At 47.2% G+C, this 56,530-nt stretch carries 65 protein-coding genes (2 of these 65 cut by a window edge); 9 read left to right on the top strand and 56 right to left on the bottom strand.

All coding sequences use genetic code 11. The annotated features are described in order from the left end of the window. The 29 genes from EL268_RS04980 to EL268_RS33900 form a co-directional block, all read right to left on the bottom strand. Positions 1-49 carry the beginning of a DUF6148 family protein gene (locus EL268_RS04980; RefSeq protein WP_106657787.1) on the bottom strand. The gene continues 227 nt to the left of window position 1, outside the view, so 49 of the gene's 276 nt are visible here — the first part of the coding sequence; its start codon is at positions 47-49; its stop codon lies beyond the left edge, outside the window. Between the two features lie 13 nt (positions 50-62). Next, the gene (locus EL268_RS04975) at positions 63-1,901 is read right to left on the bottom strand and encodes a phage terminase large subunit family protein (protein ID WP_164724433.1); all 1,839 of its coding nucleotides are present in this window, start codon (positions 1,899-1,901) and stop codon (positions 63-65) included. Further along, complete coding sequence (locus tag EL268_RS04970) at positions 1,882-2,391, bottom strand: hypothetical protein (RefSeq protein WP_106657748.1); 510 nt, start codon at positions 2,389-2,391, stop codon at positions 1,882-1,884. The genes EL268_RS04975 and EL268_RS04970 overlap by 20 nt, the downstream gene beginning before the upstream one ends. A gap of 212 nt (positions 2,392-2,603) precedes the next feature. Further along, positions 2,604-3,590, bottom strand: a complete 987-nt coding sequence (locus tag EL268_RS04965; RefSeq protein ID WP_106657749.1) for a terminase gpA endonuclease subunit — start codon at positions 3,588-3,590, stop codon at positions 2,604-2,606. 121 nt (positions 3,591-3,711) lie between these two features. After that, positions 3,712-4,260, bottom strand: a complete 549-nt coding sequence (locus tag EL268_RS04960) for a hypothetical protein (protein WP_232030507.1) — start codon at positions 4,258-4,260, stop codon at positions 3,712-3,714. A gap of 13 nt (positions 4,261-4,273) precedes the next feature. After that, entirely contained in the window at positions 4,274-5,023 is a 750-nt protein-coding gene (locus EL268_RS04955) for a zinc ribbon domain-containing protein (RefSeq protein WP_106657751.1), read from the bottom strand. Between the two features lie 37 nt (positions 5,024-5,060). Further along, positions 5,061-5,384 carry a hypothetical protein gene (locus tag EL268_RS04950; protein ID WP_106657752.1) on the bottom strand — a complete coding sequence of 108 codons (324 nt, stop codon included), beginning with the start codon at positions 5,382-5,384 and terminating at the stop codon, positions 5,061-5,063. After that, positions 5,368-5,826 (bottom strand): ASCH domain-containing protein, encoded by a 459-nt coding sequence (locus tag EL268_RS04945; protein ID WP_106657753.1) that lies wholly within the window; start codon positions 5,824-5,826, stop codon positions 5,368-5,370. The genes EL268_RS04950 and EL268_RS04945 overlap by 17 nt, the downstream gene beginning before the upstream one ends. 37 nt (positions 5,827-5,863) lie before the next feature. Then, positions 5,864-6,679 carry an adenine nucleotide alpha hydrolase family protein gene (locus EL268_RS04940; RefSeq protein WP_106657754.1) on the bottom strand — a complete coding sequence of 272 codons (816 nt, stop codon included), beginning with the start codon at positions 6,677-6,679 and terminating at the stop codon, positions 5,864-5,866. 320 nt (positions 6,680-6,999) lie between these two features. Then, positions 7,000-7,227 (bottom strand): hypothetical protein, encoded by a 228-nt coding sequence (locus EL268_RS04935; RefSeq protein ID WP_106657756.1) that lies wholly within the window; start codon positions 7,225-7,227, stop codon positions 7,000-7,002. 3 nt (positions 7,228-7,230) lie between these two features. Further along, positions 7,231-7,632 carry a RusA family crossover junction endodeoxyribonuclease gene (locus tag EL268_RS04930; RefSeq protein ID WP_106657757.1) on the bottom strand — a complete coding sequence of 134 codons (402 nt, stop codon included), beginning with the start codon at positions 7,630-7,632 and terminating at the stop codon, positions 7,231-7,233. A 316-nt stretch (positions 7,633-7,948) separates the two neighbouring features. Continuing rightward, positions 7,949-10,162, bottom strand: a complete 2,214-nt coding sequence (locus EL268_RS04925; protein ID WP_106657758.1) for an AAA family ATPase — start codon at positions 10,160-10,162, stop codon at positions 7,949-7,951. A 25-nt stretch (positions 10,163-10,187) separates the two neighbouring features. Beyond that, positions 10,188-12,104, bottom strand: coding sequence for a DNA cytosine methyltransferase (locus EL268_RS04920; RefSeq protein ID WP_126435345.1), 1,917 nt, complete (start codon positions 12,102-12,104; stop codon positions 10,188-10,190). 116 nt (positions 12,105-12,220) lie between these two features. Continuing rightward, positions 12,221-12,610: a DUF3797 domain-containing protein gene (locus tag EL268_RS33820; RefSeq protein ID WP_106657715.1), complete on the bottom strand. Its 390-nt coding sequence runs from the start codon at positions 12,608-12,610 to the stop codon at positions 12,221-12,223. 16 nt (positions 12,611-12,626) lie between these two features. Continuing rightward, positions 12,627-14,207 carry a DEAD/DEAH box helicase gene (locus EL268_RS04910; RefSeq protein WP_106657716.1) on the bottom strand — a complete coding sequence of 527 codons (1,581 nt, stop codon included), beginning with the start codon at positions 14,205-14,207 and terminating at the stop codon, positions 12,627-12,629. Between the two features lie 230 nt (positions 14,208-14,437). After that, positions 14,438-15,022, bottom strand: a complete 585-nt coding sequence (locus EL268_RS04905; protein WP_115984558.1) for a hypothetical protein — start codon at positions 15,020-15,022, stop codon at positions 14,438-14,440. A gap of 18 nt (positions 15,023-15,040) precedes the next feature. Further along, positions 15,041-16,183 (bottom strand): ATP-binding protein, encoded by a 1,143-nt coding sequence (locus EL268_RS04900; RefSeq protein WP_106656600.1) that lies wholly within the window; start codon positions 16,181-16,183, stop codon positions 15,041-15,043. Further along, positions 16,183-17,493: an AAA family ATPase gene (locus EL268_RS04895; RefSeq protein ID WP_106656599.1), complete on the bottom strand. Its 1,311-nt coding sequence runs from the start codon at positions 17,491-17,493 to the stop codon at positions 16,183-16,185. The genes EL268_RS04900 and EL268_RS04895 overlap by 1 nt, the downstream gene beginning before the upstream one ends. Further along, complete coding sequence (locus tag EL268_RS04890; RefSeq protein WP_106656598.1) at positions 17,490-17,678, bottom strand: hypothetical protein; 189 nt, start codon at positions 17,676-17,678, stop codon at positions 17,490-17,492. The genes EL268_RS04895 and EL268_RS04890 overlap by 4 nt, the downstream gene beginning before the upstream one ends. Before the next feature lie 95 nt (positions 17,679-17,773). Next, positions 17,774-18,484: a hypothetical protein gene (locus EL268_RS04885; RefSeq protein ID WP_106656597.1), complete on the bottom strand. Its 711-nt coding sequence runs from the start codon at positions 18,482-18,484 to the stop codon at positions 17,774-17,776. Positions 18,485-18,499: 15 nt separating this feature from the next. Further along, the gene (locus EL268_RS04880; RefSeq protein WP_106656596.1) at positions 18,500-18,856 is read right to left on the bottom strand and encodes a replication terminator protein; all 357 of its coding nucleotides are present in this window, start codon (positions 18,854-18,856) and stop codon (positions 18,500-18,502) included. Positions 18,857-19,035: 179 nt separating this feature from the next. Further along, a complete protein-coding gene (gene yyaC, locus EL268_RS04875) occupies positions 19,036-19,557 on the bottom strand; it encodes a spore protease YyaC (RefSeq protein WP_126435342.1) in 522 nt (173 codons plus the stop codon). After that, positions 19,548-19,775, bottom strand: coding sequence for an AbrB/MazE/SpoVT family DNA-binding domain-containing protein (locus tag EL268_RS04870; protein WP_106657798.1), 228 nt, complete (start codon positions 19,773-19,775; stop codon positions 19,548-19,550). Before EL268_RS04870 ends, yyaC begins: the two co-directional genes overlap by 10 nt. Before the next feature lie 22 nt (positions 19,776-19,797). Continuing rightward, the gene (locus tag EL268_RS04865) at positions 19,798-20,088 is read right to left on the bottom strand and encodes a DNA-entry nuclease (RefSeq protein ID WP_106657799.1); all 291 of its coding nucleotides are present in this window, start codon (positions 20,086-20,088) and stop codon (positions 19,798-19,800) included. Further along, a complete protein-coding gene (locus EL268_RS04860; protein WP_106656295.1) occupies positions 20,085-20,315 on the bottom strand; it encodes a hypothetical protein in 231 nt (76 codons plus the stop codon). The genes EL268_RS04865 and EL268_RS04860 overlap by 4 nt, the downstream gene beginning before the upstream one ends. Then, positions 20,312-20,608 carry a hypothetical protein gene (locus EL268_RS04855; protein WP_106656294.1) on the bottom strand — a complete coding sequence of 99 codons (297 nt, stop codon included), beginning with the start codon at positions 20,606-20,608 and terminating at the stop codon, positions 20,312-20,314. Before EL268_RS04855 ends, EL268_RS04860 begins: the two co-directional genes overlap by 4 nt. Positions 20,609-20,643: 35 nt before the next feature. Further along, entirely contained in the window at positions 20,644-20,922 is a 279-nt protein-coding gene (locus tag EL268_RS04850; RefSeq protein WP_106656293.1) for a group-specific protein, read from the bottom strand. Between the two features lie 5 nt (positions 20,923-20,927). Further along, a complete protein-coding gene (locus EL268_RS04845) occupies positions 20,928-21,221 on the bottom strand; it encodes a DNA-entry nuclease (protein WP_126435340.1) in 294 nt (97 codons plus the stop codon). Next, positions 21,178-21,420, bottom strand: a complete 243-nt coding sequence (locus tag EL268_RS33900) for a helix-turn-helix domain-containing protein (protein WP_106656291.1) — start codon at positions 21,418-21,420, stop codon at positions 21,178-21,180. Before EL268_RS33900 ends, EL268_RS04845 begins: the two co-directional genes overlap by 44 nt. Before the next feature lie 192 nt (positions 21,421-21,612). Here EL268_RS33900 and EL268_RS04835 point away from each other — a divergent pair, with 192 nt between their 5' ends. Continuing rightward, the gene (locus EL268_RS04835) at positions 21,613-21,966 is read left to right on the top strand and encodes a helix-turn-helix domain-containing protein (RefSeq protein ID WP_106656290.1); all 354 of its coding nucleotides are present in this window, start codon (positions 21,613-21,615) and stop codon (positions 21,964-21,966) included. 348 nt (positions 21,967-22,314) lie between these two features. On the opposite strand, the gene EL268_RS04830 is transcribed toward EL268_RS04835, so the two are convergent. The 3 genes from EL268_RS04830 to EL268_RS04820 form a co-directional block, all read right to left on the bottom strand. Beyond that, positions 22,315-22,506: a hypothetical protein gene (locus EL268_RS04830; protein WP_106656289.1), complete on the bottom strand. Its 192-nt coding sequence runs from the start codon at positions 22,504-22,506 to the stop codon at positions 22,315-22,317. Between the two features lie 15 nt (positions 22,507-22,521). After that, entirely contained in the window at positions 22,522-23,772 is a 1,251-nt protein-coding gene (locus EL268_RS04825) for a helix-turn-helix domain-containing protein (protein ID WP_106656288.1), read from the bottom strand. A gap of 325 nt (positions 23,773-24,097) precedes the next feature. Continuing rightward, positions 24,098-24,907: a helix-turn-helix domain-containing protein gene (locus EL268_RS04820; protein ID WP_106656287.1), complete on the bottom strand. Its 810-nt coding sequence runs from the start codon at positions 24,905-24,907 to the stop codon at positions 24,098-24,100. A gap of 203 nt (positions 24,908-25,110) precedes the next feature. Between EL268_RS04820 and EL268_RS04815 the strand changes: the two genes are divergently transcribed. Next, positions 25,111-25,320, top strand: a complete 210-nt coding sequence (locus EL268_RS04815; RefSeq protein WP_106656286.1) for a helix-turn-helix domain-containing protein — start codon at positions 25,111-25,113, stop codon at positions 25,318-25,320. Positions 25,321-25,376: 56 nt separating this feature from the next. Beyond that, complete coding sequence (locus tag EL268_RS04810) at positions 25,377-26,531, top strand: tyrosine-type recombinase/integrase (protein WP_106656285.1); 1,155 nt, start codon at positions 25,377-25,379, stop codon at positions 26,529-26,531. Positions 26,532-26,592: 61 nt separating this feature from the next. Here EL268_RS04810 and sufB read toward each other — a convergent pair whose 3' ends face one another. From sufB to sufC, 5 genes are read right to left on the bottom strand one after another with little or no spacing between them, the layout of a single operon-like run. Continuing rightward, positions 26,593-27,990, bottom strand: coding sequence for a Fe-S cluster assembly protein SufB (sufB, locus tag EL268_RS04805; protein WP_048034589.1), 1,398 nt, complete (start codon positions 27,988-27,990; stop codon positions 26,593-26,595). Positions 27,991-28,029: 39 nt separating this feature from the next. Further along, on the bottom strand, positions 28,030-28,467 hold the full coding sequence (gene sufU, locus EL268_RS04800; RefSeq protein WP_007726380.1) for a Fe-S cluster assembly sulfur transfer protein SufU: 438 nt from the start codon (positions 28,465-28,467) through the stop codon (positions 28,030-28,032). Further along, positions 28,454-29,680, bottom strand: a complete 1,227-nt coding sequence (locus EL268_RS04795; protein WP_047073086.1) for a cysteine desulfurase — start codon at positions 29,678-29,680, stop codon at positions 28,454-28,456. Before EL268_RS04795 ends, sufU begins: the two co-directional genes overlap by 14 nt. Next, positions 29,680-30,978, bottom strand: coding sequence for a Fe-S cluster assembly protein SufD (sufD, locus tag EL268_RS04790; RefSeq protein ID WP_047073087.1), 1,299 nt, complete (start codon positions 30,976-30,978; stop codon positions 29,680-29,682). Before sufD ends, EL268_RS04795 begins: the two co-directional genes overlap by 1 nt. Positions 30,979-30,999: 21 nt before the next feature. Continuing rightward, on the bottom strand, positions 31,000-31,788 hold the full coding sequence (gene sufC / locus EL268_RS04785) for a Fe-S cluster assembly ATPase SufC (RefSeq protein WP_047073088.1): 789 nt from the start codon (positions 31,786-31,788) through the stop codon (positions 31,000-31,002). 419 nt (positions 31,789-32,207) lie between these two features. Between sufC and EL268_RS04780 the strand changes: the two genes are divergently transcribed. Next, positions 32,208-32,783 (top strand): stalk domain-containing protein, encoded by a 576-nt coding sequence (locus EL268_RS04780; protein ID WP_164724432.1) that lies wholly within the window; start codon positions 32,208-32,210, stop codon positions 32,781-32,783. Between the two features lie 99 nt (positions 32,784-32,882). Here EL268_RS04780 and pckA read toward each other — a convergent pair whose 3' ends face one another. From pckA to EL268_RS04750, 5 genes are all read right to left on the bottom strand, one after another. Further along, entirely contained in the window at positions 32,883-34,466 is a 1,584-nt protein-coding gene (pckA, locus tag EL268_RS04775) for a phosphoenolpyruvate carboxykinase (ATP) (RefSeq protein ID WP_106656283.1), read from the bottom strand. Positions 34,467-34,759: 293 nt separating this feature from the next. Further along, positions 34,760-35,902, bottom strand: coding sequence for a M20 peptidase aminoacylase family protein (locus EL268_RS04770; RefSeq protein ID WP_106656282.1), 1,143 nt, complete (start codon positions 35,900-35,902; stop codon positions 34,760-34,762). Positions 35,903-35,961: 59 nt separating this feature from the next. Further along, positions 35,962-36,303 (bottom strand): SCP2 sterol-binding domain-containing protein, encoded by a 342-nt coding sequence (locus EL268_RS04765; protein ID WP_106656281.1) that lies wholly within the window; start codon positions 36,301-36,303, stop codon positions 35,962-35,964. Positions 36,304-36,807: 504 nt separating this feature from the next. After that, positions 36,808-37,200, bottom strand: a complete 393-nt coding sequence (locus tag EL268_RS04755; protein WP_007726371.1) for a VOC family protein — start codon at positions 37,198-37,200, stop codon at positions 36,808-36,810. Between the two features lie 22 nt (positions 37,201-37,222). Continuing rightward, a complete protein-coding gene (locus EL268_RS04750) occupies positions 37,223-37,663 on the bottom strand; it encodes a hypothetical protein (protein ID WP_007726368.1) in 441 nt (146 codons plus the stop codon). Between the two features lie 309 nt (positions 37,664-37,972). On the opposite strand from EL268_RS04750, the gene EL268_RS04745 reads away from it, so the two are divergent. Next, on the top strand, positions 37,973-40,027 hold the full coding sequence (locus tag EL268_RS04745) for a methyl-accepting chemotaxis protein (protein ID WP_106656279.1): 2,055 nt from the start codon (positions 37,973-37,975) through the stop codon (positions 40,025-40,027). 54 nt (positions 40,028-40,081) lie between these two features. Here the strand turns inward: EL268_RS04745 and gcvH are convergent, their stop codons facing one another. From gcvH to EL268_RS04710, 7 genes are all read right to left on the bottom strand, one after another. Beyond that, the gene (gcvH, locus tag EL268_RS04740) at positions 40,082-40,462 is read right to left on the bottom strand and encodes a glycine cleavage system protein GcvH (protein WP_106656278.1); all 381 of its coding nucleotides are present in this window, start codon (positions 40,460-40,462) and stop codon (positions 40,082-40,084) included. A gap of 59 nt (positions 40,463-40,521) precedes the next feature. Further along, a complete protein-coding gene (locus EL268_RS04735; RefSeq protein ID WP_106656277.1) occupies positions 40,522-40,974 on the bottom strand; it encodes a redoxin domain-containing protein in 453 nt (150 codons plus the stop codon). Positions 40,975-41,007: 33 nt separating this feature from the next. Continuing rightward, positions 41,008-42,198, bottom strand: a complete 1,191-nt coding sequence (locus tag EL268_RS04730; protein ID WP_106656276.1) for an aminotransferase class I/II-fold pyridoxal phosphate-dependent enzyme — start codon at positions 42,196-42,198, stop codon at positions 41,008-41,010. Next, on the bottom strand, positions 42,195-42,560 hold the full coding sequence (locus EL268_RS04725) for an arsenate reductase family protein (RefSeq protein ID WP_106656275.1): 366 nt from the start codon (positions 42,558-42,560) through the stop codon (positions 42,195-42,197). Before EL268_RS04725 ends, EL268_RS04730 begins: the two co-directional genes overlap by 4 nt. Positions 42,561-42,618: 58 nt before the next feature. Continuing rightward, positions 42,619-43,467, bottom strand: a complete 849-nt coding sequence (locus EL268_RS04720) for a hypothetical protein (protein WP_106656274.1) — start codon at positions 43,465-43,467, stop codon at positions 42,619-42,621. 83 nt (positions 43,468-43,550) lie between these two features. Next, positions 43,551-43,742 carry a hypothetical protein gene (locus EL268_RS04715; protein ID WP_106656273.1) on the bottom strand — a complete coding sequence of 64 codons (192 nt, stop codon included), beginning with the start codon at positions 43,740-43,742 and terminating at the stop codon, positions 43,551-43,553. 47 nt (positions 43,743-43,789) lie between these two features. After that, positions 43,790-44,602, bottom strand: a complete 813-nt coding sequence (locus EL268_RS04710) for a DUF2797 domain-containing protein (protein ID WP_106656272.1) — start codon at positions 44,600-44,602, stop codon at positions 43,790-43,792. Between the two features lie 141 nt (positions 44,603-44,743). Here EL268_RS04710 and EL268_RS04705 point away from each other — a divergent pair, with 141 nt between their 5' ends. Beyond that, positions 44,744-45,445, top strand: coding sequence for a polysaccharide deacetylase family protein (locus EL268_RS04705; RefSeq protein ID WP_106656271.1), 702 nt, complete (start codon positions 44,744-44,746; stop codon positions 45,443-45,445). Positions 45,446-45,501: 56 nt separating this feature from the next. On the opposite strand, the gene EL268_RS04700 is transcribed toward EL268_RS04705, so the two are convergent. Beyond that, positions 45,502-46,230 (bottom strand): amino acid ABC transporter ATP-binding protein, encoded by a 729-nt coding sequence (locus tag EL268_RS04700; RefSeq protein WP_106656270.1) that lies wholly within the window; start codon positions 46,228-46,230, stop codon positions 45,502-45,504. A 210-nt stretch (positions 46,231-46,440) separates the two neighbouring features. Between EL268_RS04700 and sppA the strand changes: the two genes are divergently transcribed. From sppA to EL268_RS04685, 3 genes are all read left to right on the top strand, one after another. Beyond that, positions 46,441-47,406, top strand: a complete 966-nt coding sequence (sppA, locus tag EL268_RS04695) for a signal peptide peptidase SppA (protein WP_106656269.1) — start codon at positions 46,441-46,443, stop codon at positions 47,404-47,406. A gap of 30 nt (positions 47,407-47,436) precedes the next feature. Continuing rightward, a complete protein-coding gene (locus tag EL268_RS04690; RefSeq protein ID WP_106656268.1) occupies positions 47,437-47,928 on the top strand; it encodes an RDD family protein in 492 nt (163 codons plus the stop codon). A 117-nt stretch (positions 47,929-48,045) separates the two neighbouring features. Beyond that, positions 48,046-49,056, top strand: coding sequence for a CAP domain-containing protein (locus EL268_RS04685; RefSeq protein ID WP_232030257.1), 1,011 nt, complete (start codon positions 48,046-48,048; stop codon positions 49,054-49,056). Positions 49,057-49,410: 354 nt separating this feature from the next. On the opposite strand, the gene EL268_RS04680 is transcribed toward EL268_RS04685, so the two are convergent. The 6 genes from EL268_RS04680 to mtnK all read right to left on the bottom strand — a co-directional run. Then, the gene (locus tag EL268_RS04680; protein ID WP_106656266.1) at positions 49,411-50,595 is read right to left on the bottom strand and encodes an MFS transporter; all 1,185 of its coding nucleotides are present in this window, start codon (positions 50,593-50,595) and stop codon (positions 49,411-49,413) included. A gap of 28 nt (positions 50,596-50,623) precedes the next feature. Beyond that, entirely contained in the window at positions 50,624-52,708 is a 2,085-nt protein-coding gene (locus tag EL268_RS04675; protein ID WP_106656265.1) for an ABC transporter ATP-binding protein, read from the bottom strand. 19 nt (positions 52,709-52,727) lie between these two features. Next, positions 52,728-54,470: an ABC transporter ATP-binding protein gene (locus EL268_RS04670; RefSeq protein ID WP_106656264.1), complete on the bottom strand. Its 1,743-nt coding sequence runs from the start codon at positions 54,468-54,470 to the stop codon at positions 52,728-52,730. 136 nt (positions 54,471-54,606) lie between these two features. Continuing rightward, positions 54,607-55,182 carry a GNAT family N-acetyltransferase gene (locus tag EL268_RS04665; protein WP_106656263.1) on the bottom strand — a complete coding sequence of 192 codons (576 nt, stop codon included), beginning with the start codon at positions 55,180-55,182 and terminating at the stop codon, positions 54,607-54,609. Between the two features lie 99 nt (positions 55,183-55,281). After that, a complete protein-coding gene (gene mtnA, locus EL268_RS04660; RefSeq protein ID WP_106656262.1) occupies positions 55,282-56,322 on the bottom strand; it encodes an S-methyl-5-thioribose-1-phosphate isomerase in 1,041 nt (346 codons plus the stop codon). Continuing rightward, a protein-coding gene (gene mtnK / locus EL268_RS04655) for an S-methyl-5-thioribose kinase (protein ID WP_106656261.1) crosses the window boundary here: on the bottom strand, positions 56,319-56,530 show its 3' end. Its footprint extends 1,018 nt past the window's final position; 212 of the gene's 1,230 nt are visible here — the last part of the coding sequence; its start codon lies off the right edge, out of view — the gene reads right to left on this strand; the stop codon is at positions 56,319-56,321. Before mtnK ends, mtnA begins: the two co-directional genes overlap by 4 nt.

Here is a 56,530-nt window from a genome sequence, read left to right as displayed (position 1 = left end):
TTTCTAATTCATCTTGTATCCTTTTCTGCTGCTGTGGATCATAAGTCAAATCCTACACCCCCTCACCAAAGTTTTGAGCGCTTGACGAGCTGCTTTGCTTGCTGACCTGATATTTGTTTTGCTGCAGCTGTATGTTTTACGGGAGGATCAGTTTCTCGCAAGCGTTTTTCGAGTGCTTCATAGTCTGGTTTCAGCAAACGCAACGCGGCGAGACCATAGACCCGTAAATCCAGCGGCTCATTCCTCTTGTCTTTGGCGACATTTTCCCAAACCATGACGGTTTGGCCGTTCTTTTTCCGAAACACTTGCCGCTCAGAAACAAGACCTTTGAAATAAATCTGATCATATCCGCGTGCCTCCTCAATCGGGAAATGAAAATAGTGTGGACCAGGTTCCGCGATATGCAACCGCTGCATGATCGTCGTTTTTCCTGAATCCACACCAAGGAGGATAAGCGGAATCTTGTATTTGTTGTTTTTGGAGACCTTCCGGATTAACTCAAGACCTGATCCACCTTCACCTTTGATGGGGAATACACGGCTTTGGAGTCTCTGCCCACAGTATTTATAGACTTCATCGGTGTAATGACCGCCTGAATCAACAAAGGTACACGCTACAATCAGTCCCGCACCATTGGCGAATTTCCAGACTCGTTCCCGCTTATCATCGAGCTCTCTCCATGTTTGCGGATTGTCTGGCTTTCCCCAGATAACTCCTTTTTCGATTCCCCAAGACTCTTCTTCTTTGCCCCAGCCGACAACTTCGTACTCTAATCGATCATTCTGGGTATCGACTGCCATTGTAAGGATGAGAACGCCGTTCGGTAGTTCTGCATCGTAGCTTTCTCGCCGTTCCAGGAGAATGTTTTCGTCCTGAATATCACCGCGATCCTCCCATGTTTCGCTTAATAACGTATTGACGAAAACCTGCATCTGCTCGGGATTTCCTTTTTTCAACTCTTCCTGTGCGATCAAAAAGGCATCGATCATTTCTTGCCAGCGTGTCCATGGAGACGCTAACGCGTTCATGTGGAATCCCTTTACTTTTCGTTCCGGGAATTCATGTATCCATTCACCTTTTCCGGCAATCTGCTGTTTCTTCCAATCGATTTCAGGGGAATCAAAGCCACAATGCAAGCAGCGCATCGATACGCTATCGAAAATGATCCGATTCCACTCCAAGGGTTGAAGTGCCTCACACTTCGGACATGGAAGATGCCATTCACCTTTCGAAGAGTTATTGTATAACTGCTCGATCCGCGAATGGCCCTTAATTGTCGGCGTAGAAGCAACTACAATTTTTCTATTGTGGAAAGTGGCCGTCCGTCTTCTTGCCAAGTCCAACGCGTCACCCTCAGAAGTCGCCTCGAAACGGTCTAATTCATCGACCAGCAATATCCTGATCGGACGGCTCGCCAGGGAAGCCGGGGAATTACTACCCACAATGGTGATATGACCGCCTGGGAATGATTTGTGCAAGATGGTATTTCCTGAATCTTTGGCTTTCGAATCAGCTACCTTTTTAGTCAGAACTGGCGTATCGCGTATCATTGTGCTTAGTCGATCTTTTGAAAAGCTTTTTCCCATATCTAGTGTGGGGACAACCAACATCATGGGGGACGGGTCTTGATCAATGTAGTAACCGATGATGTTTTCTTGGGATAGCGTTTTACCAACCTGTGATCCCATCATGAAAACGACTTCTTCCACTTCTGGATGACTAACTGCATCCATCATGCACTTTTGATATGGGGCCCGATCGCTTCTGTACTTCCCGGCCTCGGCTGCCGATTCAGGAGACAGATATCGGTAGGCATCTGCCCACTCAGTAATTGTCAAATCGGTTGGAGGAGAAACGATTTGGGCGATAGCCTGGTAAAGCTTACGATGTTTCTGGTTCATGCTCTTCACCAGTTGGCTCGACCGTGCCCTTTTCAGCAAAGTTGGTATAGTGATCGGCCAGTTCTTGCAATGCTTCATTAATCTCTTTTTTCAATATCCCCACGATTACCGGCATTTCTGTTTCAAATTGGAGCAACGGAGATACTTTCGATGGAATCGTGAGGCAACGCGCTTTAAATAGACCGACCATCCGCTCCATAATCTTAACTACTTCATCCACCTGAATGAGCGACAATTCTTTTTCTGCCAGATCAAGCTCAGCAATTTTCCGCTTGGCTCGTTCGTGCAGCGCTTTTTCTTCGTTGTAATCGATGTCTGTATTATCGCTAAGATGCTGCACGTATTTGATGTACCGCTGAACGTTGTCGGCTAGATCGTATTTTCCTCTGCTGATCTGTTCAAGGACACCATCCCGGGTGAGCGTATTTACCCATTTGGGGGTTTTTCCGATCACATCAGCAAGCTGCTGTGTGCCCACAATCATATCCATGAGTTCTCTCCTTTCTTTCGGAAGTAAAAAAACAAATCGCTTCCTCTTCTTGACCCAATGCAGTTCGGGACAGTAGATGAAGCGATTTTTTCAGTAGTAGCAACGATCAGTGAATAGGAAGTGACTTTAAAATTTTGAGTCTAGCTGCATTTCGGGGCTCGATCGACCCGCATGGTATCAGGCAGGCTGGAAGTACCTATTGACACGCAATTTTACTGATCTGACCAGGCTTCTCCAAGGCTTGCATTGACCCACCATTTCAATGGCTCCATGTTGCCAACCTCAGCTTGCTCCTTTGCCTTATGGAATTCCTCTATGATCGTCGTCCAACGTTTCCATGGTGAAGCTAACTCGTTGAGATGGAAACCGCGAACCTTGAGAGTAACAGATCGAGCAATCCATTTCCCTGCCGTCTGCCGGGTCTTCCATGTTGATTCATCGAACCGCGAACCGCAGTATTTGCATGCCATGGTTGCATCTTCAACATAAATTCTTCCCCACTCTAATGGCTGGTGCTTGTCACAGTCTGGACATGGTAGACACCATTGTTCTTTCGTAGAGTTTTCGTAAGCTCTCTCGATTCGACTAGTGCTTTTGCCCGTTGGAGTAGAGACATAAACCTTTTTCCGATCTCGGAAGGTTGTCGTTCTTTTTTCAGCCATACATAAAGGGTCACCCTCAGCCGAAATTGGGTAACGATCAATCTCATCTGCCAATAGAACTCGAATCGGCCGACTTGCTAAACTTGATGCTGAGTTTGCTCCAGTGATTGTGATATGTCCACCATGAAATGTTTTATGAAGAACTGTGTTTCTGCTGCCCTTATCGTCCAGTTTGTCACTGAGCACCTGCGTATCACGCAACATGGGAGCAAGCCGGTTCTCTGAAAATGCTTGGGCCATTTCCAATGTCGGCTGAACCACCATGATGGGGGCAGGATCATTGTCCATGTAATAACCGATTGCATTTAGCAGCATCTCTGTCATGCCCATCATGGCAGATGACATCACGACTACTGACTCCACACTCTGATCGGTAATAGCATCTAGGATTTCACGTTGATAGGGGACGCGATCAGTTCGCCATTGACCTGTTTCCACTGATGATTCGGGGGACAATTTCCTGTAACGATCTGCCCATTCTGATAATTTTAGTCCGTTTATAACCACGATCATCACCTTCGTTTTTGAGTTATGCATGCAAAAAGCCACCCGATAGACCGGATGGCTCCCACGTTTCGCTGTTTATAATTTTTCGATGCTACCATAATATCACGGAACGACTGACGCCGAAATGACACGAAATTGACGTGCAATTGACTTAGGCGAATTCGATAGCATCCACTCCAAAAACCAGTACGGACAAGGTTTTAGAGGCTTCGTTTATGTCTCTGTACACGGTTCTCGTTTCGATAAAGTGACATTTTGCAACCTGTTCAGCCGTCATTTTTTCATCAGAGATATACATGGCATGGATGATTTGATACCTTCGCCAATCTTCCGGATGTTCAGACGTCAAGCACATCGATTCGTATACAGTAAGCATCCTCTGGACGAACTTGACCATAACCATCGTCCGTTGCGTGCTTCGCTTGATGGATTCTAGCGCTAACTCCTGAGTGTGCAGACTCTCCATGGCTTCCGCATAATCATGGGCAGTAACTTTGACTTTCTCCTTAGCTCCTTCCACATGGCTCACAAATGATCGATAATGCTTTAGGAGGAGCTTGGTATTGCGTAGCCGCCAATCCCGTTTCTCTTTCTGCTGCTTTTGTTTTTCTTTCTCAAGAAATTCTATCGCTGCCTTAACCGCAGTTTCAGCCGACAGCTTGGTTACTTCTTCCGCAAGTCTTTGATTCAAGCCGACCACCTCCACAATGATGCTATTTCAACGGGCTTTTGATTCTTTCGTGATGTGGCTTGTGGTTCTCCACCCAAAGACGATCCGCTTTGAAGTAGTTTCCGAAATCGTCCTGTTCAGGGAATCCTCCTTGCGTAGCGTCCCGTCTGGCATGCTTGGTATTGCATGCTGGGCAATACACGGACAACTGCGATTCCTTCACGAACACTTTTTTTCGTTGACCGCATTTTGCATTTTTGCAATAAACATACGTCTGATAGTGCGGTTCCCCATTGATGTTACGAATGCTCGGATATTCCTTGGTTGGATCAATAAGTGACTTTTCAATCGGGATGGCCATATGAGGTTGGCTCTCCTTAGCGATAAGAGGATTATCCGATCCATCTACCCAGGTCGCGCCTTCTTTCACTTCCAGTCCAAGAAGTGGACCTAACTTTTCTCCAAGAGACTGAGATAGAGTATGTTCGCCATTTATAAATGGCAGTTGCCGTTGTCCCTTCACCTGCTTGTCCACTTCCTCAGAGTCTTTCGGCATCGCAATAACCTTCGGGATATCTTTCAGCTCAACGGCGGCTTGACCTTTCGTCACTGGCTCAGAAACAATCGGTCCAAAGCTCACGCTTTTCTGTATTGGCTTTGCTGCTTCTTTCAGCTCGTATCCCAAGTACCCAAACATCCCCTGAATGATGTTTAACACCTGCAGGTTATTGGCTTTAGACAACTCAAGCTCCACGCGTTTTTGTCCTTCGGAAACATACAATTTTACACTCATCGTACAATCCTCCTAATTTCGATTTATGCCTCTTATGTTAAATAGCGATCCTCATAGCCTTTAGGAAAACTATGCACATAGCGTATGGTGCAGAATCAGATGCTATTGGTCCATAATTTCTCCATTCCCGTTCGTCCCAAGCACCAGCTTCATACCATCCATGAGGATCAGCTTCAAATTTCAAGTAAACATCTTGCTTCTTTATCGCTTCCTCCACCAGCACGCCCATGCCTTCCCATTTGGTGGAGAAGTGAGGTATTTCACGCCACGCACCCTCCTTGAGGTAAATGTCGATGTGTTCATCGACTTCCCATCCCAGCCCCACTGCCACCTGCTTGTCTAACTCACGTCCTGCTTGCATCCTGTTTCCCTCCCCAATTCCAGAGTCCTTGCTGACCCTTGGCCGGTACCGGATCGGCTAATAGCTGGACTTCGGTCATCTCCCAGGCATAACGGCCACGAGAATAATCACCAAATGCAAATTCATTTCCATCGATTGATTTGGTTGCTTCATCGCTTACCAGCTGCACATAATCGGATAGCCCGAATGGGTTTGTTTTGTAGCATGCAGCTAGAATGGATGTCGCTACTACCGCGCCTACCGGCAGGTTTTCAGCCGTATATCCGTGTTTAGCCAACACACTACGGAAAGGCTCCTCCAAGCAAATCTCCTTGTCCACTTTCTTTGCGGCATGGATCGCTATTGGACCTCGATACCTTGTTGACCAGCTGCGTGTTTCGAATCGTTTTTCACCGAGAGCAATCAATGTCGCAAACGGCTGGTGTATGGTGATGGATTTCAACGGTTTTCCCTCCCTGAGTACAAACGTAATGTTGGTGTTAAACACCGCACATGCCCTCGCACTCGTTAATGAAATCATTGATTAGATCCATTTGCTTACCTTCCAATCGAGCCTTGAAATCAATTTGATCTAGCGGAATCAATGATCGATGCAAGAAAGGTACATTGTTCAGTTGCCTCAACCCGTTTTTTTGGATTTCTCGTTCAAATTCAACTGCTTGTCGAAAGGACTCTGGATCACTTTCCTGCATATCCAGCCACATCTTATCGTTATGAAATGGGCAACCAATGCAACTTGACTTCGGGGGCCTTGGATATCCATTCTCGTTCATCCATAATAGGCAATCACCGCGACTCATATTTTTTTCAATTAACGGGTAGTACATCGTCTCCCATTTATGGCGACCTGGCTTCATTCGCTGAAATTCGTCCGTGCTGATCCCCATCCATTTTGTGATTTGATGCTTCATCCGTTCTCCCTTTTGGTATCCAAGCAATTCTCGAATCTTGTTGTTAACAACATTGATCTTATATTCTTCGGTGCATTGCCTCCTAATGATGGATGCTCTGCCGTCACTCCCCTTAACAAAGAATGGCATGTTTACAGACCGTGACTGCTCCTTTGAAGCGCGGAGCAAATCCTCACGAATATCTCCCCTAGTTGCAATATGGACAGGGATTCCCATCTTTTTCACTTTTGCCTTGAGCCAAAAGAAGTGGTACATCACCCCTGCCGGCTCCCATCCTGTATCCGCAAAAACCGCGAAATCAGGTTTGGAATCAAACTCACTATGTGCTGCCATCAGAAGCATTGTCGTGCTCTGTACCCCTGCCCCCAAGCTTAAAACTTGCATGGTTTCCCCTCCTGTTTTACATAATTGATCTTGTGTGCCCTGTTTTTTTGTCCTATCCTCCCGCGTTACGCTCCTAGAAAAAGGAGGTTGTTGTCGTATGGAGAGGTCGTTTTACTATGTCGTTACTTGGAGTGAAACAAATGCAATAGTTAGGGTTTTATCCGATCGCTTTATTCCGTTTGCGTTGGTGCAATCGAAGCAGCTAAATATTCCGCCGAATCATATTGCTATTGTTTTTCCAGACCTTGCTGTTCGAGTTTACGTCGTGGTCCGTAAGTTGTTTGGTAGGGACGGCCGAGCCTATCCAGCAAAATAACCGTTTATCCTTTTGCTTTGAGACTGTTTTCATACACTTCTTCAAGCCAGTTAATTAGCATGAGCATTTGTTTGATGGCCAGTCGATTATCTTGATACTTCTTGCTTATGGCTGCGCTTGAATCGGTTACCCATGCCCAGAACTGTTCATCATGCATACCGTATTTGGCAGCTGCTTGGTTTGCCTGATTGATCCAGTTAACAACATCGTCGTAAAAGGCTTTGTAATCCATAGGCTATAACTCTTCGATTCGGACATAGATTCCTGGTAGCTTGGCCCAAAACTTTTCGATGATCTCACTAGCCACAATGGCGTCATCAGTCCAATATCCCAAATCAGTCATGATGTCGAACGGAAGTTTGTTCAAATTGTGAGTATCTGGCTTGGTTGTCTTCCACTCTCCGTCGTAATGCTTGCTTCCTTCTGGAATCGGAAATAGCCACTTGACGATCACTCGTAGAGCTCCAGTATATTTTTGCTTTGGTACATGCTGCCCGAGATAAGCTGTCAGCTTTGCCCGCGCCGCTTTCAGATCGTCAGGCTCATAAAAGACCGGCTTACCGTTCAAAACGGTCACCTTCTTCTCTTGGTGTGTAGCGGTCGGGGGAATCATCGACATAAAAAATTCAGTCGCCATTTTACCACTTCCATTTTTTAACTTTTTGAATTCTCAGGGAAAATTTTTATTAGTCAAGGAACAGGGGAGGGAGGTGTGGTGGGCAGAGCTTAAGCCCACCTCACTTCCCCCTTGACCTTTAGGGAAAGGGAAATTTACCTATTACGTAGTAATAGGGTTTTTCCTTCCCTCGGAAATTCTCGAAAATCATCGAGTTTTTCCCTCTCAGGGAAAGGAAGGAAAACTTCGAGTTTTTCCCTATGAAGGAAAGGGAAATTTATCGAGAATTTCCCTTATAGGGAAGGAGAGTAGGGAAGGAAATTTTTCGAGAATTTCCCTACCCTTTCTTTCCTACTACTCCGTCATCCACCCAAAAACCACCGTGCTCTTTGATACGATTTCGTGCCGTTTTTTCGGTGACACCCATATATTCGGCAATGGCTTTAATCGTTATTTTTTCGTCTATGGAGCAAGCTTCGTATGCCGTTTCGAGCGCTTCCTTCTGTTCTTTCTTTTTGGCATCTGGACTCTTCTTCATTGTGAAATTCTTCTTCCAAGCCGGTGCATCGCCTTCCGGTTGAATGTCCTTCAAGCTACCAACGTCATCGACCCGATGAATGGGGTATTGGAACCACATATTGACTGGATCGAACTTCGGATATTCCCTGAGCGTACCCTCAACGCGCCAGGCAGAGCGTTTACTGACGCTTCTAACCACCTGCTTTATCGTTTCCTTGGCTGCTTCCATCTGCCCCGGAATCGCACGTTTGGCGTGATCCTCCATAGCCTTTGCGCTCAGTAGATCGTCTTGAGAGATATGCTCATCCAAGTAGTCAAAATTGAATTTTTCAAAGAGCTGTTGATAGACGGCACAAACGGCTTTGTTCTCTTCTTGCTTTAATAGAGCTTCGGTTACTTCCAGCTCCACCAGGTCAATCAGCGCGTCCGGGTCGCGGGCAAAAACTCCGCTGCCGCTTGCCCTGTCCATCGACTTTTTGCCGCCTTGTGACCCCTTCGAATGATGGTGACAATAGATGACGCTTGCCCCGAGCTCCGTAGCGATCTTATCGAACTGGTTCGTGAAATGGGCCATTTGGTCTGCGCTGTTCTCGTCGCCTGTCAGGACCTTGTAAATCGGGTCGATAATAACCGCGATATAATTTTTCTTGGCCGCGCGCCGGATCAATTTGGGAGCCAGCTTATCCATTGGTACGGATTTACCGCGCAAATTCCATATATCGATCTTATCGATGTTTCGCGGCTGCAGACCTAACTCTTGGTACACGTTTTTGAATCGATCTAAGGCGCTGGCGCTGTCTAGCTCCAGATTGACGTATAGCACCTTACCCTGCGTGCATTGCCATCCTAGCCACTTGATGCCCTCTGCGATAGCGATACTAAGCTGAATCTGCAAAAACGATTTACCAGCCTTTGACGGCCCAGCCATCAGCATTTTATGGCCTTGCCTGAGCACACCCTCTATTAGCGGTGGAGCCAGTGGAGGCATGTTGTCCCAATAACTCGCCAGGCTCTCCGGGTCAGGAAGATCGTCGTTAATTCCCTCAATCCATTCATTCCATTCAGCCCAACTGCTTTTTCCAATGTGTGTGTCTACAATGAACTGCTTTTTCCCGTTCCTCTCGATGCCAGGCATGCGGGAGAGTCTGGAAGGGTTGCGGTTTTGATTGTCGATGCTAAGACCATTCTTTTTGCACACGTTGTACAAGTAATCTACGCGCTTCCGGTATTCGTCATAGCTAACAGCATCGATGCGAACGATCGCGTGAAGACTCTTCCCGCCGCTATACACGAGAACAGCGATTGGCAGCTCCAGCTCACGCATAATTGCATGCTGCTTTTCAATGTCCATCGTGTCTGACTCGACCAAGGCGTACCGGAATTCGGACACATTCTCGTTCTTCACGCCCTTGCCGTCAAGCGGATTGAATCGTATCCAGGCTCCTGCTTCTGGATTGTAGTCACCCAGCACGGACCCGATATCACCATTGCATTGATTCAGTAATTGAATCAGCTCGCCAGCTGTCCGGTCCCAAGCCCCTTTTGTGGGCTTATATTCCCCCTGATCGTCTTGCCATGTTTCAGTAACATAACCAACGTTTTCAGATGCCTCGAACAGTGTCGAGAGATACGTGGTGAGCTGCTGTACTGGATTCCAGACGGCTGGCTCGTGGATTTCTTTGCCTTCGATCCAGTTTTTATCGACCACTACATAATCGCCGGCAATTTCATCGTCCCAACCAAGCTCCCGGTCTTCTGTTCCAGAACGCGGCAACCAGCCGTTGTCCTTCGCCATTTGTGTGATCGTCGCGCCAGTGATTGGCTTCCCACCAGTTCCCTCAAATGTTGTCCACTTCTTGAAGCATTCGCCGGGATGGTAACGGGCCATGTCCCGCTTGCTCCATTCATCCCAATCGCTGGCCGTATAGCCCTCATATTTGAGAGCCATGCCAACGTTGAGCCATTCCTGATAGGTAAGATAGGCCGGGTCAATATAAGCCAGCAGCGCAACGATATCAAATTTATGTTCCATAGGCTTCGCAACCCTTTCTGTCATCTCACATAGACATTTGCAACTGACCCTCTTGCTGCTTGTATCTCTCAAACGCCAATGAATTTCCCGATCCGGTGCATAATTCGGGCAAGTTGGCTCTAACTAGCGCTTCCGCAAAAGGTGGTGGAACAGAGTTTCCGCACCGTGCCACTTGTGCTGATTTAGGATACAACTTGCCGTCTGCGTCACGATCAATAATGTATGTGTTAGGGAAGCCTTGGGCGGCGAACAATTCGTGTGGCTCCAGCATACGCATACCGATGTCGACTATCTGATAATCTTGTCCGTGAATGGTCACCAATCCGAATCGGTCCCGGGTCGTTACTGTACCTAATGGTTCGTCTGCCTTCTGCCCAACGCTGCTGCCATAGTAGGCCATCAAAAAAGCTCTGACCTCCCCAAAGTGGTTCCCGCCTGCTGTAATTGTCTGCAACGGTTCGGTGGCTGGATGTCCGATGTTTGTCCCACGCATCTTCACAAGATGACTCGTTACAAGTGCAGACTTTCCGCCGCCGCTGGCTGTTATCGTCCCAGCCGGCACATCGGCAGCATGTCCTACCGATTGTCCAAACTGTCGGGATAGAAAAGCAGTGACCATTCCCATCGCGTGAGCTGCTCCTGCTGGTCGTTTGCTACCTGCACCAGAGGTAACTGTGTGTAATGGTTCATCTACTCCATGGCCTGTTGCCCCAGTGCGAAACTTAGTAATGTGGGGAACTGCGATTAATTCTGCCGTCGCCAGACCAAATTTATTTCCACCTGCTGTTATCGTTCCGATTGGTTTTGCAATATCAAGCACGCGAGGCTGTTGACCTTCCCGCTCTCCGTATCCCATCTGGATGAGTGCTGGACTAATTAGCATATGGTGACCGCCTGTGGTGACTGTTCTAAGAGGCTCATCTACCGAGCTTCCTGGATGCCCTGATGTATTGACCCCCAATACTGGCGTCACGAGTAAATGTTCAGCTTTTGTTGTAATTGTCGTAAGTGGTTCTTCCACTTCATACTGCATACGATCACCGCCAAACCCGGTCTGTCCAATACGAGCGATAAAAGGAGTAACAACACCCCACCCGTTTTTTGCTGTAATGGTCTGCATCGGCTCGCTGATCTGTTGCCCACGGAATTGCTCTCCCTGATGATTGACCTTTACGATAAAGGGACTCGGGTTATTAATCACAAAACGCTGGATTCCACGTGCGATCCGACGCAATGTATTCTCTGCCAGAGGCTTTCTCCGTTCAAAAATGGACGGGCATGGCAACGACCAATCAATGATCTCCGCTGCGGTCCGCCAGGGCAGTAGCTTTCCAGATTTGACTTCTGCACTCTCTGGATCTCCGTGAGTCGGTTCCGGCCATACAATCGGGCGTCCATCGCACCGAGCAATCAGAAAGAAGCGTTTCCTAATCGTTGGCGCGCCGTAGTCGCATGCCCGCAACTCTCTGTGGTCAACCTGGTATCCTTGACGTTTTAGCGCATTGATGAAAGCATTGAACTCGCGGCCTTTGTTTTTCGGGTCTGGCATACCGTCTTTTAACAACGGCCCCCACGTCTTAAACTCTTCAACGTTCTCCAGCATGATTACCCGGGGTCTTACCGTTGCCGCCCAACGTAGGGCCACCCATGCCAAACCTCGGATTCCTTTCTCTTTCGGCTTACCGCCCTTTGCTTTACTGAAATGCTTACAGTCTGGACTCAACCAACAAAGCCCCACAGGGCGCCCCCGTGTAACTTCACGTGGGTCAACGTCCCAAACTGACTCGCAGTAATGTTCTGTCTCAGGGTGGTTTGCCAGATGCATGGCAATGGCTGCTGGATCATGATTGATTGCTATATCTACAGAGCGTCCGAACGCAAGTTCCATGCCCACACTTGCCCCGCCGCCACCCGCGAAATTATCAACTGCAATTTCCTGCATCCTATTACTCCCCCATCACTGAATCGAACGCCTTTTTATTCCGGGTATTGCTTCGGTGTACCCGGCTAGCTCTAGCCGTATGCCTTTGTAGAACTGAACCCTATAATTCATAGCGTTTATTGCACATTGAAAAATCTATTTTTCTTAACCCAGTCCAATCCATCAGGAGTATTGAAAAACTCCTCCGCCTTTTTGCAATGATCGATACGCTTTACGTAGCCCATTTTCTGCAATTCATTAACACTGACATAACCGAAGAATCTATCATCTTTATCATGAATCTCGTAAATCTTTCTTGGCCCAATAGTCGCCCAGGCTGCTATGGTCAGATTTAGCAAAGGCTTATCATTTTCATCCACTTCAATACTCCATCCGCATTTGCAACTGCGTTTGAAAATATCGTCTTCAATGAGCAAAGTCCCTTCACCATTACCAACTTTGTCGTTACCGCATTCCTTACAATTTGCATACTTGCGCATCAATTGAACAGATTTAAGAGCGTTCATATTATCCTCCTCTTGTCTACTCCCCACGGTACTCTTTGGGATTTATGCCGTCCGGCAAACGCCATCCATTAGCTGCGATACGATCGATCAGACGCTTTGCATTGTCGAATGACCAAGTGCCAACATGCTCGAATCCTCGTTGCTCCAGGAACCGGATTTGCTTCGGCGTGGTCAACCCTTCCTCACGCCGTTTGTCCAAGCGCTCCAGCAGCTTCGTAGCTTTACCGGCGTTATGGATGTCATCTGGCAAAATGCCCAACTTCTCCAGCGTCTTGATTTGCTGATCACTCGGCGGTGCCATTTCCCAGCCAAACGATGGAACATAACTAGCTAGATCCTCCGCTTGGATACTCATTTCAAATTGCAATGGATCGACCAGTTTGCGCTTCCGTTTCTTCATTTCTTCAAGTTGCTTGGCGAGAGCTTCCTCACGCTGCGCAATCACATCTTCCACAGCTTGCTTTTCGACATCTTCCAGATCGAGCGCAATTCCGGCTTCCTCAATCTGTTTGGTCATGGCCTTGGCGATTTCCTCATTCTCAGCAATTAAATGCGCTGGATGGCAGAGCTCGTGCCGCTCGGTATGCCACAGGAAATCCAACAACAATAAATCAGTTTTTCCAGGATGTAGTCGGGTACCGCGCCCGACCATCTGGCTGTATAAGCTGCGAACTTTTGTTGGCCGCAAGACAACGACACAATCAACGCTTGGGCAGTCCCAGCCCTCTGTTAGCAGCATGGAGTTGCATAGGACGTTATATTTGTCCCGATCAAAGTCTTCCAAAATTTGCGCTCGATCTTGTGAATCGCCGTTTACCTCTGCAGCCTTGAATCCAAACGAATTCAAAATATTGGCAAATTTTTGACTTGTTTTCACCAACGGAAGGAATACCACAATTTTTCTGTCCTGCGCCACTCGCCACATTTCCGCCGCTATCGATTCCAGATACGGGTCCAGGGCTGTTCCCAAGTCGCTTGATTTGAAGTCACCAGCCTGCTGACCAACTGCTGTTAAGTCCAGTTGTAAAGGGATAGTCATAGCCTTGATCGGGCTGAGATACCCACCCTTGATAGCCTTCGGCAGCGTGTATTCATAGGCCAAGCTCTGGAAATAGCTTCCGAGATTGCGCATGTCTCCACGGTCCGGTGTAGCAGTCACGCCTAAGACATTTGCTGAATCGAAATATTTCAGAACACGTTGATAGCTCTCTGATAAGCAATGATGTGCTTCGTCAATGATGATCGAGTCGAAGAATTGACGATCAAACTTTTCCAGGCGCTTTTCACGCATCATTGTTTGCACGCTGCCAACCACAACACGGAACCAACTTCCGACTGACGTTTCCTCGGCTTGTTCCCTAGCACATTTCAGACCAGTAGATTTTTCAAGCTTGTCAGCTGCCTGATCTAGCAGCTCGCCTCGGTGGGCCAGGACGAGCACGCGCTCGCCCAGCCTTACCCGATCTTCGATGACCTTCGAAAACACGATTGTCTTGCCGCAACCAGTCGGAAGGACCAAAAGCGTTCTTTTCACGCCGTTTTCCCATTCAGATTGAATGGAATCCCGCGCCTCCTGTTGGTAAGGTCGTAAATTCATCGTTTCATTACCTCCACGTTCCCGCCAGAAATACGGTGCTGCGGCCCAACCATCGACGTCGGAATTAAGTTCCCACGGCATACCGGGCATTTCCCATCTGGCGTGTCATGTTCCCACTTTAGTCCGCACCCTGGTAAATCCCGCCACTTTTTGAAAAGCCCATATGCAGGCTTACCAATGCAAGTAAAGCGTTCGTCTTGAATCAATACTGTTTCAGACATACGCCCCTCCTAAAACTGGCCAGGAGTAAATCCGCCACCTTGCTGCTGTCCGCCTGTCGGAAACGGTGCTTGATACTGCTGTTGTTGTTGCTGATATTGTTGTTGCTGTTGATACTGATTTTGTTGCTGGTATTGCGGTTGCGTTGGCTGTTGTTGCTGCTGTCCGAATACCTCCTCATATGGATAAAAGGACTTTACCTGGTTATTAGTCCGCTCCTCGCCTTTGCTATTTTTGAATCGATTGATCTCCAATTTCAGTCGGCCTTTAGAGCCTACAACCGCGTTCCAGTTCATACGTAGCTTTTCGCCCTTCTTCTTTTGGCCGATACCGGCAAAGAAATTGGACAACAACCCTTCGGTTTTCGTATGCAAGAACAAATTATGGAATACAACAACGTCACCATGTTCGGGAGAATGGATCTTTAGTTCCAGTTTCGCCTGATTGCATGGCGGCATTTTCTCGCTGCCCCCGAACCGACCGCGCTCAAATTTCGTAACTGTAAAGTTGTAATCACCGTCAGGCAGGACAATAAATTCCCCGCCGTCCTTCTGAATCTCGTCATCCCATCCAAGTTCTCTATCCATTTGGGTCATGTGTAATTCCTCCCGCTGTTAATTAAATGGCAAATCATTTCTGGTATCTTGAATCATTTGGAGTACTTGCTGCCACGCACCCACAAGAACGCCTTCAACAAAACCAAGATCATAATTCGCAATCGGTGTATCCATCGGATAGTATCCTCTTTTGCTCACCACGATCTGAATCTCGTTTTCTGACACCTGATGTTGAACCATCAGGTCGCGCAATGAAGGTGGAATATTACTAGGGATGTGCGGTTTCAATGCATCCTCGGCAGAAGGTTGTTGCTCCTGTGCCATCTGCTGCTCCCCGGTCATCTGGCCCCAAGCTTGCTGCTGTTTCTGTTCATCTAAAATAGCGTTCCGTAAACCATTTACAAGGTCATACTCTATTTCCTTGGCACTACGCTGTACTGGTTGAGGTGGTGTACTTGTTGTAACTTTTGTGGAACCATTGAAGATGTGGGCAATATAGGAGTAGTCCAGTGGGAATTCGTCCGGTAGCCCGTGACGGTTTTTCGCATCCCACGCTGGATGATGCGTGGCATAGACCGTGCGTGCTCCGCCTTGCCCCTTGTTCTTCTTGCCCTCCTTGTCCGTAGCAACAGAGAACGTTTTGTAATTAATGAACAGGACCATATCAGCCCATTCCTTGACGAGTGCTGCCGTTCTCGAACCAGTTTTTGGTCCAAGCTTGAGCTGGTAACGGTCATAAGCTCCCATCTCGTCCGGCTGCTCAAACTTGATGATCTGTGAGTGAGCAGTCAGCACGACATGAATACCGGCTTCGATTACGTCGCTGAGAAGGTTCAAAAAGCGACCTAATTCCTCCGCTACGTAGATGTAACCTTTGCCATAGCCGAAGTCCTCAACGCCATTCTTCTGATGCTTGGCACAAATGCATTCCACGCACAGCATTTCGGCCCAATCGACCGTATCGATTATGAGCGTTTCATATCTCCCAATTTGTGTCATAACCCATCTAACTTGTTGGTTGATCATCTCCCAGCTTGACGGCTTGGGCAGACGGTTAACATCAAGTTCCGTCGTCGATCCTTCTGTATCAATGAAGATGGGCTTTGGGAACATGGCCGCCAGTGAGGATTTCCCGATACCCTCCGGCCCATAAATTACCACCTTCTTGGCCTTTTCTACCTTTCCACTGATGACTTGCATTAAAATTCACCTGCTTTCCATGTTGGGGCCGGATCGATCGCTCCTGGCTGCTGTTGCAACTGAACGCCTTCCTGCCCTGCAACGTACCCGTCTTCGATGATGATCGAGCACTCATCGCCAGTGCTGACGCGTGTTGCAATTGCCTGCAGCCCTTCCTGCTCCAGCCAACGACCGAATTCGTTCAAAGTCTCCAGATCCATTTGCTCAAGCTTGTCCAACAAGATAAATCCGCAATTTGGCTTGAGCCTGCGTACAATCGCGGTGGCTACCCTCAATTGCTCAGCGCCGCTCATGTTGTCCCACTTCTGCCCGTTATAGGTCAGCTCTCCATCCTCAACGGACAGCCCAGGCAGCGGCAAATTCGCATTCGTCAACAAGTCTGTCTTTTGCTGACGGATCGCTGTGATATTGCCTGTCAATGCCTCGTATTGTACGCGGTAGTCGTTTGCATCCGTTTCGGCCTTGTCCTTGTCCAGGTTAGCTCTGACCTTGCGGTTGATCTCGTCGATTTGCTGAATATTGGCTTCCAATTCCGCGGTCGATTCGTCGCGTAGGTCAAGCGCGTCTTTTCGGGCAATCGCCAAATCTTCGCCTATTTTCATATACTCTTCCTTGAGCTTTAGCAATTCTGTTTCCAATCGCGCAATTTCTTTTCCCTTTGCCTCGCGCTCTGTTTCTAAGTAATTCAATTGTTGCCGCTTGCGCTGATTCTCGCCGTTTCGGGCAAGAATTTCTTGTTGCTGGCGGATCAGCTCGGACGCAGAAATCGGTTCTTTCGGTGCGTCTGGAAAATACGGTTGTTCCTTGGCAAATTTGGCTTTCTGATCAGCAATCTGACCGATGGTATGGCGCTGGTTGTAAATTTCCTTTTCCTTGGTTTCCAGCTCATGAAGCTTGTCACCAACACCGATAATGCGGAGCAGGATATTTGCCTTTTCCTTGCTCGTGGAATTCATGAATTTCGGTAAATCGATTGCCAGCTCTTCGACAAAACTATCAAGCAGCTGCTGACCGCCTTTCTGGCCGTTCGGATCGATGACTTTTAAGTCGGAGTTTTTACCTTTACGCTCAACGATCAGACCATTGGACAGGACGAGATGGAGATATGGAGGAACAACCGACCCTTCACGGTCGGGCTGGGAAGGGCGATACTTATTACCGCCCAATGCCCAAGCAATGGAATCCAACACGCTCGTCTTACCTTGACCGTTCTTCCCACCAACCACCGTCAATTCCGAGCTTGTCGGCTCGATTTTGACTGCCTTGACACGCTTGACGTTTTCGATTTCGAGCTTGCTAATTTTTATCATGGCTTCCTCCTCGATTTCTCTCGGTTATGTTTGAGGATTGATTCAATATTTTCTGTCATGGTAATAATGATTTGCCCGTCATTTGCCTTCACTTTGCACCAATCCCGGGCAATCCCCCATGTATCGGTTACGATGCCTATTTCGCCGGACTTCATCTTGACTTCATCGCCCTTCATACAAAGCAATGTTCTTCCCTCCTGGCGTCATCTGTGGTAGCATGAAGCCAACCATAGTTGTACTTAGGACTCCGTTGCAGCGGAGTCCTTTTCTGTTTGGATAACTAAGCGATAATAGTAACTTTCCCACTGTTGATTTCTTCCTCAAGCGCACCTTGCAGATACTCCTTGATTCTGGCAATCGCAGTCAGTTCCCATGCTCCCCCATCTGCTTCAAACAGAGCAGCGGATGGCCCAGACTTCATGCGGAAAACGAATTCGCTTTCGGGCTGCTCGATTTCTACAAATGTCCGGAACGGCTTCAAAGAAACTGGATTAGGAACAACGATATTTTCGACCGTTGCTACGCCCGTCTTTGCTGTCACCTGTTGTGAAACTCCGTCATCCCCGACATTGGATACCGTCTCTTCCTTTAAGTTGCCAATTACTTTTAGCACGATGGCCCGAGCATCATTAGGAACAAAGCAACTTTGCAAAAGAATATTGAAAGATTCCGCATCCATAAATTGTCCGAAAGTTATCCTAGGAAGGAGTGCTTTTGCCTGAATCAAATGATTTCTGTTGAAATCCTGGTTGTAAGAACTGAAAACATCGACCATTGTTGGACTAGCTACATGGACAAGGACTGGAGGCTGGTCATCAAAGTTGTGAATCAAATAATCAACAAGTCCTGACAGATTCCGAACAACTAATGCTTCTGGTGTTGGATTCTTTATCAAGTGAATTGGTTGAGAAGCGAACTCTTGACCTGTTCGAGTAGTAAAAACTTCTGTATTACCAAGACCAATCAAATATTGCAAGGCTTCTTTTAACACAAATATCCCTCCCGATTATTTGAATTGCACAACTTTGTTACCCTTGTCGTCTGCAACATCGCCTTCTTCCGTGATGTACGTTTGACCAACTGCCCCTGATTTCAATTCGGCAGCCTCAACCTTCCCCTGTCTGTCACGTCCCATGATGATTTTGGTTTGTACGCCTTTTGATGGAGCAAGTGAAGCTTTCGTGTTGATATCAACCATAGCCAGTTCACGGTTATCATCTGCTTTGAGCGTGATTGTCATGGTGATGGTTCGCGCTTTCTTTGGGTCTGTATTCGGATCAGCAATGTTTTCCAAAACCCTTTGCGCCTCCATGTTGAATTTTTCTGTGAGAGCACCATTCGCAAAATCGTCCAATTTGAACATTCTTTCTCCTCCTTTCTCTTTTTTGCGAGGCCGCCAGCAGCCCAACCTCTCTGCCAGCCGTACAGCTCCTCTGACTGATCCCGATGGCCCCGCTATGTATTACTTGGAGGTTCGAACCTCCGTGCAACCGACAAATTCCTATCAGCTGCACGCAGGGCCGAAGCCCGCGTTGGCTCAATTTATGTTCCTTTCCTCACACGTCCACGTCCCTTTCCTCTTATTGCCTTATGGCAAGCATCTGCTATTTGAGAGGCCATTTTCATTACGAATGAAAGCCGCGTGTTTTGAAGGACAAAATATTCCATGAATCCTCCGACATTAACGATTCCGTATATGTGTGCGTCACCGACAGTTGGTAGCTCCTTCCCTACACCTTCACCTGGTTTCAGGGCACCGCAGGCTACTTCAATATCGCCCACATTTTTGAAATCCCCAAGGCTTGCATCTACTGCAATAACAAAATGGTTCGGATAGTTCTTCTCGATTTGAGTAAGTGTTTCGGCAATATTCATTGCATGCACAGGCTCGTCCAGTGTTCCCAACACGTCAAATTTGAGTTTTTTCAATGCAGTACCAACCAGCGGACCAAGAGAATCACCTGTTGATCTGTCTGTACCAACGCAAACGAACAGTACTTTTTTCCCTTTCGGGATAAGTCGCTTAATTTTTGTTGCGAGCTTTAACTTTCGTTTTATAGGCATCCTTTGCACACCAACTTTCCGCTCTTATGCGGTTGAACGTTCTCAACACTCCCACACAAAGCGCAACCAGGCACATACTTCTTGAGAATGATTTGGTTATTGTTCACGAAGACTTCCATTGGAGTCCCTTCCGGAAGATCATGAGTATTACGAAGCTCCTTTGGCAAAACAACTCGTCCTAAATGATCGATCTTTCGTACAATGCCTGTTGATTTCATGTCCTTATTTCCTCCTGTGTTTTCAGTTAGATTCAAGTTCATAGCGTGCATTCCAACGATCTTTATACACCTGGTACATTCCGTTTTTTCTCAGTTGATTAACCGTGGTTCTAATCGTGTGTTCCGTTCTTCCTAATGCAAAGGAAAGCGATCTTGTTGCATCTGTTTCATAGAACTTGCAGAGGTATTCCAGCTCATCCTCTTCAAATGGTGTTTTATGATTAAAGTGAAATTCCGGGTGGTATTGCATCCTGCCGTACCGATCATATTCAATGCCGTCTTCGATGACGATGGTTGCAGCAGCTCGTGTCATAGTGCTTGTCCACCCCCAAGAAACTGTGGTAGGATAGGACTATTCAAATTTGTTTGAGTGTTGAATTGGTCACTGTTACGAGCAGTGGCCATTTCCTTTTCCAGCTCGTTTACTTCATTTACAATCCACCAGTCCCATGAGCCGTCAGCAGGCTGATTACGCAGTGAACGATAGATTCTCCAAAGTTCTGCTATTCGGTTAATTGCAGAATCGAAGTCGTACCTCATGGCCTATCTCCATCTAAATAGTGCATATATTTCCTGACTTCTGGTTCACTGACACAATTCTGACTGAAACCGAAATTTTCTATTATGCCGATTGGTGTTTGGTAGCAGAACTGATGCACCGTGTGCAGTCCCATCGAATCAGCGATCAACACGGTACGAGCGTAAACTTCTTCCGCCACCGTTCTGACCCTATCACTCAGGATCGTTGCGCGAACACCAGTTGCAGTTCGATCATTGAGTATTTTGGTTACTGCCATTTCCAGATCTGTAAAAACAGGTATGAATTTTCCCATCCTAACTTGTCTCCTTTCGAGGTATCGTCCACGATTCAATGCTTTGGTTGTTCGGATAACCACTGAGTTAAAAACTCCCTAGTCTCCCTAGCCGGGAAGTACCATTTAGTTCCGATTTTATGTTTGGGGAATCTAGGATCATAAAAGAACTGATTAAGAATAGTGGGCCAGCACATCATGGTTCTACGTAATAGCTCTTTCTTATCCCAAAAGACCAACTCTGCATCAGCTTCCTTGATCAATTCCGAAATCTTTTCTCGGCACATATTCCTTATCTCTTGTTCATCTACATCTACTGCTACTAGCTTTTTCATAACATTCACTCCCTTCTGTAAGCATTGATTTGGCGCTCCCATTTAGCACGGTAGTAATCAAAAAGCGCCTTCTTTTTGAGGTATGCAATCCTGTCCTCCAGTGACTTTTCTAAGCGGCCAAGGGCAAGAGATAAAGATTTGAGAGTATCTGTTTCGTAGAATTTGCAAAGATAAGCTGTCTCCTCATCTGAGAATCGCTTGCCTTGGTTTGGATGGAATTCAGGGTGATAGAGCATCCTCCCCCGATCGTCATATTCAATGCCCTGCTCTGGAACCGACACGTTCTGCTCCTTGGTCATTTGCTTCACCATTCATCAAATATTCTGCTGTAGTTTCCAAAGCAACCGCGATTCTTGTCAGAAGAGGATAGCTTATCCTCTTTCCACGTACCCCAGTTTCGATTTGGGACATATAAGCCTTTGAAATTTCGACCTTCTTGGCGAGGGCTTCAAGTTTTATTTCTTTCAGCTCTCGAACCTCTCGAATCCTGTTTTGCATAGCATCACATCCAGTTATCAATTTGCTATCTTGTTTCACTTTACGTTAGCGTTTTGCTTTCGTGCTTTTATAATATGTTAGCAAATCGCTTACAGTCAACAATAAATCTATCAATTCGCCAATCTTTTTGTTTGCAGTTCGCTAACACATTGATTAAAATAGGGATATGATGATATAAGGGTGAGTAATCTAATGGATAATCTCTTCGGGGAAAGATTGCGTTCGTTACGAATGGAAAAGGATATGTCTCAAGAGGAACTTGGCGAGACTTTTGGAGTAGGGAAAGTAACTATTTCTGGATATGAGCGTGGAACCAGAACACCCACATTTGATATGCTTATCGGATTTGCTGAATTTTTTCGCGTAAGTACAGACTATTTGTTAGGCAGGACAGATAATAGAACACCAATCAAAGGCTTAGAGGCCATGATCGCTAGCAGCAAAGCCCTTAATGAGGTTTTAGCGAAGATGGACCCAAGCGAGCAGGATAAGTTTCTCGAATTTGCCATGTGGACGCTTCAAACAAAAGCACAAAACCGCCCTTAATCGGGCGGCTTTTTTATTTCGTTTTCTGGGAATATTCCAGAAATGCTTTATATAATTCATTTATCTGTTCCGGTGTACAGGCCGTTGCTATGTAGTTGAGTTTTTCGAGTTTAGTCTTGTCTGACTGTGTCGCTACATTCTCCATGCACTAATCCCCCTATGTTCGAACACTTGTTCTATTTTGATTGTATGAGTATCTTGTACAATTTGCAACTGTTTCCAGTCCTATAACAATAAAATAACGACAGGCTTATTTGCCTACCGTTATTTTATACCAATCAAATTCTTTTTTCTGTAAACTGCTATGGCGTATTTTATAAAATTTTCCAGTCAGTTTACATTTTTTAATTAATCATTCTCAGGCGGACCATATACTACAATTGGCGGTTTTTGCCGTGGGAATTTTTCCACCCCATCAGAATGATCAATTGCAATTGGTGCAACTTTATCATTCTCTGGAGGACCAGCAAATACCCCTGTACTTGGTGTTACTAGCCCAATCATTAAAGCAGCAAATGTAGCAAAAAGAATTCTTTTCAAACTAAATACCTCCTTTTATCCTAATGATTCTATTGTACTAGGAGAAAACAGTTTATCATGGATAAAATTTCGTGTTAGTTCGAATTCATCACGCATATAGCTCTTTTTTAACTGAGCCAGTAAAAGTGATATCTCAGGTGTGATGTACTTGTCTCTTTCTAACGCTGTAAGCATTTGTTTATTGCGTTCTAGTAGAAGCGATTCCGTATTATACCTCTTCCATTTTTGCTTTAATGCAATAGCTAGGAGGCGTTCGCACTCCCTTATTAATCGTTTCGCTTCATTGACGTCACCTAGTTTTATTTCCATCATAATCATGTCATTTAAGGAATGAACCCTAATCAGGTCATCCTTCCCGAGCTTTTGAAACAAATCCTTCCAATGTTTTTTAGCATCCTCAAACTTTTCCAACATGTAGTAACACCTAGCGATGCCAGCAAGCGCCAGTGAATAAACAGCTTGATCAGGTGTAGCCATGTTTTTTGCAATTGTGTAGTGCTCTATCGCCTCAAGGTGAAAATGGTGATTATCCAATTGCGAACAAATCAGTGCGTGTCTTTGAAATACATCTGCGCTATGAGGGTAAATTCTGTGATCCATTATCTCAAGAGCTTTAATCGATATTCTGTATGCTTTATTGTGATTCCCCTGAAAATAATATGCTGTTGCTTCTTGATATAGCAGCCGAGATTTTTTTCGATCATCCAGCTTCATGGTTCCTGCTATAGCACCTGATATATTTATAAAAGCATCAAAGCTATTTGCTCGTTTGGATATGTCATACAACTTTTGAAGAAGATCAGCGAATTCATCAGGGTCAGGCTCAACATTTTTGAAGGTGCTAATAACAAAGGCTATTTTACGTTTGTTTGTTTTCTGCTGAGACTCTATATCCCACAAAATTACTTGAAATACGTTTTCTGCTGCTGTTTTAAGGTCGCCTTTGGAAAGTGACTCACGAATGACATGCTTGATAATCCCTCTCGAAAGTCTACTATCGTGTCTGATCATCATGTTTGCCAAATAGATTAATTCCTTTTTGTCTTTTTGAACTAACATGTACTTCCACACAAGTTCCTCAGATTTGAACGCTAAATATGCTCTTTCGATTAACTCTGCTCGTGGAGTGCTAAGGCCCTTTTCCGTTTTTACTATCGCTTGACGAGAAACCATCAATTGTTCTGCCAAATAATCTTGGCTCCAATGATTGTCTTCTCTCATTCGTTTGATCAGCGAGCCTATATCTTTACGGTCTACTGTTTGCATTTTTTCACTTCTCCTTTTCGAGAAGCAAAAGCCTTACACCAAAAGGTCTGGATGGCAGGAAATAATTTAAATACCGAATTTGTGCCACTTGTTGTATCCTGTTCTAAGCTGTAAAATAATGTTTATGTCAACGGAAAGCGGCTTCGGCCCGCCACCAAGGGTAAGTCTTGGTGGTAAAGAGTGTAAACAGCTCCCAACTGTATACACCCCGTTGGCTTTTACTTTTACCAGTTTTTAGATTACTTGTTAACGAAAGTAAATTCCACCAAGATAGTATAGCATTTTCTTAACAAAATTTTATAGTATCGACAAAGTTTTTCAAATATTACGTCCAAATTGCTGTATACTCTTCAACTCTTTTCTCTTCGATCCTCTTCATCGTTCCGTAAAAACATTTTAGGAATCGATCAAGCTCCCACTCTTTTTTATCCCTCTTGTACTCGTTCTTGGTGTATTCCCATGCGTCTGCAGCAATCGGTAACACGTTCTCGTTACGAGTCCATCCAGTCGCCCGCTTAAACATCACCACCTTGCCCCAGAACTGTTTGATTACTCTTCCGCATGAAAATCCTTGCTGGATCAGCTTAGCGAATTCTTTCGGGATGTAAGAAGGAATTACAGAGCTATCTTTCACGAGGTGCGTTCCGTTTACGTTATTTTTCTTAGTTTCTTTTGGTCTTTTTGGAGTATTAAAAACCCCTGTATTAGTTTCCCTTCTGGGAGCCTCAACCTTTGATGTTTCAGGCGTTTCAGGCTTGTCCAACCCCGTCATCTCAACCCCGTCATTCAAGGGTAAAAAATAGAATATGTTCGCTCCTTGTAGTCCTGTTTTTCTGGATGTTGTCACTCGTTTAAGAATATCTAACTGTTCAAGTTTCCTGATTGCTCTTTCTACACTTGAGCGACTTACCTTCGTCATCTTGCAAATCGTTTCGATTAGAAGATATGCAACACCTAATGTTTCTTGGGATTCATTCATTGCTCGCTTCCTGATTACATCAAGTACACGTAGCGTAGATGGAGATAACTTCTCATGTATACTTTTTAGGTGGTTATCAATTGTTTCTCTTAACTGTCCCTTAGTATGAAAAAGACTATGCTGCTTCATAGTTTCAACCTGTTGACCAGTAAACAAAGACTTACCTCCTCTAAAACAAAGTTATAATGCATACAAAAAATTCGACTTAGCGTATCTAAAATATACGGTCAAAAGAATTAGTTGTCAATATATTAAGTACGACATCTTGTACTTTTATTATTCGATCATGTATAATCGTTTTAGATATCGCTTTATTTCTAAGAGATATCTAAGAGATTTTTTGCAAAGGAGGAATCGTTTTGGCTTTTACTTTTAAACCTCTCTGGAAATTATTGATTGATCTGGACATGAAACGCACTGAGCTTAGAGATGCTATACAGTTGTCCCCCTCGACTTTGGCTAAAATGGGCAAGGATGAAAACATTGCATTAGAAGTGTTAGATAAGATTTGCAATCACTTAAACTGCCGCATTGAAGACATAATTGAACACCTTCCGGACAAAAAATAAAACGCACCCATTCGGTTGCGCTTTTTTAAAATCTAAATTGAAAAGGAGTAAATTCGATGGCATCTTTCCGAAAACGTGGGACAGCATGGGAATACAGAATTAGATATGCCGACAGGCAAACTGGAACATATAAAGAGAAAACAAAGGGAGGATTTAAAACGAAGAAAGAGGCACAGATAGCTGCCGCTGAAGAAGAGTCAAAGATCAACCAATTTGGCTTTGCTGAGAACGGCAGTGAACGAGTAGATAACTTCTTTGACGATTGGCTAGAGGTTTATAAAAGGCCCAATTTGAAGCCGATCACTTTTACTCTCCAGGAAAGGAATGTTCGACTTAACATCCTGCCTCGATGGGGAAAATACCGCCTGAAAGACATCACACGAAATGAATACCAAAAATGGATCAACGAACTACGTGGTCATTACAGCGAAGGAACGGTCCGACGAATCCATAGCATATTCAGTTCAGCAATGACTGACGCTGTACATGAGTTTCGTATTTTACGGGAAAATCCTGTCCAAAAGATCAAGATACCAAAGCAAGCGGATAAGTCAAGCAAGGTGGCTTACTTTACACGAGAGCAACTGGAAGAGTTTTTTGACTGTGTAAAAACCCCAGTAAAAAAAGCAAAGTACCAACATTCCATCCAATACTACGCTTTTTTCACGCTTATGGCGCGTACCGGGCTCCGGATCGGAGAAGCGCTTGCACTGACCTGGGATGACCTTAACTTTGATGCGAAGACATTAACCGTTAATAAAACTTTGGTCTACCCCTTAAATTCGCAGCCCTATTTATCAACGCCGAAAACAAAAAACAGTGAAAGAACCATCAAGCTAGATGAAATCACACTTAAACTAATAAGGCGCCACAGGATCAACCAAAAAGAGGTTTGCTTGATGTATGAGAACTACAAACCAACCAAAGACAATATTATATTCCACCAGCATGACGGGCGCTGGCTCCGTACCAACGTAGTCCGGGATTACTTCAAAGAGATTTGTAAGCGAGCCGATCTCCCCGTTCTCTCGCCTCACGCCCTCAGACATACCCATGCCGTCCATTTACTTGAAGCCGGGGCAAATATAAAATACGTGTCCGAGCGACTTGGGCACGCAAGCGTGAAAGTCACAGCGGACACGTATCTACATGTTACGAAAAAGATTGAGGACGATGCTCTCGCTCTTTATGAGCGATACGTCCAGAACTAAATTGTGGGCAAATTGTGGGCAAACCCACATTTAAAGCTCGGAAACCCTTGTGGCGCAAGGGTTATCCAATAGAACCTTCCATCTCGAACTTGATGAGACGGTTCATCTCTACCGCGTACTCCATCGGCAATTCTTTTGTGAATGGCTCGATGAAGCCCATTACGATCATCTCAGTTGCTTCTGCTTCTGACAAACCGCGGCTCATCAGGTAGAAGAGTTGATCCTCGGATACCTTGGATACAGTCGCCTCGTGCTCAAGCGTGATGCTGTCGTTCATGATCTCGTTGTACGGGATCGTGTCCGACGTGGACAGTTTATCCAGAATCAGCGTATCGCACTTGATGTTGGACTTAGAGCCTTCCGATTTGCGTCCGAACTGGGACAGACCACGGTAGGTTACTTTTCCGCCATCGCGAGAGATCGACTTGGAAATGATCGTCGATGTGCAATCAGGCGCCAGGTGAATCATTTTCGCACCTGCGTCTTGGTGTTGTCCTTTTCCTGCTACTGCAATGGAAAGAACGGTACCTTTCGCGCGAGGTCCTTTCATGATAACAGCTGGGTATTTCATCGTCAGCTTGGAACCGATGTTACCATCGATCCATTCCATGTTCGCATCCGCGTAAGCAACCGCACGTTTAGTAACGAGGTTGTATACGTTGTTGGACCAGTTTTGGATCGTGGTGTAACGGCAGCGAGCGCGTTCTTTTACGATGATTTCTACAACAGCGGAGTGCAAGGAATCCGTGCTGTAGATTGGAGCTGTACAGCCCTCTACATAGTGAACGAAGGAATCTTCATCGGCGATGATCAGCGTACGCTCGAATTGACCCATGTTCTCGGAGTTGATGCGGAAGTATGCTTGCAGCGGAGTTTCTACTTTTACGCCTTTTGGAACGTAAATGAAGGAACCACCGGACCATACTGCCGAGTTCAACGCAGCAAACTTGTTGTCTGCTGGAGGGATAACTGTCGCGAAGTATTCTTTCACGATTTCTGGGTGCAGTTTTACTGCGGAATCCATGTCGCAGAAGAGAACGCCCAGTTTTTCCAGGTCTTCCTGCATGTTGTGGTAAACTACCTCAGATTCATACTGAGCAGATACACCTGCGAGGAACTTTTGCTCTGCTTCTGGAATACCCAGCTTGTCGAAGGTTGCCTTGATTTCTTCCGGCACCTCATCCCAGCTACGGCCTTGCTTTTCAGAAGGCTTTACGTAGTAGGTGATGCTGTCAAAATCGAGGTCATCCAGATCGCCGCCCCATTTTGGCATCGGCATGCTGTTGAAGATGTCCAATGCTTTTAGACGGAATTCCAGCATCCATGCTGGCTCATCCTTGATCTTCGAAATTTCTTCGACGATCTCGCGGGTCAAACCCTTTTTGGTACGGAATACAGAAACGTCCTTATCGTGAAAGCCGTACTGATACTCCTGTATTTCTGGGCCTTTAACAGCCATCGTTGCTCACTCCTTCGTGTTCATGTCCCTTACCCATCACTATTCCTGCTCCGCCTGTTTGACACCTTGCTCCAATGCTTTCCAAGCCAATGTCGCGCACTTGATTCGCGCTGGGAACTTGGCAACGCCAGACAAGGCTTCGATATCACCAAGATCAATCGAGTCATCGATTTCTTTGCCTTGCATCATATCGGAGAATTTTTGCGACAGCTCCAGTGCTTCCGCTACTGGCTTGCCTTTGACAGCATCTGTCATCATGGATGCAGACGACATGCTGATCGAACAGCCTTCGCCGAGGAACTTCGCGTCCACCACTTTGCCATCCTCCACTTTCAAGGAGAGCGAGATGCTGTCGCCACAGGTCGGGTTATTCAAATTCACAATGAGTCCGTCGGATTCTTCCAGCTTGCCGCGGTTGCGCGGTTTCTGGTAGTGATCCATAATGACGCGGCGGTATAAATCATCAAGAGAAGACATTGCCGAAATACTCCTTCGTCTTCTTCAAGCCCGCGATCAGCACATCTACTTCTTCTTCTGTGTTGTACAGATAGAAGCTTGCCCGAGCGGTAGCCGTCACATTCAGCCAACGCATCAGCGGTTGTGCGCAGTGATGACCGGCACGAACTGCGATTCCGTAACTGTCCAGCACCGTCGCCAGGTCATGCGGATGTACTGTATCCAGGTTGAATGTAATTAAACAGCTGCGGTCCTGCTGTGGGCCGTAAATCTTCAATCCTTCTATCTCGCGCATTTGTTCCATCGCGTACTTGACGAGATGTTTTTCATGACGCTCGATATTGTCCATTCCGATCTCTTCCAAAAAGTCGATCGCTGCTCCCAAGCCGATAGCTCCTGCGATGATCGGAGTTCCTCCTTCAAATTTCCAAGGAAGCTCCTTCCACGTGGAATCGTACATATCCACGTAGTCGATCATTTCTCCGCCGAACTCCATCGGCTCCACACGCTCCAGCACCTCACGCTTGCCGTACAGAACACCTACGCCTGTCGGACCAGCCATCTTATGCGCTGAAAACGTATAAAAATCGCAATCCAAATCCTGGACGTCGATTTTCTTGTGTGGAGCACCCTGCGCTCCGTCAACAAACAAAAGTGCGCCATGCTGATGAGCGATTTGGGCAATTTCCTTGATTGGGGTAGTATCCCCCAATACGTTGGAAACATGGTGAATGGCAACGATCTTGGTATTGTCCGTAATCGTTTCCTTGACCGCCTCCAGAGTAACGGTTCCGTCCTCTGCCAGCGGAATGAACTTAAAAGTCGCTCCGGTCGCCTTGGCTGCCTGCTGCCAAGGAATGAAATTGGCGTGATGTTCCACCAATGTGGTCACGATTTCATCTCCTGGCCCCAGGTACTTGCGAGCATAGCCGTACGCTACCGTATTACAAGCAGAGGTCGTACCACGCGTAAAGACGATTTCTGCGGCTTCACGGGCGTTGATGAAGGCGCGAACTTTTTCACGCGCGCCTTCGTACCCATCTGTCGCTATGTTGCCCAAGGTGTGCACACCACGGTGCACATTGGAGTTATACTCCCTGTAGTATTTATCCATCGCCTCGATAACCTGAATCGGTTTTTGAGAGGTTGCACCATTATCCAAATAAACGAGCGGATGTCCGTTTACTTCTTGGTGTAAGATGGGAAAATATTTCCGAAGCTCCTTGGCGTTCATTAGCCTAACTTCCTTTCAAGCGCCTGACGGAGTCTGTTTTTCACTTCTTCTACTGGAATCTCAGCAACAACTGGCTCCAGGAAGCCGAGAATGATCAGACGTTCTGCGCCTTGACGGGAAATACCACGAGACATCAAGTAGAAGATAGACTCTTCACTAAAACGTCCTACCGAAGCTGCGTGACCCGCTTTAACGTCATCCTCGTCGATCAACAGGATCGGGTTGGCATCACCGCGAGATTTATCGCTCAGCATCAGGATGTTTTCCGCCTGTACGCCGTTTGCCTTTTCAGCGCCTTTTTCGATTTTCGTGATACCATTCAGGATACTCACTGCTTCATCCGTCATAACAGCCTTGCTCACCATGTCAGACTCCGTGTGCGTGCCGATATGCTGAACTTGGGAAGTGAGGTTTTGGCGTTGGGAACCAGTACCTACAGAAATGGATTTGGTCTCTGCGATCGAAGCAGTTCCCTTGAGGATGGTAGTGTTGTTGGCAACAGTATTGCCATCATTCATCTCACCCAAAATCCATTCCATTTTTCCATCGCGCTCAACAGTTGCACGACGGAAGCTGTAGTCGTGAACGTCCACAGACAGAGAACGCACAGAAGCTACTTGCACAGATGCGCCCGCGCCTACATATACTTCAACTAGGCTGTTCGCAACCATACTTTTGCCTTCGCCAGATACATATGTATCCACGTAGGTTACTTTGCTGTTCGCTTCTGCCACGATCAAAACATGTGGAGCCAACAGAGCATTGTCGCCTGCGATTTCATACACAGCTTGCAGTGGAACATCTACTTCCACGTTTTTCGGAACGTAGAGGAATACGCCACCATTCACAACTGCGGTATGAAGAGCAGTCAGCTTGTGCTCATCAAGTGCGATAACGTTCAGCAAATATTTTTGCACGAGATCGCCATGTGATTGCAGAGCATCAGCAAAAGTCGTGAAGATCACGCCTTGTGCCTTCAACTCATCGGATACTGCTTGAAAAACGGTAGAAGCATTTTTTTGTACCAACAGGTTTTTTACACTGTCGACATCGATTTGTGCTTTTACCAAATCGCTCAGTTCATTCGCCGCTGCCACCTTCGCAGTGGTTTGGAACGGATCGAAATCAACGGTATTCCATTTATCAATCTTCGTTTTCTCCAAGGCAGGGAGCGCCAGCTCTCCCGCCGCCTTCAGTCCAGCGAGGCGCTTTTCCAGGAACCAGGCAGGCTCCTGATTAGCTTTGGAGTACTGGGTGATCGCCTCGGAATCGAAGCGTAGCTGTACATCCACACTCATTTCACTGCTGCCTCCTTCTTCCTACACGTTGGCGTTTACGGTTTCGTCCTCGATGCCGAGCTCTTCCTTGATCCAGTCGTAGCCTTCTGCCTCCAGGCGTTCAGCCAGCTCAGGACCACCGGACTTCACGATACGACCTTGCATCATGACGTGTACGAAGTCAGGCTTTACATAGTTCAGCAAACGTTGGTAGTGCGTAATAATCAAGAACCCACGGTCTGCGGAGCGCATTTCGTTTACACCAGCGGCAACGATTTTCAATGCGTCGATGTCCAAACCGGAGTCGATTTCATCCAGAATACAGATGCTTGGCTCCAAGAGCATCATTTGCAGAATCTCGTTACGCTTTTTCTCACCACCGGAGAAACCCTCATTCAGGTAACGGTGAGAGAAAGATTCATCCATTTCCAGTGTGTTCATCTTTTTGTCCATCTCACGGATGAATTTCATCAGGGAGATTTCGTTGCCTTCGCCACGGCGCGCGTTGATTGCGGAACGCAGGAAGTCAGAATTGGTTACACCGCTGATTTCGGACGGGTATTGCATCGCCAGGAACAGACCTGCACGTGCGCGCTCGTCTACTGCCATTTCCAACAAGTCTTCGTCATTGATCAGCACTTCGCCATCGGTTACCTCATATTTTGGGTGACCCATCAACGTGGATGCCAATGTCGACTTACCGGTACCATTTGGTCCCATGATCGCGTGCACTTCGCCGCCCTTGATCTCCAAATTCAGGCCTTTGAGGATCTCTTTGTCCTCGATCTTGGCGCGAAGGTTTTTTATTTGCAAATGCGGTACTGCTGTCATCTGAATTCCCTCCATACACGTCAAAAGTGAGTTGGTAAATTCTCAATCCATTCTCAATAACTATCTTATAATAAGAATAATTATAAATCAAGGAATGAAACATATCTGTATTTTTTATATCATTATATTTAGAAAGTCAGATTTTGCGCATGAATCCCTTCCTAAATATTCTTGCCTCCGCAGCATTTTTCCCTTTGTAACTTTTAGGCATACATTTCTGTCTAAATTCCAGGTACTTTTTGTAAGAAAACCCCTATCGTGGTCTATTCATCGAGGAGCGACCGCGTTTTAAAGGAAAGTTTTACCGAAGCAATGCCGGAAGCGTACGCTGAGGCACTTTGTCATGCGCTCCGGAATTTATTTTTAAATTCCTATGCGTTAAAAAACACCACTGGATAACTGGAAAGGGATGGATCATTTTGAAAAAGAGTAACCAGAAACTCGCAATTGGACTAGCTACTGTCTTACTACTCGTAGGTGGTACCACAGTCTTAGCAAAAACGGGCACAGAGAAAGTATCTGCTCGTTTCTCCAACATTAAATTGATAGTCAATGACCAGGTCATCAAAACGAAAGCAGAACCATTCATATATAATGGAAACGTTTATGCACCTGTAGCGACTGTTGCCAATGCACTCGGCATTAAGCAGGAATGGGACAATAAAACTCCTGCTGTCCGTTTTTCAGGCGCTGGCGGAAACAACGTTGGCAGTAGCATTCCAGAAGCAATTGTCAAGCAGGCAAAAGACACCTTGCCGCTTCCTTGTGACACTTCCGATGTAAAAGGCAGCTTGTACTATTGCGGACCAGAGAAAGAAGTCGTTTCCAAAGGTTATGTCAATCTGACAGGAATGAGTGATCAGGAGTTTCTCGTTATGTATCGCTATCACACTATTGAAGGACTCCCTTCGGAAGCTTACCTGACTCTTTTCCGTCAGTCAAATGGAAAAGTTATACCAATCAATACCTCGAAAGTATTCGATGGCAGCATATAACATGAGATAAAAACCGTCGGTCACAGGCTGACGGTTTTTCTGTTTTCACGAAGAAAAAACGGATAGACCTTATCGTCTACCCGTTTCTTTCTTGTTCGATTACTTTACTTTTGGACCCGCATTCGCAATATCTGTTGCATTCGGGAATTTTTTCTCAAAGTTCTCAATGAAGCGTGCAGCCAGATCAGCCGCTTGCTTGTCATAATCTTCCTTGTTTGCCCATGTATTGCGAGGTTGAAGAACTTCAGCGGGAACGTTCGGGCAAGAAGTTGGTACTTGTACCCCGAAAATCTCGTCAGCTACATAGTCTACCTTTTCCAGCTCACCGTTCAATGCTGCTGTTACCATCGCACGTGTGTAGGACAGCTTCATACGTTGCCCAACACCTACTGGGCCACCAGTCCAACCAGTGTTCACCAGGTATACTTGAACCTTGCGCTCATCAATCTTCTTACCGAGCATTTCCGCATATACTACCGGATGCAGTGGCAAGAATGGAGATCCGAAGCAAGTAGAAAACTCTGTTTGCGGAGCGGTTACGCCACGCTCTGTCCCTGCCATTTTGCTGGTGTAGCCAGACAGGAAGTGGTACATCGCTTGCTCTTTATTCAGCTTGGAGATTGGAGGCAATACACCGAACGAATCGGCTGTCAAAAAGACGATGACATTTGGTTGCCCGCCCACGCCTGGAATCACAGCACCCGGAATTGCTTCCACTGGGTACGCAGCGCGTGTATTCTCTGTATATTTGGTGCTGTCGTAGTCTGCTACACGAGTCGCTTCGTTTACGTCTACATTTTCAAGTACGGTACCGAACTGGATGGCTTTCCAGATTTGCGGTTCGCCTTCTTCAGACAGCTTGACGCATTTTGCATAGCATCCGCCTTCGATATTGAACACGCCATTGTCAGACCAGCCGTGCTCATCGTCACCGATCAAGAAACGGTCTGGATCAGCAGACAGCGTTGTTTTTCCTGTACCGGACAAGCCGAAGAACAGGGCAACGTCTCCTTCTTTGCCTACGTTCGCAGAGCAGTGCATCGAGAGTACGTTGCGCTCTGGAAGCAGCATGTTCATTACGCTGAAGATCGACTTTTTCATTTCGCCAGCATACTCAGTGCCACCGATCAACACTGTCTTTTGCTCAAAGCTCAATACGATGAAAGTCTCGGAGTTCGTTCCGTGTACCGCAGGATTGGCTTTGAAATTAGGCGCATAGATAACCGTGAATTCTGATTCGTGCGCAGCCAGTTCTTCTTCGGACGGACGGATGAACAGCTGACGCGCAAACAGGTTATGCCAAGCGAATTCGTTCACTACGCGGATTGGCAGGCGATAGGTTGTATCTGCACCCGCAAAGCCATCGAAGACAAACAGTTCATCTTTTGATTGTAAGTATTGGAGCACGTCTTGTTGAAGTGCTTGGAATTTTTCAGTACTGATTGGTTGGTTAACCGGACCCCAGTTGATTTTATCGTGTACGGAAGCTTCGTCCACCACAAATTTGTCCTTTGGCGAACGGCCGGTAAACTTCCCTGTTAGCGCATTGAGCGCCCCCTTATCGGTCAAAATCCCTTCGCCACGCTTCACTGCCATTTCAACAAGATTAGCTACAGGCAAGTTATGATACACTTTTGTAGCTCCAAGAATGTCAGTAAGCTTTTGAACCGTATTGGTTTCCATGTGTGAACGATCTCCTTCCCAAAATGTGTACCATTTATTGTGACTTTCTAATTGTCGCTCGATTATGTAATTAGTATATCACATTTAGTTAAATAAGCTACATAATTTTATAATCTCTTATGGAGAATGTGTGAATAACCCTCCTCATGCGTATTATTCCCCAACAGCAGTATTTTGTCCACAAACCAGTCAGTCTATCGACTATTCGTGAAGTACGCAGAGACATTTTTCCCATAAAAAGAGCAACACCAAGAGTTTACTCTCTTGGTGTTGCTCTCACAAGGCATAAAGATTTACGTATTTTCAAACGTTTTTACGACTGTTTGACACAAAATCGCCACACCTTTTTCCAATGCAGAGCGGTCAAAATGCATCAGCGGGTGATGAAGCCCCGGCACTAAATCACATCCGAGAGCCAGCATCGTCGCCTTGATTTGAGGACGCTCCACCGTATAATAGTGGAAATCCTCCGCCCCCGGACTGACAGGCGCCGCTCGCAAATTCTCTTGCCCGAGCACATCTACAATCGCCTGCTCCATAAATGCCTTCGCTTGATCATCGACCTCTGCCGCCACCATGCGAGAGCCGGATTCTATCTCTATGCGTGCCTGAAAAGACATCGCAACTCCGTCGATCATTTGACGAACGCGATTCACGAGGTCATCCATCGCCTGATTCGTCTGCGCTCGCAGATCGAGGGCAAAACGCGCTTTGTCCGGAATAATGTTGTAGCTCTCTCCCCCGGCTTGCAGCATGGTCATTTTGACAGTGGCCGGCACCATTGGATTGATATGTACTTGACCGAGACCTGAAATAATCGCCCCCGCTACTTCAATCGCATTGATCCCGAGATGCGGTCTCGCTCCGTGCGCAGCGACTCCTGTGATTTCCCCGTAGAGAAACATGGCTGCACCGTTGTAGATCGCGGGTCCCGCCGTTCCATTCGCCATTTCCTGAATCGGTCTTAAGTGAACACCGTACAAATAATCGATGTCATCGACGACACCCTTCTCCACCAGCTTCAATGCTCCCGTTCCTTTTTCTTCTGCTGGTTGGAACAAAATTTTTAACGTTCCCGGCGGTTGATATCCAGCGGCAACCAATGCTTCTACCGTTTCCACGATCAATGTCATATGGGCGTCATGACCGCAGGAATGATTCGCGCGCCATTCACCGTTTACTTCTTGCCAGAGAGCATCGATATCTGTGCGCAAGCCAACAACTGGCTTCCCTTCGCCCCATTCAGCCACTAATCCTGTACAATCGTCAAAAGTCGTAACACGCAGTCCCAAGGCACGCATGCGCTCCGCCAAATAACGAGTCGTTTCTACTTCCTTCCAGCTTATCTCCGGATTCTCATGCAAATGACGGAATGTTTCGGCAATAGCATCTTTACGTGCGGCAACCGTCTGTTGCAACGACATAACAGTAGACATCAAAGCGCCTCCTCCAAAACCGTTTTCTTCCTATTATATCACACTGCCCCATGGACAGTTCACCGACAGGTCAGTCGCAAAATGGCATCGAGCTTCAATTGGTCGCGCAATGGCCCTGCTATTTGCACCTTTTCTTTAGCTAGAACATAGACGAGCTCATCGCCGCCAAACAGCATGTGCATTTGTTTTTCCTCTCCCCTGATGATCAAATCGGCAGACTGCTCTTCTGTCCATACATCCCAGGATGCAACGCCATTTGCTATCCTCAATTGCCACTGTGACGGTGAATCATCCACTACAATTCCGATCCTGCGCTCCCATCCTGCTGTTATGAATCGCAAATGTGCTTTTCCTTGCAGTCGCTCGCCCAGTTCAAAAAGCAGTCTGCCCATTCCGATCATCTGCACGCCACCCCTCTCTTCCCAATTGGGTTCGGGGCCTGTCAGGTCGAATCCTTTGGCGAGGAATGAGAGTCACTGTCGGCTGTTGTCAGGGGAGCCATCTTTTTCTCGACATTTTAGAAAGACCTTTAGAGAGGGCTTTTTTAGTCAACATAGTGGAGGAGAAGAAAAAGCACAGTTCTCTTCGACTCTGACACGCCCGCAAGGGGGACTGACTGGCCGTCTACACTTAAAAAAGGGGACCGTCGAGCCAAAGCCACCCTACGGGCGGACGCTTCTCAGGGAAAGAAGTGTTCGACAACCGGGTCCCCTTTTTTAAGTTCCGACTGGGTAGGCGTTGTCAAGGTCTGCGAGCTCTGTGCTTTTTCTTCTCACCAGTTATGGGCGTTCATCGGTACTTTTAAAAACGTAAAGAAGATCATCCACAGCTTTTTTTCAGCACCGCAGTAGTAAGATGGCAAAAAACAAAAAAGCATCTGCTTTACGCAGATGCTTCCTGAAACACTACTCATCGAACTCGTCTTTATCGAGTCGCACCTCAAGGTGGTGACCATCGGGTGTCTCAAAATACAAATTATAGCTAGTAGGCTGTGTAATTGGGCCACGATAGCAAATATTTTCTGCCTCCAGCTTATCGACCAGATAGTCCAGCTCAGCACGGCTCTGCACAGAGAAGGCGAGATGATCGACCTGCCCTACGCCGCCTTTCCCAGCTTCCCCGCCATGAGGATGAAGACCGATCCGTGTGTATGTGCCAATTTGAAAGTAGACAGGTGCTCCTTCCGTCATATTCTCTTCCGGGATAGGGACTTCCAAAATGTCCTTAAAAAAACGAGCTACCTTCACAACATCACTACAATTCAATGCGATGTGGTGAACGGCTTTCAAATGAAACATTCACACTGCCTCCCACGTCAACTCAGGTCATGCGCTCTTGTGCGACATTAGCTTTTCTTTTATTGTACTGCTTCAATCGCTCGCTTAACCGTCTTAAACGAATCATCAATGCTTCCCGCCAATCGTCATCCTGCAACTCCTTGGCGATCCCGAGCAGATCAAGTGAAATATCAATCTGCTGCTTTAATACTTCGGCGAAGCTGGCCGCTTCATCCGTCATGGTACAATTCTCAAACAACTCGGATGTATTGTCAACACTCACAAAGTCAGCAAAATCCACTTCTGGAGCCTGATCTCCCTGAGCATATTCTACTAAAATTTCGTATTCTCCCTCAATACCGGGATGAACCTCAATTCTGTCACATACAGGACAAAACATGATGGGGACATTGTGTACAAGCGTTTTATAATGACGGACTGAGCCTACGGAACCTACCATTCCAGCACCACAACAAAAACTCATATAGTCTCCCTCCTTCTTCGCCAAATGAAACGTCCATATCCGTTCTTTTGGTCGAAACTCTGTCTGTATCCGCATTGTAGCTTATATACCCATTAACACTCCACCCGCAAATGATACCAATGAAGGAAATCAAATAAAGATTTGGTTTATCTATTTTACTCGATTTGCTTCGATTTCCGCAACATTTTCTGATTAGTATGAATTTTTTCTCTCATTTGCCTAAATTCATCATACAAGGTAGTCTTGATCTATCCGATAATAAGGAATAATAATCATTTTAGCAAAAATTCAAAAGGAGAGCGGTTTGTCATGCTTCGTTTCAAAAGTCTTCGTGCTCGAACACTGACCATTACCCTGCCTGTCATTATCTTGACTCTTTTACTCGTCGTGGGAATCGGTTTCTGGTTTTCTGTCGACCAACTAAATCGGGAAATTGAAGACAAAATGAATTATCAACTAGATATGGTCGGCAGTAATGTGGAAAAGCAACTGGAAGCCCATAGCAAGGTAACGCTGAGTATGGCTCGCTTTATCGAAATGGGTCCTGTTACAAATTCGCTAGAGCAGTTAAATTCCCTGCTGTCCAAAACCGTTCTCATTAATGATACGACGGTCGGAATGGGAATTTTCATGGAACCTTACGCTTTTGACCCGAACAAGAAACTCGTTGCTACTTACGGGGCTAAGACCGACGGCAAGGTTAACATTACAGATGAGTACAGCAGCGACTCCTATAACTATCCAAATCAAGACTGGTACAAGGTCGGTATTTCGACCAAGAAGGAAACCGATTATTCCGAGCCGTACTATGACGAGATTTCCAAGGTCTCCATGGTGACGGTAGTCGCTCCTTTTTACACGCCGGATAAAAAACTTCTGGGTGTGGCCACAGACGATATTACACTTACTGACGTGGAAAAGCTCGTCTCCAGTACAAAAGTAGGCGAAACAGGCTGGGCCTTTTTAGTGGATAAAAAAGGGAGGTACCTCGCTCATCCTCAAGCAGACAAGCTGATGAATCATTCCGTTCAATCTGACGAGAATGCTTCCTTGGCTGCAATCGGTCCTTCTCTTCTAGAAGAGAAGTCAGGAATGAAGACGTTTACCGATGAAAACGGCATCAACCGTGTTTATTTTCAAGAGCTCGGAGATACAAACTGGACAATCGCTCTGGTCATGCCGGAAAAAGAAATTGCCGATCCTCTCTATGACTTGTTCTTTGAGCTTTGTATGGTGAGTCTAATCGGTTTGTTGATCATGATTGCAGTCATTTATTACTTCAGCAAATACTTGACCAAACAAATCGATCGCGCCAATCAGCTGTCGCATGCCCTCTCCAATGGCGATTTTACCGCTTCTATGGACATTCAAACAGCAGATGAGATGGGGGTTATGGCAAATCGCTTCAACTCCATGACGGCAACCTTGCGCGAAACGCTGGGTCAAGTCAGCTTCAACGCTCAACAGGTTGCTGCTACGTCTGAGCAATTAATGGCAAGTGCGGAACAGACGAGCAAAGCAACAGAGCAGATCGCTCAATCCGTTCAAGAAATTGCCTACGGTACTGAGCAGCAAGTGGATGCAACCGTTCAAGGCTATGAAGTCATCAACGAGATTGCCGTACACATCGAAGCGATGGAAAAAGGCATCGAGGATGTAAATCTCTCTACACAAGAAGCGAACCGCCAAGCCAAAGATGGCAATCAGATGGCAGCCAAAACGGTCGAGCACATGGATGTGATCCATAGCCAGATGGCCAAGACTTCTACCATTGTCAATGCGCTAGGCCAACGCTCCCAAGAAATTGGGGAAATGATCTCACTCATCACCACGATTGCCAATCAAACCAACCTACTCGCTCTGAACGCCGCTATCGAAGCAGCTCGCGCGGGAGAACAAGGACGAGGCTTTGCCGTTGTAGCCGACGAGGTGCGCAAGTTGGCCGAACAGTCCAGCTCCGCGGCCGAGCAGGTCAGTCACATCGTCACCGTGATTCAGCAGGACACAGGCTCGGCGATCGCGGCAATGAATCATGGCTCTTCTATTTTAGGAGAAGGCATGACTCTTGTTCGCTCAACAGGAAATGCATTTGAGCAAATTACTGGCTCCACGTCGGAGCTGCTCGTACGTATGAATGAAGTGACAGCGGAAATGAGCAAGATCAGTCAGCAAATGCAGACGATTGTATCCGCCATTACGCATATTACACAAATCGCAGAACAATCAGCGGGCAACTCTCAAACGGTTGCAGCAGCAGCAGAAGAGCAAACCGCTTCCATGGAAGAAATTTCTTCGGCTGCAACGATGCTCGCAAAAATGGCAGAAGAACTTAATGATGCAGTACGAACATTCAAGTTGGAGTAATTCGTCCATAAATAAAGAAAAGCCGGAGCACAAAAGCCCCGGCTTTTTTGTTTCCTATTCTTTTACCATCGCTTCGTACTTGTCTGCATCCATCAGCTTGTCCAGCTCAGCTGCATCAGACAATTCCACGACGATCATCCATGCTTGCTCATATGGCGAGGAGTTCACCAGTTCAGGTGCGTCTTCCAGTTCGCCATTTACTTCTACTACTTTACCAGTTACAGGAGCGTACAGCTCAGAAACGGTTTTTACCGATTCTACACTGCCAAACGGCTCATCCTGTTGGATTGTCGCGCCTACCTCAGGCAACTCGACAAACACGATGTCACCCAGCTCTGATTGAGCAAAAGAAGTGATTCCGATGTACGCCTTGTTTCCTTCTACTCGCACCCACTCATGCTCTTCACTGTAACGTAGATTTTTCGGGAATTCCATCGTTTACATATCCTCCTATCGGGTACAATCCATTACACATACATAATTAGACGAACATTCTAGGATTCCTCTTCGATCCCCAAAATTCTGAACAAGCGTTTTTTTACCAGTTCGAGACCCTTCTCTCCTGCCTGAAAGTGACGTAACTGAAGAGCCTCGTCAAACAAGTAAAAAGCGGGGACGTATTCATTCTGGAATGCATCGGCTGTCTTTCTATCATTATCGATTGCAATAGGGTGTGTCAAATGTTGTTCTGCAATCGCTTTCTTGATCATCTCGATATCTGTATCTTTTTCCGAATGAGGCATATGAATTCCAATGACCTTCAAACCGTTAGCAGCGTATTGATCTCGCCATTCGTTTATGCTTGGCATCGATTCCTTGCACATGTAACAACTGACGGACCAAATATGCACCAAGACAGGACTTCCAGCTAAATCAGCTTTGGTTACTTGCCCATTGATCCACTCCGTAATCCCAGGAAAGTCAGGCATTTCTTCGCGCAAACGCATGAAAGCTCATCCCCTCTTTTTTCACTTCAACCGCTACACACTAGTTTTCATGCGAAGAATCCCGGATTGATCGATGGCAGCTACAGCCTCTAACAGGATCTCGGGAGGTTGGACGAGGGCCATTCTTACATACCCTTCTCCTTCTTCGCCGAAGGCACTTCCCGGAACGACCACGACTCCGGCTTTTTCCAGTAACGCGAAGGCAAACTCTCGCGACGTCCAGCCGTTCGGTACCGCTGCCCAGACGAACATGGTCGCCTTGGGAGATGGGATGCTCCATCCTGCTTTTGCCAATTCCCCTAGCAGTACATCACGCCGTTCCTGGTAAACGGGCGCGACTGTGTTTGTCCCACCCGATTCCCGATCATTTCGCATAGCCTCAATGGCCATTTGCTGTACAGGCAAAAAGACGCCGTAATCGATATTGGATTTTACAATCGCAAGCGGCTTGATGATGTCTGCATTCCCTACAACGTAAGCGATCCGGCAGCCTGCCATGTTGAAGCTCTTGGAAAACGAGTTAAATTCAATTCCCACTTCCTTCGCTCCTGGCACTTGCAAAAAGCTCGGCGCTTGGTAGCCGTCAAACACCATCTCCGAGTAAGCCAAATCATGAACTACGATAATGTCAAAACGTTTGGCAAACGCCACGACCTCTTCAAAAAACGCAAGGGTAGCGACCGCGGAAATTGGATTATTCGGATAGTTCAGAATCATAAACATTGCACGAGCCGCAATCTCCTCCGGAATGTCTGCCAGCTTTGGCAAAAAATCATTTTCTGCCCGCAGAGGCATCCGGTAAGGTACCGCCCCCGCCAAATGAACACTGCCTTCGTAGATCGGATACCCAGGATCAGGTACGAGGACGATATCTCCAGGATCGGTCCATGCCAAAGCAAAGTGAGCCAAGCCATCCTGAGACCCCATCAAGGAATGAACCTCCCCATCTGGCGCCAGCTCCACCCCAAAACGATATTGATACCAGCGGGCGACCTCTTCTCGGAAGGCCGCCGTTCCATCGCTCAATGGATAGCGAAAAGCAGCTGGTTGCTGGATGGCATGGATTAACGTTTGCAGAAGCTTCTCGTCAGGCTGCTGATCAGGACTGCCAATGCTCAAGTCGTATACTGTTCTTGTTTTGGCAACTTCCCGTTTGCGAGCCTCCATCTCTGAAAAAATATCGGCTGAAAGATGGTTCAGTCTTTTGGAAGGTTGGCGCATCATGCCTTCCCTCCCCAAGCCTTCTCCAGTTCTTCTTCTTTGAAACCAAGGGTTACAGTACGATCGTTTGTGATAAGTGGCCGTTTGATCAGCTTGCCATTGGAAGCCAACAACTCAAGCATTTCATCCTCCGACATCGTAGGAAGCTTGTCCTTCAAGCCCAGCTCGCGGTAATGGACACCACTCACATTGAAAAACTTGCGTAAATCGAGACCGCTTGTCTGCCAAATTTGGCGCAGCTCCTCTTTGGACGGCGGTGCATCAACAATCGGAATTTCTTCAAAGGGAATATTTTGATCCGTGAGCCATTTTTTCGCTTTGCGGCATGTATCACATTTGTTGTACAGGTAGGCTTTCATCGTCATATGTATTTCCTCGCTTTTGGTTTATGTCGTCGTTTCTTTCATTGTAAAAGAAGTACACCTAACGGACAACGGTTACCGTATTGTAAAACGTCACGCCAGATTCTGCAGTTTCCGGCACTTCAATCAGCAAGTAGTTATTAAGTATGGAACGATCTGCCCCTTCTCCAAATTCATATGTTTGATAATGGACGAGCATTTCTTCCACCCAGATTCTAATTCCCTCAATCTCCACCGAATCTGTTTCGCTCTGGGATGTTTTGATCAAGAGATAGGTTTTGCCGTTTAGAGCAGTGTTAAATGTATGGCCCTGACTGTTCTGAATAAGCGGCTTCGCCCACGCTTGGATTTGCAAATCGGCTTCGGCTAGCTCCATCACTCGATAGGTTGGATACATATCTTCCGGCAGCAGGTCTTGCTCTTTCTCCACATCCGTCCTATATCCAGCCGTCATGTTGTATCCTTCTACCGTCCACATTTGCCGATGATTACTCCTTTTTTTCATTATCACCTCGTACAGCATGCCGTCTGTCGTCGCTACAAGAATTCTCCTGGGATTTAATTGACTGCCTATCGTTTGAAAGCTCTCGATTTCCGTTTTCAACTCACTCTGCACAAAACGGCGGAGAACTTTTTTGTAGTTATGGTTGTCCGGATCTTTTTGCATTTGTAACAGCTCAGCTTCGTTATACTCGAGGCCTACACCCTTGTCGTCTGTCCAATCAAACTCTTCAACAACGGCGTCACGGTCCACCAACTTCTGACTCGCTTGTGTGGAAGTAACTGGCGTTGCAAGTGCTGCTTTTTTCGTATTCATATTTCCGATTTGTTTTGCTCCGATTTCGTACATCCCCCACATGCAACCGATTAGCACCATCGCTACCCAAAAAGAATGCAACCAGACTTGCATACCTCTGCCTCCTCACGTATTCACCGTGCTAAACAAAAACGACAGCCATCACTGTCTTCTGGCTGTCGTTCATACGCAAACTGCTATTGCGGCATGTTGCTTTCATTGCGCCTGCTTTTCGCAGTCTCTTCTTCATTCGTCCGAGCATCCGGGTTTACCTGCCACATTTGCGAAAGCGGCGAGAAGGGCACCCCTAGTTGCTTGGCATTCTGGTCTTCCACAGCCTCAGCCAGTGTCCCGGTTAAAGGCATGGTGTACTCAATGTGCTCATCCATCTGCCCATCCTCCTTCACATGTCCTAGTGTGAGGAGTTTGCACGTCATTATGCAGACGGTTTTGCTTTGATCTCGACTTGATAGCCAGCGTGCTTTCTCGCCTGGAATACACCATTGTCAAAAATCAAATACTGTGCTTTCACACCGATCAATCGCCCGCCGAGCTGTTCTTCTTTATCGAGTGTCTTGGAATTGATTTTATCCAGAGACTCCAGGATCGGATAGGCAATGTCTACCCATTCATCCTCGCGATATTGGAATGCTTTAAACTGTTCAGGAAAATGACCGTACACTTCGTCACGCATGGCGAGCAAGTCTATTTCCTTCACATCTCCCTTGAGCATTTTGCGCCAGTTGGTCTTGTCCGGCAAAAACTGACTCAAGTGGAATTCAAGCTCCCCAGCCATTCGACGCGTCGGAACCTCTGCAATTGGAATCGCGCGAATTGCGCCTTGATCCACCCAGCGTCTCAATTCATTATGCTTGCGAGTCAATCCTACCTTTATATCACTCGACACTGCCAGATAGACAAAATGAGGAATCATGCAATATCTCTCGCCGAAGCTCTCGTCCCGGCAAGTCCCCAAGTCAAAATGACATTCATGCGGCTTGACGATGCACAAGTCATTTTCCGGCAGTTTGGTAAAACAGGGATAGCAATACCCGCTGTTAAACGTCTTGTTTGTTTTGCGGCCACAGGCAATGCAGTTTTTTTCACCTAAAAACGAAATCGTCAATTCACTGCCCAGCCATTCATTAAGCGGAAGGCGATCTTCACCGATATTCAAATAGTAGTCTACCGGCTTGTCCCCTCCATGGTACTCGTGTGTTAGTCCTTGCAAAATACCGCGGAGTTCCACCAAACTCTCTCCTCTCCTATGTACGGTTCTTTCATTTTAACATAACCGCCGCATACTCTGACCGCTGTTTTCTTTTGGTAGCATGTTTTCCCTGGCAGGAGGTGAACCTAATCACATCCCAGAAGAAGGAGGCGATTGTCCATGCGCAAATGCATACGGTACGCCTTGCTTTTCGCCTGCCTTCTTGGCTACGGCACCCTACCTGCTTTCGCCCAACAAACACTGCCTTCGTATGAGCCGATCCACAGAATCGACACAGAGAAAAAGGTCGTCGCTCTTACTTTTGATGATGGGCCGGATGCTATCTATACGCCCAAAATTCTTGAGGTGCTGCATCAGTACAACGTTCGCGCTACGTTTTTTGTCCTTGGCTCACAAGTGGACAAGCATCCAAAGGTCATGCAGTGGATTTACAAGGCTGGGCATGAAATCGGCAACCATGGCTACCACCATTTTGATCTGAACAAGCTGACCGAGCATGAAGTATACGAAGAAATCAAGCATGCAGAACGCTCCATTTTGAAGACAACCGGTATTTTGGCGCAATATTACCGTCCCCCCTACGGCATCCTGACACATGACGTCATGAATGCGGTTCAATCCAGTGGCTACGACATCATTGTCTGGTCCGTTGATCCTCGTGATTGGTCTTTGGCACGCACGGCTAACGTCATTGCCAAAAGCGTCAAGAGCAATGTCTCCTCCGGGGATATCATCCTGTTTCATGATGGGGGTCTGAACCAAGCGCAAACAGTCGCTGCGCTCCGGGAGCTCATCACGGATTTGCGTTCGCAAGGCTATCGATTTGTCACGGTCAGTCAATTGTTGGATGCAGCAAAATAATACGGCACCAGTGCCTCGTTTTCATGAAACAAAACGAAGCGACTGGTGCCTTTCTTTTACGCCAATACCTTGCCCAAGAACGAACGCAAGCGATCATTAACGTTATTGCCAAAAACCTCACTGGGATGACCTTCTGCCATAATAATACCTTGATCCATAAAAATGATTCGGTCGCCCACTTCCTTGGCAAAATTCATTTCGTGCGTCACGATCACCATTGTCATGCCTTCTTTGGCTAAATTTTTGATGACGGCCAGCACCTCTCCTACAAGCTCCGGGTCCAGGGCGGATGTCGGCTCATCAAACAGCATAACCTTTGGATTCATGGCGAGCGCCCTTGCAATTGCCACTCGTTGCATCTGCCCCCCCGACAGCCGCTCGGGATACACATCAGCCTTATCCTGTAGCCCTACCTTCTGTAAGAGAGCCAAGCCTTGCTTGCGGGCTTCTTCCTGAGACATTTTCTTTACTTTTACAGGGGCCAGCATGACGTTTTCGAGTACCGTTTTATGCGGAAAAAGATTAAAGCGCTGAAAGACCATCCCGACCTCTTCTCTGACTTTATTAATATCGGTCTTGGGGTCTGACAAATCATGTCCGTTGATAACAATCCTTCCGCTGCTCATTTCCTCCAGCTGATTCAAGCAACGTAAAAACGTGCTCTTCCCCGAGCCTGACGGACCAATGACACAGACTACTTCCTTTTCTGCTACCTGAGTCGTAATGCCCTTCAACACTTTCAGATCGCCGTAGTTCTTCGTCAAATTCGACACCTGTATAATCATTTGTCTGTCCCCCTATTGCGATAGAACAAGCTTGTAGTTCTTGTATTTCTATTTTACCGCAATAGTCAAAAGATTGCATGAATTTACTATCCAGCCTTTTGGTCGTCATCCTCCATCCTCGTATCCGATCGCGTCAATCCATTTTTTCCAGTGCTCGTCCCATGCGTAACTCTGCCCTCAACGGCTCATGCTAAGTGCGAGGTGGTTTTCATGCATCGAAAAAAATGGGTCACTCTCGTCATCGTACTGGTCGTTTTTCTATTAGGGCTTTTGGTGGAGGGTATTTACGGGACTTACACGGAGCTCGTCGACCATCCTGGTTTCGCTTGGGAAGAAAATGTCGTATCGGGCTATGGCAACAGCAAAATTGTGCAGCTGTTTGTGAACGGCGTGATTTCGGGACAACAAAGCACCGCTGGGCTGCCCTCGATGACGGAGCTATTGACTGAACAGCTCCGCCGAATTGAAGAGGATGAGCTGGTAAAAGCCGTTGTCCTTCGCATTGATAGTCCAGGCGGAGAGGTCGTCGCTACAGATGAACTGCACAGACGCTTGCTGAAGCTCAAGCAGGTCCGCAATCTTCCCATCGTGGTCAGTATGGGCTCCACAGCAGCCTCAGGGGGCTATTACTTGGCCACAACAGGCGATGCGATTTTTGCCAATCCCAATACATTGACCGGTAGTCTCGGTGTGATTTTCAATTTGGTTAACTACAGTGAAGCAGCGAATAAGCTGGGTGTGCATCAATACGCGATCAAAAGCGGACGCTTTAAGGACATCGGCAGTCCAGCCCGGCCCTTGACCGACCCCGAGCGGCAAATTTTCCAAACACTCGTCAACGAAAGCTACAACAATTTCGTCGACGTTATCGTCAAAGGCCGCAACCTCTCCCGTCAACGCGTACTGGAAATCGCTGATGGCCGTGTCTATTCCGGTGAGCAAGCAAAACGCCTCGGGCTCATCGATGAATTCGGTGATTTGGAGGAAGCGACACGCTACGCTCTCTCTTTATCTGGAGAAAAAGAAGCCATGGTTATCCGCTATGCAGACCAGCTCTCCATCAGCAAGCTGTTATTTAGTATGAAGCAGTACTGGTCGAATCCTGATCCGCTGGGGCTCAATCGAATATGGGACCGCCAAAATTCACCTCGCCTACTGTATCAGTTCATGCCCTAGCCTGTTAAAACGAAAAAGGAGTGGCTTCCGATGAACCAGCTTCCCAACGAAGAAAAAGCACATGATCCCGATTCCCTTGACCCCTATTCAGAAGCCCATCCACAACATTTGTATGCGGGCTTCTGGATTCGTGTGGTAGCGTCGCTCCTCGATTCGCTGTTCTTGATCGGCATTAGCTACCTCATTTTCAATCCGTTGCGACGTTTTTTTGCCGTTCCATACGCCTCTTTTCACTTCATTGATTTGTTAGAGGTGTTGTTTGATCTCCTCTATATGATCTTGCTGACTTGGTGGACCGGACAAACCTTGGGAAAGCTGATCACAGGCATCCGTGTCATCAGTGCCAGACAGGCGCGAGGCAATCTGACTGGCGGACAGGTATTTTTACGCGAAGTCATCGGCAAATTCGTCTCTTCACTTGTGTTCGGACTGGGCTATCTATGGGTTGCCTGGCACCCACGAAAGCAAGGCTGGCATGATCTGATCGCCAAAACGTATGTCATCCGGGATCGTCGACCATAACCTCCGCTCTATTGCGGAGGTTTTATTTTTGCATCCTTGGTCCCTATTTTTGTAGCGGCTTCCTGCCGATACCATTACCAACAAGGCAGATCCTATCCCAACCGAGGAGGAAGATACATGCGTAAACACAAAGTAACCAGCATCCTCGCCCTGAGCCTTTCGCTGGCTCTGCTCGGCCACGTTGCCCCTGTCCTTCCTGTTTCAGCTGCACCTGCTGTCCCTCAAGCAGCAGCCGTTAAAACGAATAACGTCTATAACCTTCAGCTAGGAATGAGCACAGCACAGGTAGAACAAACATTAGGCAAGCCTGCCCGCATTGATCCTAGTCATACGGGTGTGGAATGGTGGATTTACAATCAAGATTTGAACAACTACATTCAAGTCGGCATGCAAAATGGCAAAGTCGTGACTTTGTTTACCAATGGAGCCAAGCTGAATCTGAATGGCATCACGATTGGCTCTACCACAAAAGACCTGCAAAACAGCTGGGGTGCACCGCAAAACACGCTGACGATCATCCCGAGTCTGCGTATCCAAAAAAATACCCTTACTCATCCGACCTATGTACAGAACAATCAGGCGATCACCTTCTCTATCGATCAGCTGGGTGGAAATAAGGTCGGAGGAGTGCGCATCTCTACTCCTGAGCATTTTGCCACCATTGCGATTGGCTTGATGTATCCCATTTCCTATTCGAAATTACCCGAACTGCCGAAACTGACAGACACACAGATAAAGCAGGCAGCGCTCGCATACGAGAAACAAAATTTGGACTTGCTCAACGTGGCGAGGCAACGTGCCAAGCTGCCTGTTGTCACTTGGGATGAACAAGTTGCAGCAGTGGCCAGAGCACACAGCCAAGACATGGCCCAGCATAACTTTTTCAACCATACTTCCCCCTCTACGGGAAGTCCGTTTGATCGTTTGAAACAAGCCGGCATTCGTTACAGCTCAGCTGGTGAAAATATTGCCTACGGACAGCTAGACGGGATCGAAGCCCACATGAGCTGGATGAACTCCGCAGGCCATCGTCAAAACTTGCTCTCTCCAAAATTCAAGCAGCTCGGTGTCGGTATTGTTATGAAAGACGGTCGCCCGTATTTCACACAAAATTTTGTCACCCGCTAACCCTACAGAAAAAAGACACGCCGTCGTCAATGGCGTGTCTTTTTTTGGGTGAAAACAAGAATAAAGCTATGGCTGCGAAGTTGCATTTGTAGTGGCAGGTGCAGGTGCAGACGGTGTCGGAGTCTGGCCGTCATCTGAGAAAAACGGGATGATTACCAGACTAAGCACGAAAAATAAGATCCAGGCAATGCCTCTTCTGAAAATGCATGGTGTCAGCATCGGGTAACCCCTTCCAATCATGCTGTTCTACTTACTATTCATACGCTTCCCTCCTTGATGCCCGTTTATGCTTTTTTGGGCAAAAAAAATAAAAGCCTCGCCAAAAAGCTTGGCGAAGCTTATCCATCCTTGTCTTTACCCCTGTTTTTGCAAGGGCATCGAATACGTCTGTTCCTGGGTTGCTTTTTGTTTGAAAAACAGGCAAGCTGCCGCAAAAACAATGAGCAGCGATCCCATCAGCCAAAAGATCGTCCACGGCTCCCACACGTCCATCAGCAGGCCATTCACATTCGGAGCCAAAATACTGGCGACACCAAAATTGACGCCCGCGATGATTCCTGCGGTAGGAACCATCGATGCTGGTAAAATATCTGCCGAAAAAGCCAAGCCCAGCGAGTAAAAAGAACCGACAGCCGCTCCTGCTATGGCCAACAACAGCATCATCAGCCATACGTTTTCACCTGCAAACGGGAACAGGAAGAAGGCCACTCCCCCAACAAGAGCGCACACGAGCATGACCTGCTTGCGTCCTATTCGGTCACTCAATGCCCCCAGCGGCATCTGCAAGATAATACTTCCCACGACAAACGACGGAAGAATCAAGGAAACCCATTCAACGGACAAACCGGTACGCAAGGCATAAACGGGGAAACTGCCGTTAAGTGACGTCTCCATGAATCCGTACAAAAACGAAGGAATGAGCGCCAGCCAAGCAAGCCGCAAAACAAACGCATATTTGTTTTGCTTCTTTTCCGTTTGTTCGATCTGTTCGGGAAACTCATTTTTGATCCTGGATAATAATAAGAAGGCAACCAGATACAAAACGAGCAAGCCGCCAAACGGTACCCAAATCCCCAAATGCAGCACGCTTAAGCCTAATGGACCAATACTAAAGCCCACTCCATAGGCCAGCCCGTAAATGGACAGATCGCGTCCCCGATTCTCGGGAGCTGCAATCTTGGTCACCCACATTTGGCTGGCGTAATGTAAACCGCTATCGCCCACACCCATCAATAAACGTAAAACGAACCAGATCGCCAAATGGTTGAACATCGGGATGAGTGCTGTTGCGATCGTCACCAACAGCAACCCCCATAATATCGTGGCCCGGTATCCAATGCGCCGCAGCGGGATTTCCAAAAATGGATTGACCATGACCATCCCAATATACAAAGCAGCGGCGTTGAGTCCATTCATCACGGATGAAACACCTTGTTTTTCCAATAAAACCGTCAGCATCGGGATCGTCAAGCCTTGACTTAACCCCGCAATGCCGACAACCAAAATCAACACCCAAAAGGTGTAACGTGACTGTGACATGGTGTTGTTTCTCCTTCCTAGCTCCCTACTAAGCACTCTCTACGGAAGCACTCCCCTGTTGAAGCTGATACATTTTTTGATAAAGACCATTTTGCGCCATGAGTTCATCATGTGTACCTCGCTCCATGATTTCTCCACGGGACAAAACAAGAATCTGGTCGGCATGCTGAATCGTCGACAATCGATGTGCAATGATGAATGTCGTCCTACCTTTTGATAGTACATGCAACGCTTCCTGAATAGCTAGCTCTGTTTCACTGTCAATGCTTGCCGTTGCTTCATCCAAGATCAGCATCGCGGGATCAGCAGCCAATGCCCGAGCAAAGGAAATCAATTGGCGTTGACCGGCGGATAGCGTCATGCCTCGCTCGACGACTGGTTCGTCATAACCGCCCGGCAGCTTGGAAATGAATTCGTCAGCACGTACCGCTTTTGCAGCCCGCTTCACTTCTTCATCCGTAACCGTCTCATTATACATACGAATATTGAATCCAATGCTTCCCGTAAACAAGAACGGGTCCTGCAAAACGAGTCCGACATGACTGCGCAATGAGTGCGTATCAATCTGTCTCATATCTTGCCCGTCGATCAAAATGCTTCCTTTTGTCACCGGATAGAACCCGAGCAGCAAATTCATCAGAGAGCTTTTTCCCGATCCGGTGTGCCCCACCAGTGCAATCGTCTGACCAGGCTGCGCCGTAAAGGAGACGTTTTTCAAGACGTAATCGTCACCCTGATATGCAAAAGAGACGTTTTCAAAAACAACCTCTCCACGCGGGCGCTCGATTTGTGCACCCGTTTCTTTCTTCTCTGGCAGCTCATCCATAATTTCGAAGACGCGTCCCGCCGAAATGGTCGCCTGCTGCATTTGGGACAACCGATTCATGATCATGTTGATCGGTTCGAAAAAACGTCCCATGTAATCGACAAAAGCAAAAAGCGCACCGAAGGAAATCGCGCTGTGGAAGGAAGTCGAGCCGTAATACCATACGATCAGGGTCAAGGAAATTTTCCAGATCAAATCTACCGCTGGGCGCAAAAGCAAGGATTCCAGATTGATTTCTTTCATCCGCACCTTGAAGTAGTCTTCGTTTACATCCGCAAACTCCTTTTGTACACCTTTCTCCCGACGAAAAGCCTGCACGATCGTCATGTTCTGGATCATTTCATTGATCGTTGTGTTCATATCACCGAGCTTCGCGCGAATCACTGCATAGTAGCGAGAGCTGTACCTTTGATACACGTAGACTAACAGTACGAGCACTGGCACCGTCAAAAAGCAGAAGAAGGCGAGCTGCGGCTGCAAGATGTAGAGCGCGATCAAGATTCCAATTAAATAAAGACCGTTTTGTACAAATGTGGCGAGCACACTTACATACAGCTCACGGATGGCTTCTGTATCATTGCTCACACGAGAGACAAGCGCACCTACTGGCGTTTTGTCAAAAAAGGCAACCGGGAGCTTTTGCAAATGGATAAACAGCTTCATCCGCATTTGCTGAATGATGCGCTGGGCGATCTTTTGCAGCCACAAAATCTGGACGTAGTTGAAACCAGCTGAGAGCAAGATCAGCACTCCATAACCTACGGACAGCCAGATAATTGGCAGGACATCCCCCTGATACATCGCCTTGACTTCCGCTGCGGTCAGCCGAATGCCTGTGAAGGTCGTGTTTTGTCCTGATTGATCCTTCGTTATTACCTCGAAGCGCTCCCTGCCGTTTTCTGGCGCAATCGGGGTGAATTGCTTCTCCCCGTTTTGATTCACTTTGCCTGAAATCAAGTAATAGGTCGTGCCTTCTGTCAGCACGGTTACTTCTTTTTGATTGATACTGTCCAAAGCAAGACCTGTCTCTGCTGCGACATCTTCACGAATATAGTTCGTACCGTTCAGTATGGCGACTTGCCCCGCTGCTTGTGGTGGCACTTCGTCCAGTTGATACCAAGGCTTTTGGATTGCCAGGATGTGATTATCAATCATGACCTTGGCTAAAAAAGGACCCGCCAGCTCTGCACTCGTTCCTAGCAAGAGCAGGAATAGCGCGCCCAGTATTTGCTTTTGAAATGGTCTGGCGTACTCGGTCAAACGCCCCCATACATTTTCTTTGCTCATGAAACGTTTTCCCCCTCTCTCAACCAGCCACATCCTGTTCCATTTGCTGTCGACGGTACTGCTCTGCATACCAGCCGTTGCGCTGCATCAGCTCGTCATGTGTCCCTCGTTCGACGATCTGCCCCTCATCCAGTACGAGAATCAGTTGGGCATGCTGGACGGCAGACAGACGATGAGCCGTAATAATCGTCGTTTTATCCGCGCGCTCTTGTCGCAGATGACGAAGGATGCTCTCCTCCGTCCTCGCGTCCACAGCCGATAAAGAATCGTCGAGAATCAGGATACCCGCATCCATCAAAAGAGCACGTGCAATGGAAATGCGTTGTTTCTGCCCCCCGGAGAGGGTGACCCCCTTCTCTCCAACCATGGTTTGCAATCCATCTCTGAATTGCGCCAGATCTCTCTTCATCTCCGCAAGCTCCAACGCACGCATCACTTCTTCGGTTGTCGCTTGGGGTTTCCCGAATGTCACATTTTCTGCAATCGTCCGTGAGAACAGCAAATGCTCCTGAGGCACATAGCCGATTTTTTCCCGCAGCGTATCGAAAGCGAGTCCCTCTATCGGGATGCTCCCGATAAACAGGGCTTGCTCCTTCATCTGATATTGATGCAATAAGGCACGGCATAGCGTCGACTTGCCGCTTCCCGTCCGCCCGACAATCCCAAGCGTCTCTCCTTCGCCTAAACGAAACGAGATGTCAGTGAGTGCCGGCTTGTCAGTGCATGGATACGTAAAGGAAAAATGGCGTGCTTCTACGGTATTGGCGATTTGGTTTGCAATCGGATTCGCTGACTCCGTCACATCTGGCTGCTCTACCATTAGCTCTGTAAAACGCTTGTGGGAAGCGCCGCCTCGCTGCAACACATTGACTAGCCAACCAAAGGCGAACATCGGCCAAATTAAAAGTCCCAAGTATAAATTGAACGCAACCAAATCCCCTAAGGAGATAGCGCTGGTGAACACCAAATACGTCCCATAGGCCAGACCAATCAAAAAGCTGAAGCCAATAATAATCGCGATCGTCGGCTCGAACAGGGCGTCGATCCGCGAAACGCTAACATTTCGCTCCAGCGTTTTTTCACTGACCCGGCGATATGCCTCGATATCGGCCTTTTCCTGAACAAATGCTCTCAATACCCGAACGCCCGATACGGATTGTTGGACATGATCATTCATCTCTCCGAAGGCTTCCTGCGCCAAGTAAAAACGCTCATGCAGCAACCTTCCATAGTAAGCCGTTGACCAAGCCAAAAATGGCATCGGGATCAGTGCAGCCAGCGTGAGCTTCCAATCAATCGCGGTCACCATGACGCCCAGTGTTAACAAGGTCATGAACAGCGCATCAACAAGCGTTAGCACCCCTGTGCTAGCCGTTTGTTCAATGGCAGGAATGTCGTTGGTAGCGACGGCCATCAGATCGCCACTGCGTTTGCGATGAAAAAACGACGGGGTCATTCTCGTCAAATGGGCAAATAGTCGCTCGCGCAGCGTCCTCTCCAGAATCAAGGCTCCCCCATTTAACAAGTACCGCCAGAGAAACCGCAATCCATACAAGCTAACACCCAACACGAGCAAGATGACCACTGTTTGCGTCAAGTCAGCGTCCGTCAGGGAGCTGTTGCGAATCGAATCCACCGTGTCCCCGATTAATTTCGGTGGCCAAAGCATGAGGACATCGATGATAAACAGCACAGAGATTCCAATGACATACCGTTTCCAATAGGCTCGGAAAAACCAAGATAATTGCCGAAGTGTCTGCATGTAAATCACCTCTATTTATTCAAACCTAACAGCAGGACTAAAAAAAGGGCTTGCGAATCACGCGCAGCCCTCTTGATCTGTCCTCACTATCGTAATTTACAGAATTTTCATTGTCAATCAAAGCATACAGTTCAATCTAAATTTTTTTATCGGTTTTCCAGTCAAGCCATTCCTCTTTTAACAGGCTGTATGTGGCATGATCCACGTAATGATCGTAAAGGAATTCATTCCGTCGGAGTACCCCTTCCAGTTGAAACCCTAAACGTTCCGGGATCGATCTGCTCTTGTAGTTTTCCGTAGCAGCCTGAATCGTTACTTTTTCCAAATCCCATGACCCGAAGATCAATACGTCCAGGTAGGTCGCCACTGCTTCTGTCATCAGGCCCTTGCCCTGAAATTGCGCACCCAGCCAATAGCCAATGGACGTCTTTTTGTTGATCCAATCCACCGTATGTACGCCGACTGTACCAGCCAGACGTCCTTGGTACCAAATGCCGTAGTTGATGCCGCGATTATCGTTGTACTGATTGATCGTCGCTTGGATGAATTGACGCGAATCCTCTACCTTCTTCGTATAATTCAGCCAAGGCAGCCATTCCATAAGATTCTCCCGGTTCGAATCCGTAAGCAAAAATAACTCCTCAGCATCAGCTAATTCTAATTGTTTCAAGTACGTATCTTCATTGATTGCTATCCGTTGAATCGTTTGCATACGTATCTCCCCTTTTCTTGGATATTTTACTGGAAAACGCCAAAATGAGCAAAAAGCGCCCGCCAGCAACAATACGGCGAACGCTTATTAAAAGTTCTTTTATTTTTTGCTATTGCCGATCTCTTCCGGCTTGAAAATACCTGTCTCCGTGACGATCGCAGTAATGTACTTCGCAGGCGTTACATCGAACGCAGGATTGTACACCTTGATATCGTCTGGAGCAACCTGTTTGCCCAAGCCATGGGTAATTTCCTCGGCTGGACGCTCTTCAATCGGAATATCTGCGCCTGTCGGTGTTTCCAAATCGACGGAGGACAAGGGAGCTGCCACGTAAAAAGGAATGCCGTGAGCTTTTGCCAATACCGCTACCCCATACGTACCGATTTTGTTGGCGACATCTCCATTCGCTGCTACGCGGTCTGTACCCACGATGACAGCCTCTACTTTCCCTTGAGACATCACCATCGCCGCCATGTTGTCGCAGATCAGCGTCACATCAATCCCTGCTTGTTGCAACTCGAATGCAGTAAGACGGGCGCCTTGCAGGACAGGACGGGTTTCGTCCGCGTACACCTTCAGGTTCCAGCCGCGTTCCTTTGCCAAATAAAATGGAGCAGTAGCCGTACCGTACGCTGCTGTAGCCAATGCCCCTGGATTACAGTGCGTGAGAATTCCCATCCCGTCATGCAACAGAGTGAGCAAATGCTCTCCGATGGTCCGGCATACTTCAGCGTCTTCCTTTTGAATCGCCAGTGCTTCATCCAGCACTGCCGCCTTCAACTCGGCAATCGACGCTCCACTTTCTTTTTCAACGCGAGCCTTGATGCGATCCAACGCCCAGAACAGATTCACGGCTGTCGGACGGGAAGAACCCAAATAATCTGCCTGCTGGTTCAGCTCCTGCCAAAACTCGTCGTAGTTACTCGCTTCACTGCCACGAATACCAAGGTAGAGCCCGTAAGCCGCCGCCATGCCAATCGCTGGTGCGCCACGCACTTCCAAGCGGCGGATGGAACCCCATACTTGCTCGGAGGTAGTCAAGTTCAAATAAATCGTTTCTACTGGCAGACGCGTCTGGTCAAGCAAGACCAATGCATCATTCTCCCACTTTACAGGTGCCAATTGGGTGCTGGTTGTCATACTGTTGTAGCCTCCTGATAGTAGCGTTCAGTTACTCTCCGTACGATGTCCGTGATATCCGTCGATTCGTCAATGCCGCCGCGACCGAGAATCAACGCTTCTCCAATCGAGAGAGCCAGACGCTCTGCTTCTGCGCGAGTCTGGTTGTCTTCAATGGCATTCAGGTCCGCTACGCCTGCCAAGCCGATGACACGGCGCAAGATTTTGC

The organism is Brevibacillus brevis (genome assembly GCF_900637055.1).
In the GTDB taxonomy this organism is placed as follows: Bacteria; Bacillota; Bacilli; order Brevibacillales; family Brevibacillaceae; genus Brevibacillus; species Brevibacillus brevis.
The sequence above is the reverse complement of the archived record's forward strand: the minus strand, read 5'-3'. Positions and strand labels throughout refer to the sequence as shown.

Bases quoted from the DNA above. Each gene is read 5' to 3' on its own strand.
- EL268_RS04795 (WP_047073086.1), bottom strand. From the start codon at position 29,680: ATGAACGCCAAGGAGCTTCGGAAATATTTTCCCATCTTACACCAAGAA.
- sufD (WP_047073087.1), bottom strand. From the start codon at position 30,978: ATGAGTGTGGATGTACAGCTACGCTTCGATTCCGAGGCGATCACCCAG.
- EL268_RS04855 (WP_106656294.1), bottom strand. From the start codon at position 20,608: ATGGGAAAATTCATACCTGTTTTTACAGATCTGGAAATGGCAGTAACC.
- sppA (WP_106656269.1), top strand. From the start codon at position 46,441: ATGCATCGAAAAAAATGGGTCACTCTCGTCATCGTACTGGTCGTTTTT.
- EL268_RS33900 (WP_106656291.1), bottom strand. From the start codon at position 21,420: ATGCAAAACAGGATTCGAGAGGTTCGAGAGCTGAAAGAAATAAAACTT.
- EL268_RS04975 (WP_164724433.1), bottom strand. From the start codon at position 1,901: ATGAACCAGAAACATCGTAAGCTTTACCAGGCTATCGCCCAAATCGTT.
- EL268_RS04750 (WP_007726368.1), bottom strand. From the start codon at position 37,663: ATGAGTTTTTGTTGTGGTGCTGGAATGGTAGGTTCCGTAGGCTCAGTC.
- EL268_RS04745 (WP_106656279.1), top strand. From the start codon at position 37,973: ATGCTTCGTTTCAAAAGTCTTCGTGCTCGAACACTGACCATTACCCTG.
- EL268_RS04970 (WP_106657748.1), bottom strand. From the start codon at position 2,391: ATGGATATGATTGTGGGCACACAGCAGCTTGCTGATGTGATCGGAAAA.
- EL268_RS04895 (WP_106656599.1), bottom strand. From the start codon at position 17,493: ATGATAAAAATTAGCAAGCTCGAAATCGAAAACGTCAAGCGTGTCAAG.
- sufC (WP_047073088.1), bottom strand. From the start codon at position 31,788: ATGACAGCAGTACCGCATTTGCAAATAAAAAACCTTCGCGCCAAGATC.
- EL268_RS04880 (WP_106656596.1), bottom strand. From the start codon at position 18,856: ATGTTCAAATTGGACGATTTTGCGAATGGTGCTCTCACAGAAAAATTC.
- EL268_RS04670 (WP_106656264.1), bottom strand. From the start codon at position 54,470: ATGCAGACACTTCGGCAATTATCTTGGTTTTTCCGAGCCTATTGGAAA.
- EL268_RS04765 (WP_106656281.1), bottom strand. From the start codon at position 36,303: ATGATCGGAATGGGCAGACTGCTTTTTGAACTGGGCGAGCGACTGCAA.
- EL268_RS04905 (WP_115984558.1), bottom strand. From the start codon at position 15,022: ATGACCCAAATGGATAGAGAACTTGGATGGGATGACGAGATTCAGAAG.
- EL268_RS04935 (WP_106657756.1), bottom strand. From the start codon at position 7,227: ATGGATTACAAAGCCTTTTACGACGATGTTGTTAACTGGATCAATCAG.
- EL268_RS04810 (WP_106656285.1), top strand. From the start codon at position 25,377: ATGGCATCTTTCCGAAAACGTGGGACAGCATGGGAATACAGAATTAGA.
- EL268_RS33820 (WP_106657715.1), bottom strand. From the start codon at position 12,610: ATGAACGCTCTTAAATCTGTTCAATTGATGCGCAAGTATGCAAATTGT.
- EL268_RS04705 (WP_106656271.1), top strand. From the start codon at position 44,744: ATGCGCAAATGCATACGGTACGCCTTGCTTTTCGCCTGCCTTCTTGGC.
- sufB (WP_048034589.1), bottom strand. From the start codon at position 27,990: ATGGCTGTTAAAGGCCCAGAAATACAGGAGTATCAGTACGGCTTTCAC.
- EL268_RS04725 (WP_106656275.1), bottom strand. From the start codon at position 42,560: ATGACGATGAAAGCCTACCTGTACAACAAATGTGATACATGCCGCAAA.
- EL268_RS04930 (WP_106657757.1), bottom strand. From the start codon at position 7,632: ATGGCGACTGAATTTTTTATGTCGATGATTCCCCCGACCGCTACACAC.
- EL268_RS04755 (WP_007726371.1), bottom strand. From the start codon at position 37,200: ATGTTTCATTTGAAAGCCGTTCACCACATCGCATTGAATTGTAGTGAT.
- mtnA (WP_106656262.1), bottom strand. From the start codon at position 56,322: ATGACAACCAGCACCCAATTGGCACCTGTAAAGTGGGAGAATGATGCA.
- EL268_RS04850 (WP_106656293.1), bottom strand. From the start codon at position 20,922: ATGAAAAAGCTAGTAGCAGTAGATGTAGATGAACAAGAGATAAGGAAT.
- EL268_RS04950 (WP_106657752.1), bottom strand. From the start codon at position 5,384: ATGCAAGCAGGACGTGAGTTAGACAAGCAGGTGGCAGTGGGGCTGGGA.
- EL268_RS04675 (WP_106656265.1), bottom strand. From the start codon at position 52,708: ATGAGCAAAGAAAATGTATGGGGGCGTTTGACCGAGTACGCCAGACCA.
- yyaC (WP_126435342.1), bottom strand. From the start codon at position 19,557: ATGCCTATAAAACGAAAGTTAAAGCTCGCAACAAAAATTAAGCGACTT.
- EL268_RS04920 (WP_126435345.1), bottom strand. From the start codon at position 12,104: ATGCAGGAAATTGCAGTTGATAATTTCGCGGGTGGCGGCGGGGCAAGT.
- EL268_RS04910 (WP_106657716.1), bottom strand. From the start codon at position 14,207: ATGAATTTACGACCTTACCAACAGGAGGCGCGGGATTCCATTCAATCT.
- EL268_RS04940 (WP_106657754.1), bottom strand. From the start codon at position 6,679: ATGCAAGTTTTAAGCTTGGGGGCAGGGGTACAGAGCACGACAATGCTT.
- EL268_RS04770 (WP_106656282.1), bottom strand. From the start codon at position 35,902: ATGTCTACTGTTATGTCGTTGCAACAGACGGTTGCCGCACGTAAAGAT.
- EL268_RS04700 (WP_106656270.1), bottom strand. From the start codon at position 46,230: ATGATTATACAGGTGTCGAATTTGACGAAGAACTACGGCGATCTGAAA.
- EL268_RS04925 (WP_106657758.1), bottom strand. From the start codon at position 10,162: ATGGAACATAAATTTGATATCGTTGCGCTGCTGGCTTATATTGACCCG.
- EL268_RS04845 (WP_126435340.1), bottom strand. From the start codon at position 21,221: ATGACCAAGGAGCAGAACGTGTCGGTTCCAGAGCAGGGCATTGAATAT.
- EL268_RS04715 (WP_106656273.1), bottom strand. From the start codon at position 43,742: ATGGATGAGCACATTGAGTACACCATGCCTTTAACCGGGACACTGGCT.
- EL268_RS04955 (WP_106657751.1), bottom strand. From the start codon at position 5,023: ATGAGTGTAAAATTGTATGTTTCCGAAGGACAAAAACGCGTGGAGCTT.
- gcvH (WP_106656278.1), bottom strand. From the start codon at position 40,462: ATGGAATTCCCGAAAAATCTACGTTACAGTGAAGAGCATGAGTGGGTG.
- EL268_RS04835 (WP_106656290.1), top strand. From the start codon at position 21,613: ATGGATAATCTCTTCGGGGAAAGATTGCGTTCGTTACGAATGGAAAAG.
- EL268_RS04870 (WP_106657798.1), bottom strand. From the start codon at position 19,775: ATGAAATCAACAGGCATTGTACGAAAGATCGATCATTTAGGACGAGTT.
- pckA (WP_106656283.1), bottom strand. From the start codon at position 34,466: ATGGAAACCAATACGGTTCAAAAGCTTACTGACATTCTTGGAGCTACA.
- EL268_RS04680 (WP_106656266.1), bottom strand. From the start codon at position 50,595: ATGTCACAGTCACGTTACACCTTTTGGGTGTTGATTTTGGTTGTCGGC.
- EL268_RS04685 (WP_232030257.1), top strand. From the start codon at position 48,046: ATGCGTAAACACAAAGTAACCAGCATCCTCGCCCTGAGCCTTTCGCTG.
- EL268_RS04665 (WP_106656263.1), bottom strand. From the start codon at position 55,182: ATGCAAACGATTCAACGGATAGCAATCAATGAAGATACGTACTTGAAA.
- EL268_RS04965 (WP_106657749.1), bottom strand. From the start codon at position 3,590: ATGCATAACTCAAAAACGAAGGTGATGATCGTGGTTATAAACGGACTA.
- EL268_RS04690 (WP_106656268.1), top strand. From the start codon at position 47,437: ATGAACCAGCTTCCCAACGAAGAAAAAGCACATGATCCCGATTCCCTT.
- EL268_RS04900 (WP_106656600.1), bottom strand. From the start codon at position 16,183: ATGCAAGTCATCAGTGGAAAGGTAGAAAAGGCCAAGAAGGTGGTAATT.
- EL268_RS04865 (WP_106657799.1), bottom strand. From the start codon at position 20,088: ATGACACGAGCTGCTGCAACCATCGTCATCGAAGACGGCATTGAATAT.
- EL268_RS04730 (WP_106656276.1), bottom strand. From the start codon at position 42,198: ATGATGCGCCAACCTTCCAAAAGACTGAACCATCTTTCAGCCGATATT.
- EL268_RS04735 (WP_106656277.1), bottom strand. From the start codon at position 40,974: ATGCGTTTGCGCGAAGAAATGCCTGACTTTCCTGGGATTACGGAGTGG.
- EL268_RS04825 (WP_106656288.1), bottom strand. From the start codon at position 23,772: ATGCAAACAGTAGACCGTAAAGATATAGGCTCGCTGATCAAACGAATG.
- EL268_RS04860 (WP_106656295.1), bottom strand. From the start codon at position 20,315: ATGAGGTACGACTTCGATTCTGCAATTAACCGAATAGCAGAACTTTGG.
- sufU (WP_007726380.1), bottom strand. From the start codon at position 28,467: ATGTCTTCTCTTGATGATTTATACCGCCGCGTCATTATGGATCACTAC.
- EL268_RS04720 (WP_106656274.1), bottom strand. From the start codon at position 43,467: ATGCAAGTCTGGTTGCATTCTTTTTGGGTAGCGATGGTGCTAATCGGT.